We start from the raw sequence: 53,535 nt of genomic DNA on the forward strand, positions 1-53,535 counted from the left end.
TAAATTGGCGAGATTGACATCTTTGGTATCGATCGCGCCATGAATATCACCGTGCTCGCGCTGGACAGCGTGTTCGACACCGGGCTTTCGGCCGTGCTGGACGCCTTCACCACGGCCAATGAACTGGCGCCCATGCTGGAAGCGCCGCAGCCCGCGTTCAACGTGACGCTGGCCGCCATTCGCCCCACGGTACGCAGCGCGCAGGGCATGCAATTGCCGGTAGTACCGTTGGCGTCGGCGCCTGCGCCGGATCTGCTGATCCTGCCCGCGATCGGCCATAAGATGCCGGTGCCGTTGGAGGCCGCGCTGGCATCGGCTGAAGTAGCGGAGGCCGGCGCCGTGCTGCGCGACATGGCCGGGCAGGGCGTGCGCATCGCGGCCGCCTGCATCGGCACCTTCGTACTGGCGGAAAGCGGGTTGCTGGATGGGGAGGAGGCGACGACGACCTGGTGGCTGACGCCCATGTTCCGCCAGCGCTATCCCCTGGTGCGGCTGGATGCGCAGCGCATGGTGGTGGCTTCGGGGCAGTTCATTACGGCCGGAGCGGCGCTCAGCCACCTCGACATGTCGCTGGCCCTGATCAGGCAGGCCAGCCCGGAACTGGCGGCAATGGTGGCGCGCTACCTGGTGGTGGATTCACGGCCGGCGCAGTCGGCCTATGTGATTTCAGATCACCTGGCCCATGCCGACCCGTTGGTGGCGGGCTTTGACCGCTGGGTGAGGCAACACCTGGCCGAAGGATTCCAGTTGGAGGCGGCGGCAGCGGCCTTGGCCACCAGCAAGCGCACGCTGGCGCGGCGCTTGCAGGAGGTGCTGGGCAAGACGCCCGTAAATTATGTGCAGGATTTGCGCATCGAACGCGCAGTCCACCTGCTCAAGACCAGCGACCAGAACGTCGACCGCATCGCCGAGCAGGTGGGGTATCGCGACGGCGTGACTTTGCGCACGCTATTGCGGCGCAAGCTTGGCAAGGGCTTGCGCGACATTCGGGTTACTGCACGTTCAGCGTAACGTCATCCACGATGAAGGAAGTGGCGACGGTGGAGCCCTCCACGCCCTCGAAGTAGACACGCACGGTCTGGCCCTTGTACGCGCTCATGTCGAAGGTACGCTGCACATAGCTGGAACCCTTGTTCAGGTTCGAGTAGGTGGCCAGCGTTGCCAGCACGGTGCCGCTGCTGTTGCGCACCTGGACTTTCAGCGTGTCGTAAGCCTGGGTCGCGGTGGTTTCGTCGGAAGTGATCTTCAGCCAGAAGCCCAGGGTGGCGCTGGTGGCGGTCGATGGAATGCTCACTTGCTGGTACAGCGTATCGGTATGGGCGCTGCCGTAGCCGTTCATCCATGCTTTCCAGGTGCCGGCATGGGCCGAGACGGACGAATCGCTGGTAATCACGCCGCTGCTTGCGCTCCAGCTCGTGCTGCCGGATTCGAAGCCGCTGTTCAGCAGCAGCTGCTGCGAGGTGGTGGTGTTGTTGACGCTGAAGTTGACGCCGGAAGACAGCGCGCTGTTGCCGGCGGCGTCGAAGGCCTTGGCGGTCAGCACGTGGCTGCCATTGGTCACGCCGGTGGAGTTGAAGCCATACGACCAGGGCGATGCGGTATCGGTGCCTTTCAGCGCGCCGTCCACGTAGAACTCGACCTTGGTCACGCCTACGTTGTCCGTCGCAGTGGCATTGAAGGTGATGGTGCCGCTGCTGCCGCTGCTCGAAGCGCTGACGGCAGGCGCCACGGTGTCGCCGCCGGTGGAAGCTTGCTGCGTCACCCAGACCGGCGCCGACCACAGGATGTTGCCGTCGTCCTGAGTGACCTTGGCGTAGTAGAAGTGGGCGCCGTCGGTTGGGGTGATCGTGGTGTTCGCGCTGGAGGCGAGCAGGGTAACGGTGCCGTTGCGGCCTGGGACGCCTTCATAGAATTCCGAGGTCGACACCGTCTTGCCGGAGCTGCTGGTGAAGTTGGCCACCAGGTTCAGCGTGCCGCTGTTGGTGAAGCGTTCGCCCATCACATGGCCGTTGGCGGTCAGCACCAGTTGCGAGGTCTTGTCCATGGTTGCGAAGACGCGGCGGGCGCGGACCGCGTCCATGAAGCTGGCCGTGGTCAGCGCGGTGCCGTTCGGGATCAACACGCCGGTACGGTTGGTGTACGAGGCACCCCAGTTGGCGCAATGGTTGTCCTGGTCGGTGCTGAAGGCAACGTGGTAGCCGGCTTCCAGCGCTTTCTTGCAGGCGCCTTCATAGTTGCTGCGGCTCGTTTCGGTTTCGGTGGTATTGACCGAGAATGCCGAAGTGTTCATCACCTCGCACAGCGCCATCGCTTCGTCGCCGTCGGCGGTGTAGCCCAGGGCCACGCCGTTGACCAGGAACTGGCCGCTGCTCGACGGGTGGTTGAACTGACCCAGCCAGCCGCGCTGGCGCATCAGGGTGTACAGGCCGGCGTAGTCGTTCTTGGCGGTGTAGGTGTCGGCGATCAACTGGCCGGAGCTGTTGCTCTCCCAACCCAGCAATTCGTTCGAGTTCAGGATGTTCATGTGGCCGCCGTTATTGATGACGCCCCATTCCATGCCGTAAATCGCCAGGAAGTTCGGGTTGGCGCTGTTGAAGCTGGCCGCTTCCGACAGGCCGGACTGGTACAGCGCCTTGGCGGTGGCCGGGTTGGCGGAAGTGTTGGTGGAATCCGAGCCGTCATACATGTGGTTATGCTCGGAGGCCATCAGGAAATCCAGGCCTTTGTTCTTGGCGTAGTTGAAGGCATCGGTCGGGCCGTAGGCTGCCGATTGCGGATTCTGTGCGCCGGTGCAGCTTGCCAGGTCGCCACCGCCGTCGCTGTGGTTGGTCTGGCTGTGCATGTTGCCGAAATAGACGGTGTACGGCAGCGACGACGGCGCGGCTGCGATGGACATCAGGCTTGGCGTAGCGGACGCCTTGGCCTGTGGCTGCTGGCCGATGGCGATATCCCATTCCTGGTCGTGAATTTCGCCGTCGTGGGAAGCAATGCGGCGCAATACTGCGTCGGCGCCGGAGGCCAGGCTGCGCTGCGACTCTTCGGAGATGGCGCGCAGGCGTGCCTTGTAGATGCCGTTCTGCAGCGCGTTGCGGCGGTTACGTCCGGCCCATTCAACGTTGACGGTGACAGGCTTGTCTTGCAGGCGCTCGACGCCGGTCCAGCGTTCAACCACGCTGCCGTTCGGTGCCACCACTTCCAGCAACCAGCTTACCGACTGGGCGTTCTGGGCGTAAGGATAGCTGAATTCGAGTTTGAAGCTGCGCGCTTCATTGGTGCCGGCGACAGCGCGGTAAGGCGCATGCAGCGTGGCTTCGAACTCGTGGTGGTCGGCGGTGGAGGCTTGTGCGGTGCCGATGGCTGCCAGGGCGGCGGCCATTGCTAGTTTGCGAAATGCGAAAGTCATGGTATTCCCCGTGCTGTGATAATGCGCGAGAATATGCGGCAGCACGGGAGCGGCGACAAATACGGAAAAGCTTTGCGATTAAGACGAAGGCTTTATATACCGGTTTGAATTGTCCCACTTTGAACAGATCGCGTGATTTGTCCAGATTTGAAAGAGTTATGTGACGGGGGCGTCATAAATCTCTTGGCAACATGTGGCGTTTTTGCCTCAGGTTTACTGGGGCCGGAACACCAATACCGGCACCGGCGAGTTGAGCAGCACGCGATGGGTCTCGCTCCCCAGCAGCATGCCTTTCACGCCTTTGTAGCCGTGGGTCGCCATGGCGATCAGGTCGCAGCCGTAATCGATGGCCGTGGCGACGATGGTTTCGTAGGGCTGGTCGGAGCGGCGTTGCACGACGTCGCAGGGTACCTTGTAATCGCTGGCGACCTTGGCCACTTCATCGAGCACCGATGCCGAATGGACTTCGCTGTCTTTCAGGTAGACGCCGCGCGTGTCTTCCAGCATGTCGGGGTGATAGGTGAAGATGTGGAATTCCGGGATCACGTGCAGTGCCGTGACGCGCGCCCCGGCTTCCTGCGCGAACCTGATGGCCGAATGCAGCGCGGCGCCGGACGCAGGGGAACCGTCGGTCGGGAAGAGGATGTGCTTGAACATGGCTTGCTCCACAGTGGATTGATGCTTCAAGTCTGCGCATCGGCACTGTTGGCGGCCATGACCTGGGTCAAGTTTCATTTTTGTAGGATTACTACATATTTGTCGACAAGCCAGTGCTAGAATGTTTGGATGTCAACCTTAATTGAACATGGACATTTCCTGCGCCGGCGCCAACTGCTGGGCGGTGCGCTGGCACTGCCGGCAGTGGGGCTGGGCGCCGCCTTGCTGCCATCGCCGGCACAGGCGGCGGACCCGCTGGTCGTTGGCGGCCTGCCGGTGACCTGCAACCTGACCTTGCCGATCGCCTGCAGCGCCCGCGGCGGTGCGTTCGAGTTCAGCAAGTACAGCGGCTGGCCCGAGATCAAGGAGTCGCTGATGACGGGCCGCATCCAGGCGGCCTACATGCTGGCGCCGCTGGTGATGGACCTGGCCGACAAGAAGATACCGCTCAAGGTGGTCTCGCTGGGGCACCGCTCAGGCGCCGTGATCATGGTGCGCACCGATTCCGCGTATAAGCGTTTTGCCGACTTGCGCGGCAAGCGCATCGCGATCCCGAGCCGTTTTGCGGTGGACTTCCTGTTCCTGCGCAAGATGCTGGCGCGCGAAAACATGTCGCCGAAGGACGTGCAGATCATTGAAATGGCCCCGCCCGACATGCCGGCCGCGCTGTATGCCAATGCAGTGGATGCCTATTGCACCGGCGAGCCTTTTGGCGCTGCCGCGCAGAAGGCCGGCTATGCCCGTCCGCTGTCGATGACGCGCGATGAATGGCGCAACTACATCTGCTGCGTGCTGACCGTGCGCGAAGAGCTGATCAAGTCCAACCGTCCGTTGGTGCAGGACCTGGTGAACCATGTGCAGGCTGCCGGCAACTGGCTTGATGCCACGCCGGCCAACCGGGCCAAGGCCGCCAAAATTGCCTCCACACGGAAATTCTTCAACCAGGACCCGAAAGTGATCCAGTTCGTGATGGATAACCCGGCTGACCGCGTCACTTACGGCGACCTGCGCATGATCCGCGCGGAATTCGACGAGCTGATGAAGCTCTCGATCGAGGCGGGCACGTTGAAGCGCCCGGTGGCCTTCGAAACCTATGTCGACGAGAGCTTCGTCAAGTCCATCAAGCCGGTGAGCATCGCCTTATGAGCCGTTCGCATGTTTTCGCGTTGCTGCTTATGGCCGCCGCCACCGCGCAGGCGGCCGACAAGCTGAAGTCCGGCACCTTCGACCCGCCGCGCATGGCGCCCCAGATCACGCAGAAGACGGCCGGCGGCCAGGAGTTCGCGCTCGACAAATACCGCGGCAAGGTAGTGGTGCTGGAATTCGGCTATACGAGCTGCGCCGACGTTTGCCCGGTGTCGCTGGCGCTGCTGAAGCAGGCCCGCGAACGCCTCGGGACGATGGGCGACAAGCTGCAGGTGGTATTTGTTACCGTCGATCCGCAGCGCGATACTGCGCCGAAGCTGAAGGCCTACCTCGAACAGTTCGACAAAAGCTTCATCGGCCTGACCGGCACCGAAGAACAGATGGCCTCTATCCGCAAGGCTTACGGCATCTCCGCCACGAAGAAAATGGTCGAAGGCAGCAAGACCGAATATACGATGGGCCATTCGTCCTACCTGTACTTCATTGACCCGCAAGGCAGGCTGCGCGCGTTGATGCCGTTCGGCCGCCCGGCTGACGACATCGTGCACGACGTGACCTTGCTGGCCAAGGGGCAATGAAGCGCCTGCCGGCTGTCATCGCATTGCTGCTTGCAGCCGCTGGTGCCGGCGCGCTGGCTTGGGCTGCGTATGCGCCGATCAAAGCTGCTTCGCATGACGCGCTGTTCGAAATCCCGAAAGGTACCTGGGAACGCCGGATGGCAGGGCAGAAGGCCGAGATCCTGCCCGACACCATTACCCTCGTGCTGGGCGTCAACGACGTGCTCCTGCTGCGCAACAGCGACAACGTGCCCCAGGTTTTTGGTCCCGTGCTGATCATGCCGGGCCAGGACTTCCACCTGCCGTTCGAGCAGGCGGGTGAACATCCCTTCGCCTGCACCGCCCACGCCAGCGGCCAGATGACGGTCGTGGTCAAGCCCACGCCGTTGCCTGGCTGGCAGCGCTTGCAATGGCGCCTTCAATCCCTGTTATCCAAAGCCCCATGGAGAGACTGAACAAGTTTTGGCCGCCGCTGGCGGTGCTGTTGGCGATTGTCGCCATCTGGTGGTACGCGGTAGTGGCCACCGAAAGCCTGATTTTCCCGACGCCGGGGCAAGTGGTCACCGGCACAATGGAACTGGTGGAGGACGGCAGCCTGTGGGAGCATATCGGCGCCTCGCTGATGCGGGTGGGGATGGGTTTCTCGCTGGCGATCCTGGTGGCGGTGCCGATGGGACTGTGGATGGGACGCGTCGACGGCGCCTTCCGCACCCTGAATCCGGTGTTCCAGATCCTGCGCCCGATTTCGCCGATTGCCTGGATTCCCGTGGCGATCTTGTGGTTCGGGGTCGGCAATGCTTCACCGGTGTTCCTGATTTTTATTGCTGCCGTATTCCCGATGATTGTGCAGACGGCGGCAGGCGTGCACACCATCGAGAAGCGCTACCTGCGCGCGGCGGAAAATTTCGGCGTTTCGCGCTCCAGGCTGTTTCGCCAGGTGATTGTGCCGGCCGTGCTGCCCGAGATTATCGTCGGCATGCGCATTTCGCTCGGCGTAGCCTGGCTGGTGGTGGTGGCAGCGGAAATGATCGCCCTGCGCTCCGGGCTCGGTTACCTGATCATCGATTCTCGCAACGCGGGCAACCGTTATGACTTGGTTATCGCGGGCATGATCATCATCGGACTGATCGGGCTGGCGCTGGACGGCATCATGCGCCTGCTGGAAAAACTCAAAGTCGTAAGGTGGCGCTATGGACGCTAAGATTTCCGTCAACCAGATCAAGAAGAATTTCAATGCGCTGCCGGTGGTCGATGGCGTCGATTTTTCCGTTGCCGAGGGCGAGTTCGTGGCGATTGTCGGGCCATCGGGTTGCGGCAAGTCGACGCTGATGAAAATCGTGGCGGGTTTCGAGCATCCCGACGCAGGCTCGGTTGTGATCGATGGCAAGCCGATGACCAGGCCCAGCCCGAAGGGAATCGTGATTTCGCAGCACGGCTCCGTATTCCCATGGCTGACGGTGCAGCAGAACCTGATGTTCGGCCTCAATGGCGATAAGCATGGCGACAAGGCCGCCCTGGCCGATCACTATGCCGAGATGGTAGGGCTGAAGGGCTTCGAGAACGCCTATCCGCACGAACTGTCAGGCGGCATGCTGAAGCGCGCCGAAATCGCCCGCGCGCTGGTGGTGAAGCCGGAAATCCTCTACATGGACGAGCCGTTCTCCGCGCTGGACGCGCTGATGAACCTCAAGATGCGCAATGAACTGCTGCGGGTCTTGTCCGAAGAGCGCCACACAGTGCTGCTGATCACGCACGATGTGGAGGAGGCGATCTACCTTGCCGACCGCATCCTCGTGCTGTCGCCGCGGCCGACCCGCATCCAGGCCAGCTTCAAGGTCGAACACCCGCATCCGCGCAAGCTGTCGACTCCGGAACTTCAGCAACTGAAAGAAGAAATCCTTTCGCAACTAGGGTTGTGAGAAACCCGTAACAGTACCTTGAAACCTATGATTAAACTTTTGGGGAAACCAACTTCCATCAATGTTCGCAAAGTACTGTGGACGCTTTCCGAAATCGGCTTGCCTTATGAGCGTGAAGACTGGGGCGATGGCTACCGCGCCACAAACGTGCCCGAATTCACTGCCCTGAATCCCAATGCCATGGTGCCGGTACTGATCGACGGCGACTTCGTACTGTGGGAATCGAACAGCATTTGCCGCTACCTGTGCGGTAAGGCAGGGCGCCTCGACCTGCTGCCGGTTGACCCGCAAGCCCGTGCCCGTGTCGAGCAATGGATGGATTGGCAGGCGACGGAATTGAACCCCTCCTGGCGCTATGCCTTCATGGCGCTGGTGCGCAAGAGTCCAGCGTTTACCGATCCCGCACAGATCGCTGCCAGCGCCGCGGCATGGAACCGCAACGTCGGCATACTCGACCAGCACCTTGCGGCAGGCGGCCCGTTCGCGGCCGGCGAGCAGTTCACGCTAGCCGACATCCTCCTCGGCCTGTCCCTGAATCGCTGGCTGATGACACCAATCGACCGTCCCGGCTACCCGGCCGTCACCGATTACATCGAACGCCTGCTCGAACGTCCCGCTTACCGCGAGTTCGGCCGAAACGGAATTCCTTGATGGCCTATGCGGGAAAGCCAGACGCGCTGTGCGGCGGCAGTCAGATTTCGCAATAGTCTTTAATGTGCGATCGAGCCAGTTCCTGTGCGCTGGTCACTGTGGCCGCATCAACTGCGGCCGAGTCTGGCAACCAATTGAAGTAAGCGGGGCCTTGGAAGAGCAGCAGGCCATCCTTGAAGCGGCGTGCCTTGGTAAAGGTCGCCCATCCAATCTTTACTTCGCTGTCCCGGCCCACAATGTGTACGCCATTGTCGGACATCGATAGCGCAATGTCGTCGTTGTGAAATGGCGACTTTCTGAATCGCCTGCGGCTCACCCACTTATCGATGGGCCAACCGGCGAGCAGCATTCCGAGAATGCCGCCTGTAATGCCGGCAAGCGTTCCATAGCCCCGCCAAATGACAAATGCAAGAAACGCACTAAAGAGAAGGGCCAGCAGCCATTTCAACCCAATAAAAGGCCGCCGCCACCAGACCTGCTGCCGATAGCGAAGAAGCGAGGTAATCAAGTGGTCTTCCGAAAAGCAGAAATTGAAGCTGGATTGCATGTGAGTCAGCCTTCCTTGAGTAACAGGCGGTATTCGCTCGGTGTCACGCCGACGGTAGCGCGAAACTGGCGGGTGAAGGCGCTGTGGTCGGCGTAGCCGCAGGCCTGGGCAATGTCCGACACGCTGGAGTCGCCGGCCAGCATGCGCGAGGCGGCTTCAAGGCGCGTTTTGATGATCATCTGTCGCGGCGTGAGGTGGAAGATGCGCTCGAAGTAGCGCTCGATCTGCGCTACCGACATATTGGCCGTGCGTGCCAGTTGTGGCAAGGTCAGGGTTTCGCCGTACTTGTCGTGGATCAGGCGAACCGCATCGGCGACCTTGTGATAGGCGGGATTCTTGTGGTCGGCCATCGCCAGGTCGCGTGACACGCCGGCCAGGCCAACGATCGCGCCGTGGCCATCGCGCAAGGGCCGCTTTTGCGTCAGGCACCAGCCCGGATCGCGGTTGGGATAGAGGTGCAGCTCGAGCTGGTCTTCGATCTGCGCGCCTTCATCGAGCACTGATTGGTCCTGGGCCTGGAAGCGCTGTCCGAGCGGCGCGGCAAACACCTCGTTGGCGGTCTTGCCCAGCAGGCCGGATTTGTCCTTCATCCCGCAGCGCCGGGCCAGGGTCTGGTTCACCACCACATAGCGTCCCGCGCGGTCCTTGACGAAAAACACCACGTCGGGCAGCGCGTCAAACAAGGGCTCCGCGAAGAAAACATCGCCGATCCGGGCGCCAAGGTCGCTGCGCGCCGTGCTGTGTAAAAGATGTACTGACATGCCGTCCTCCCGGTGAGTTTGTCTATTTTTACACGATTGTGCAGATTTCGTCACCTTCGGCAGTCCGGCGATGCAAGACGGCGGCGCAGGGAAGGCATAAGATGGCAAGCATGAAAACCATAGCCATTATCGATTCCCACACCGGCGGCGAACCGACCCGCCTGGTGATAGACGGCGGTCCGGACCTGGGCACCGGTCCCCTTCATGAACGCCTGGCGCGCTTCCGCAGCGAGCATGACGGGTTCCGTTCCGGCGTAGTGTGCGAACCGCGCGGCTCGGACGTGCTGGTGGGCGCGCTGCTATGCGAGCCGCATGCGCCGAATTGTGCAGCAGGCGTCATCTTCTTCAACAATGTCGGCTACCTCGGCATGTGCGGCCACGGTACCATCGGACTGGTGGCGTCACTGGCTTTCATGGGCCGCCTGAGCGCCGGCGTGCACCGCATCGATACGCCGGTGGGCGTGGTGGAAGCGCAGTTGCATGACGATGGCAGCGTGACCGTGAACAATGTGCCGTCGTGGCGCAAGGCGACTGGCGTGCCGGTCGACGTGCCGGGTTATGGCGTGGTGCGCGGCGATATCGCCTGGGGCGGCAACTGGTTCTTCCTGGTGTCCGACCATGGCCGGCAACTCGAACTTGGCAATGTGCGCGAGTTGTCGGCCTACACCACCGCGATCAAGGATGCGCTGGAAGCACAGGGCATCAGCGGCGATAACGGCGCGTTGATCGATCATATCGAGCTGTTTGCCGATTCCCGCAGCGGCCTGGGCGACAGCCGGAACTTCGTGCTATGCCCTGGCAATGCCTACGATCGTTCGCCTTGCGGTACCGGCACCAGCGCCAAGCTGGCCTGCCTGGCTGCAGACGGCAAACTGGCTGAAGGTGAAGTCTGGCGTCAGGAAAGCATCGTCGGCAGCGTGTTCGAAGGTTCCTATCGCCGCGATGGCGAGCGTGTGCTGCCCAGCATTCGCGGCAAGGCCTGGGTGAACGCGACCTCGACCCTGGTGCTGGATCCGAACGATCCATTTGTCTGGGGAATTCGTTGAGCATGAAACCGGATGTCCTGATCGTCGGCGCGGGAATTATCGGCGCAGCGTGCGCCGATGCCTTGTCGGCACAGGGCTTGCGCGTGACCGTCGTCGAGCGCGACGTGGTCGGCAGCGGCGCTACTGCGGCCGGCATGGGCCACCTGGTGGCCATGGACGACAACGCGGCTGAATTGGCCCTGAGCTCGCATTCGCTGGAGTTATGGAAGGAGCTGGTGGACGGCCAATCCCAGCGTCACGAATACAGCCGTTGCGGCACCATCTGGGTCGCTGCGGACGATGAAGAACTCGAGGCCGCGCGCGCCAAGGCAGCCACCATGTCGGCCCACGGGCTGGAGTGCGATGTGATCGGCGCCCAGGATTTGTACCACCTGGAGCCGAACTTGCGGCCGCACCTGGCCGGCGGCTTGCTGGTGCAGGGCGATGGCCTGGTGTACCCGCCGAAGAGTGCGCGCATCCTGCTGGCACGCGCAGTGGCGCGCGGCGCGTCGCTGGTCACGGGCGAAGTCGTGGCACTGGAAGATGGCGGTGTGCTACTGGCGGACGGCTCGCGCCTGGCGGCCGGGCAGGTGGTACTTGCCGCGGGCACGCGCTGCCTGGCGCTGGCACCGGACCTGCCGCTGCGGCCCAAGAAGGGCCACGTCATGATTACCGACCGCTATCCGGGATTTGTGCGCCACCAACTGGTGGAGCTTGGATATATCAAGAGCGCCCACGCGTCGGAAGGCGAATCGGTGGCGTTCAACCTGCAGCCGCGGCCAACCGGCCAGGTGCTGATCGGCTCCTCGCGGCAATTCGATACCGTCGACCTGGCAGCGGAACCGGCGATGATGGCGCGCATGCTGGCCCGTGCGGTGGAGTACACGCCCGCGCTGGCGGGGCTGAACGTGCTGCGCTGCTGGACCGGCTTGCGTGCGGCGACGCCGGATGGCCTCCCGCTGATCGGGCCGGACCTGTCGCGCCGCAACGTGTGGCTGGCCACCGGCCATGAAGGACTTGGCATTACGACCTCGCTTGCGACTGCGGAATTGCTGGCAGCCCAGATGACAGGCAGCCAGGCGGGCATCGATGCGCGACCGTACTTGCCGAGCCGCTTTGCTGCGCAGGGGAGGGCGTATGGCTGATTGCATCACTTTGACTATCGACGGTTATGGCGCGACCGTCTCTGAGGGCACCACCGTTGCCGCTGCCATTGCAGGCGTGACGCGCCGCTCGGTCAGCGGGCAGTTGCGCGCGCCGCTTTGCGGCATGGGCGTTTGCCAGGAATGCCGCGTCACCATCAACGGCCGGGCGCATGTGCTGTCCTGCCAGACGCTTTGCCGCCCGGGGATGGACGTGCAGACGGGAGCTGCGCCATGACGCAATTCTTTGACATCCTGATCGTCGGCGCGGGCCCGGCGGGCCTGGCTGCGGCGCATGCAGCGGCAGGCAGCGGCAGCGAGCGCCGCATCGCCATCGTCGACGACAACCCGCTGGCCGGCGGCCAGATCTGGCGCGGCGGCCCGGCGAAACAGTCCGACCAGCGTGCACGCCAGCTTTGGCAGGCAGTGGAAGCGGCAAGCAATGTGACCATGCTGGCCGGGACTCGCGTGCTGATGCAAACCCAGCCCGGTGAATTGCTGGTGCAGGATGCCGACCAGGCCCGCACCATCCGCTACAACCAGTTGATCCTGGCCACCGGCGCGCGCGAATTGCTGTTGCCGTTCCCCGGCTGGACACTGCCCGGCGTAACCGGCGCGGGCGGCCTGCAAGCGCTGGCCAAGGGCGGCTACCCTGTGCAGGGCAAGCGCGTCGTGGTTGCCGGCACCGGCCCGCTGCTTTTGGCCGTCGCTGCCACGCTGAAAGAGCGGGGCGCGATCGTCGGGGCCATTGTCGAACAAGCGGGCATGCCGGCCCTGGCACGCTTCGCCGCCGGCCTGGCGCTGGCGCCGTCGAAGGCAGTGCAGGCCGCGAAACTTGGCCTTGCCCTGCGCGGCATTCCGTACTTTGCCAACAGTTATGTGACATCAGCCAGCGGCGACGTGCAACTGACATCCGTGCAGGTGCACCGCAAGGGGACGAAGCTCGATATCGACTGCGACTACCTCGCCTGCGGGTATGGCCTGTTGCCAAACACCGAACTTGCCCGTGCGCTTGGTTGCGAGATTGGGCAAGGCGCCGTAAAGACCGACCCCTGGCAGCGGACCTCCGTGCCGAACGTATTGTGCGCAGGCGAGGGCACCGGCGTTGGCGGCGTGGACCTCGCCCTGGTCGAGGGCCGGATCGCCGGGTTGGCGGCCTGCGGCGAAGGCGTGGCGCAGGAACTGTTTACCGAGCGGGCCCGATGGCAGGGCTTTGCCGCCCGTCTGGCCTGCACTTTCGCCCCGCGCGAAGAATTGCGCAGGCTGGCGCAAGACGACACCATCGTCTGCCGCTGCGAAGACGTCTGCCACGACGCATTGCGCGAACACGCGAGCTGGCGCAGCGCCAAGCTGCACACCCGCTGCGGCATGGGCCCCTGCCAGGGCCGCATCTGCGGCAACGCAACCGATTTCCTGTACGGATGGCGTCCGGACGCCGTGCGTACACCGATCTCGCCGGCACGTGCCGGCAGCATTATCACCCTCGAACCTCACAAGGAGACTTGAAATGGCAGCAATCAAATGGGAAGGCGTATTCCCTGCAGTAACCACCAAATTCCACGCGAATGAGGAGCTGGACCACGCAGAAATGGAGAAGCACTTCTCCTTCATGATCGACAGCGGCTGCCACGGCCTGGTGACCTGCGGTTCCCTGGGCGAAGCAAGCACCCTGTCGTTCGAAGAGAAGCTGGCTGTCGCCAAGACCGCCGTCAAGGTAGCGAATGGCCGCGTGCCAGTGCTGGCCAACGTCAGCGAAACCCGCACCGCCAACGCCGAGCGCTATGTGCAGGAAGCGCGCGACCTGGGCGTGGACGGCTTCATGGTGATGCCTTCCGTGCTGTACGCTGCCGACGCATTCGAAGCCAAGGCCAATCTGCGCACCATCGCCAAGGCCGCCAAGCTGCCGATCATGGTGTACAACAACCCTGTGACCTATAAAGTCGACCTGACCCCGGCCGACTTCAAGGAACTGGCGGATTGCGAAGAACTGGAAGCAATCAAGGAATCGACCGACAATATCCGCCGCGTGACCGACCTGCGCAATGTAGTGGGCGACCGCTACGCCATCTTCATGGGCGTGGACGACCTGTCCTTCGAGGGCCTGGCAGTAGGCGCCGACGGCCTGCTGGCCGGCCTGGTGGTGGCCTTCCCGAAAGAGACGGTGGCCCTGTACAAGCTGGTGAAAGCCGGCCGCCTGGCCGAAGCCCTGAAACTGTACCAATGGTTCATGCCGCTGCTGCACCTCGACGTTTCGACCAAGCTGGTGCAAAATCTGAAACTGGTGGAAGCACTGGTAGGTGTCGGCAACGAAAACGTTCGCCGCCCACGCCAGCCACTGCGCGGCGCTGACCGCGAGTTCGTGGTGCAGGTGGTGCAGCAGGCCCTGGCAACCCGTCCCGACGTCAGCGCTTACCTGTAACAGGTCAGAGCTTATGCCGAGGACGAATGCCGATCAATTATGTAAGAAGCCTGACAGGGCGGCAGCGCGCCGCCCAGGCTAATCGCCACCTCGGCATCGCCCTGGCCTTCGTGGCCGGGGCGGCCAACGCTGGCGGCTTCCTCGCCGTCAAGCAGTACACCTCCCATATGACAGGCATCCTGTCATCTGCCGCCGACGACCTGGCGCTGGGCGCCATCGACGCCGCACTGGACTGTGCCGGGGCCTTGCTGGCCTTTATCGCTGGCGCAGCCTGTTGCGCCATCATGGTGAATTTTGCCCGCCGCCGCCAGCTTCACAGTGAATTTGCCTTGCCGCTGCTGGTTGAAGCGGTATTGCTGCTGGCATTCGGCGTGATGGGCACCCGCCTGCAGGCGATCGACGTGTTCGTGCTGCCGGCCACGGTTATGCTCCTGTGCTTCATGATGGGGTTGCAGAATGCCGTGATCACCAAGCTGTCCAACGCGGAAATCCGGACCACGCATATGACGGGCATCGTGACCGACCTTGGCATCGAAACCGGCAAGGCGCTTTACTGGAACCGCGACGACCAGGCCGTGCCTCGCGTGGCGGCCGACTGGAAGCGGGTCAGGATCCTCGCTGCGCTGGTGTCTTCCTTCTTCGTTGGCGCACTGGCCGGCGCTTTCGGCTTCAAGGCAGTGGGCTTTGGTGCCGTGCTGCCGTTGGCCTGTGTGCTGCTGGCCATGGCCGCAGTCCCGATCTACGACGACCTGGTTGCCGTGCGCCGCTAGCCTTCGCGGAACACCAGTACCGGGATCTTGCTGTGCGTGAGCACCTTCTGTGTCTGGCTGCCCAGCATCAGGCTGGCAAGGCCGCTGCGCCCGCGCGAGGCCATTGCGATCAGATCGCAGTTGCGCTGCAAGGCGGTGGAAATGATGGCGGCATGTGGCTGGTCGCCGTGCACTTCCAGCGTGGTGCAGTCCACGTGCAGGGTATTTGCCTGGCGCGCGATGTCGGCCAGGATCGAGTTCTCGTCAGGCGCGGCGGCCAGGCTGGCCAGTGCCGGTTCTTCCGGAAGCACGTGAACCGCCGTGACGCGGGCACCGCTTTCGCGGGCCATGCGCAGGGCGGCGTTCACTGCCAGTTGCGAAGCGGCGGAGCCGTCGCTTGGAATCAGAATGTGGCGAAACATCTCTTGAAATCTCCTTCAGGTGCCGCAGTCTAAAATGTTCCGCCACATGCCTGCAACTACTCAGGCGGTGCGCAGCGCACTGTGGATGCGGCGGGCGTCGATGCTCAGGCTTCCTGCGCCGAAGGCGGCAATCTGCAGCAAGCCGCCAGCCATCGCCAGGTTCTTCATCAGGTGGATCATCTGGTTCTGGTCGGCGATCGCGCTGTGGAAGACCAAGCCGGTCAGAATCGAGAACCCGGCCAATGCCAGTGCCACCGGGCGCGTGTACAAGCCGGCCACCAGCAGCAGGCCGCCGACCACTTCGATGCCGATCGCGCCGACCAGCGCCAGTTCAGGGAACGGCAGCCCCATGGCGTTGATGTAGCCAAGGGTAGTGCCAGGATTGGCGATCTTGCCTATGCCGCTCATCACGAAAATGGCAGCCATCAGGATGCGGCCGATGAGTGGCAGGACGGCGGCGTTGGTCTGGTTATTCATGGTGTGACTCCTTCAGGGAATGTGTTGTTGATGAAGTCATCTTATGCCGCACAGACCTATTCTGGAAGCCAATATATTTAGATGCAATGTATCGTCAAATCAGATGGATTGCTCCTGTAGAAGCAAGGCCAGTTGCTGCCTTAATTTGGCGTTGGAGGGTTGGCTATGCGGGTGGCCGGCGTTTTCCACCGCCACGGCGAGCGGCAAATCCATCGCGCTCAGGTGGCCGAGGAACCAGCGCGGCAGCCGTTCGAGCAGGGCGCGGGCACCGGCGGGATCGGCCTGCGCGACGGGCAGGGCGTGCTGCAGCGCCGCCAGTGCCCGGCGGTGGGCTGCGCGGTGTTCATGCTCCGTGGGGTAATAAAGCTGGTCCATCAAGGCTTCTTCCTCGGCGAAATCGAGGGCCAGGGCGCTAAGCAGCCCGGCGATGCGGCTCGGCAGCGAGCTATCGTCGGCGTCGATGGTTGCGTGAATGGCTTGCAGCAAGGCGCGGTGGGAAGCATCCATCTCGGCCACGCCAGTTTCCAGCAGCGGGCTCCATTCGAGGCGTTGCATGGTGGTCTCCTTGTCTATTCCGCCAGTGTCGCCCGGCGCAGACAGGGATTCCATGACCCAGATCAACTGGCGTATTGTTCACCTACCCCTTCAGGAAGCTGTTTTGCCACCGCGCGATAGAGGGCAGGGTGGTGCCGGTACGGGCTCCTGTTCGGTTCGGTCGATATCGCCTCGTGAAAATACGTCTTCGAAACGCAGCTTGCCGGCAAGTACAGCATTGATCTTTGCCTGTTTATTTTCCAGATCGAAGGGATCAATCTCCACAACATTCCCATTGTTTGCTGCAAAACGTGTCCCGGTTGGCGGAAGGAATGCTACGAAATAGCCACCAACATCCAGCCGCGTGCCACAGCAGCGCTGAGTCGAGAAGGATAGTTCACTGACATGATTCGATACTCCGCGGAGTTGGGAGACGATCTTGATGCGCGCGATTACTTCGCTATGCCCCAGGCGATCAGGCGGGCTCTCGCTGACCTGTGCTGAAACGAGGCGAAAAATGAATATTTGTTGTGCGCTACGGGCGGCAGGCGTATCCAGATACAAAAAGCCGCATGTGCACGCATTGGCCATGTTGCAATACACAGCTATCAATAAAAGAAAAATACCTTTAACCATGCTGGGGATTCTTTCTATAACAAAGGCAATGGGGCAAGTCAGCTCTTGGGTGTTTCCTGGACAGTTAAACCACAGCAGGGTTGAACGGCTCGGGGCGCCGCACAAGCAGATGGGACAGCCGTTGAAGACCGGCCTGTAAGCGTCCACGGTCCTTGACGTTACCCAAACTGATCCGAATCGCATTCCCCGATGGGCCGCCGGTTGCGAATGCCTCCGCCGTTGTAACTGCGATGCCCTCGCTGTCGGCGGCGCGCGCAAGCTGCGAGGAGTTCCAGTACGCCGGCAACTCGAGCCATACATGCAGGCCGTCCCCGGTGCCGCAGTACCGCCCCGCGAAGATATCCCGGGCCATCCGCTGGCGCAGGCGCGCCTCGTTGCGCACACCTGCCATCAGTCCCTCAGCCGAACCGTCGAAGATCCACTGCGTGGCCAGTGCGGCTGTCAGGGGAGCGACCATCAGCGCAAATGAACGTAGCGCGACCAGGAAACGTTCGCGTTCGTGCGGGTCGCGTATCAGCACGTAGGCGACGCGCAAGCCGGGCGTCAGGCATTTCGACAGGGTTGAGATGTAGTACACCTGTTCCGGGGCAAGCGTGGCAAGAGGTGTTGGCGCGGCATCGGCAAGCAGCCAGTAGGGATCGTCCTCGACGATGCGTACATTGCAGCGCTGCGCGATGCTGGCCAGCTCCTTGCGCCGGCCTTCCGGCATGGTGACGGCGGTCGGGTTCTGTAAAGTCGGATTGAGGTAGACCAGCCCAGGCTTATGTTGGCGGCACGCTTCCTCAAGCATCTGCGGCACCATCCCGTGCTTGTCCGCATCCACCGCAATGATGTGCCGTCCGAATTGGCTCGCTGCGGCACGCAAGCCGGGGTAATTCGTTGGCTCTGCCAGGATAACGCCGCCAGGCTCCGTCAGCGCAAGGATCAGTGCGGCGATCGCCGCTTGCGCACCCGGACAGACAACCACCTGCCGGAAATCCTGATGCCCAAACATCGGTTCGAGCCATTTGGCGCCGGCCTGGCGGTCGGAGTCGCTACCTCCGGCCAAATGGTAAGTCATCAGCAATTCATTGTCTGCCCTCATCAGTACCTGGGACAAACCTTGTTTCAACATGTCGTCGAAGTCCACGCCGTCCGGCGGTGGCGGGGTATTCATGCTCAGGTCGAGGATCGAGGCCAGTTCGACTTTCGGCGCTGCGACATAGGTGCCGCGCGCGCCGCGGCCTTCCAGCAAGTTGCGGCGCCGGGCTTCATCGTAGGCGCGCGTGATTGTCGTCAGGTCGACGTCCAGCTGCGCCGCCAACTGGCGCTGCGGAGGCAGGCGGTCTCCCGGTGTCAGCGATCCGTCCGCCACCGCCGCCTGCAAGGCATCCGCAATCTGCAGAAAACGTGGTCCGCCGTGCACGGCCAATCGCGGCAGCCAGATTGCCAAATTTTGATCTTGTACGGTTTTCAACTGGGACAATTTGTCTCAATGTATGGAAATTGCTTTCAAGTAGTATGCTTCAGAAAGTGTGGCAACGCCATAGTGTCAAGTCATAGCCTGGAAATACTCAAAATATGGAATGGATCCCTATAGTCCTCGTTACGTTCAAGGTTCTCGTGCTCGGCACGGGCATGTTCTTCGCGATCAAGTGGCATTACGATCAAGGGAAAAAGGAGCCGGAGAAGGCGAAGGAGAGGCGGGCGGTGCTGCGCGCGGGCGGCAAGGTGGCGGCAGGGTTCGCGCTATCGCTCCTGGGCCTGGGGCTCGCCACCGTCGTCCTTGGCAGGATGTTAGGCTTGGACTTGACCTTCCCATAATACGAGGAGCTCGCAAACTGATGAACATGGAAAAGATACTGATCGTGACAGGCGCCAGCCGAGGCATTGGCGCTGCCATCGCGCGCCGGGCGGCGGCGGATGGCTGGGCGGTGGCCGTGAACTACCAGCGCGACGCCGATGCGGCTGCGCGGGTGGTGGCGGACATCGAAGCGGCCGGTGGCCGGGCGCTGGCGGTGCAGGCGGATGTGGCGCGCGACGAGGATATCGAGCGCCTGTTCGCCACGGTCGAACGTGAACTGGGGCCGGTGACGGGGCTGGTGAACAATGCCGGCATCACGGGCGGGCTGGGGACGTTTGCCGATACCAGTGCGGCGACCGTGGAGCAGGTGTTCCGCACCAATGTTCTGGGCCTGATGCAGGCCAGCCGCCGTGCACTGGCGGCGTTCCGGGCGCAGGGCCAGGGCGGGGTGATCGTCAATATCAGCTCCACGGCGGCGACAGCGGGCAGTCCGAATGAATATGTGACTTACGCGGCCAGCAAGGCCGCAGTCGACACCTTCACCATGGGCCTTGGCAAAGAGGTCGCACCCGAGGGCATCCGCGTCTGCGGCGTGGCGCCGGGAACCACTCAGACCGATATCCACGCCACTTCCGGTGATGCGGGAAGGCCGGCGCGGGTGGCGGCCCGCATCCCGATGGGGCGCGTCGGCGAGCCGGAAGAAATCGCGGAAGCTGCTGTGTGGCTGTTATCGCCCGCGGCGCGCTATATCACCGGCACGACGATCCGCGTCTCCGGCGGCGCCTGATCACCAGTCGATCGACAGCAGCCGCGTCGCCATGCGCGGCCAGCACAAGGAACTCAGTTCCGCGCGCGAGGCCCAGCGGAAGCCATCGGCTTCCGGCGTCGGCTCGCCGGTGCGCTGGTGGGGAAAGAAGCTGGTGCAGCGCAGGTGATCGAGGCTGCACAGCTGGTCGCCGGTCTCCACTTTGAAGAGGTGCAGGCGCTTGTCGGGGCGATAGCTGAATTCGCCCAGGTCTTCGAAAAGGGCGGCATCGAAATCCAGCCCGGCTTCTTCGAATAATTCGCGGCGTGCCGATTGCAGCGGCGTTTCGCCGGGATCCTGCAAGCCTTTGGGAATGTCCCAGCTGGCGGTCCCGGTTACATGGCAAAGCAGTACCTGGCGGGCTGAATTGAGCACCAGGGTGCCACATGAAACTTGCTGCATGTCCTTGATTCCTTTGCTTTTTGCCACATTTTATGATTTCCCAATAGATAGTGAAAGTACTCTAGGGAAACTTCTCGACAGTCACAAAGCACTGTTATAAAGTGTGAGAATTCAGAAGGCGTGCCCCCAACGCCCAGTCTTTTTACCCACACCAAATATTCGCGCACGCAAGCCAGGACCGGCAGGCGGCGCTGTTTTATTGCCGACGTTTCTTGCCAAGAGTGCCATTATGCCAAAGCTGCACCAGACGCCTGTCCTGATCGCCGTTGCCGGAGCGCTGCTCGTGCAGCCTGCCGCACATGCCGGGCACACGGGGGATCAGGACGGCACCTGGACTTTCGGCGGCTTCGGCACCCTGAGCGCCGCGCATTCGAGCGAGAAGCAGGCCGACTATGCAGCCAATCCGCTGAATCCCGGCGAGGCTGGCGCCACGCGCGACTGGAGCTACGCAGTGGACAGCCGCCTCGGCACGCAGCTTACGTACAATAATGGCGGCCACTGGTCGGCCGTGCTGCAGGTGGTGGCCGAGCGCCATCTCACGCATTCGTGGACGCCCAAGGTCGAATGGGCGAATGTGCAATACCAGGTATCGCCGGAACTGAGCCTGCGCCTGGGCCGGATTGCGCTGCCGCTGTTCCTGTCGGGCGATTACCGCAAGGCCAGCTACGCGCTGACTTCCGTGCGCACGCCGGTGGAACTGTATTCCTCGCTCCCGATCAGTAACAGCGATGGCGTGGACGCCAGCTACCGCTGGAACGTCGGCAATGTAAAGAACACCACGCAAGTCTTGTTCGGCGGCACCAGCGTGCCTCTGTCCGACGTTACGCGCGTCAGGGCGCACAAGCTGGCGGGTATTTCCAACACCAGCACCGCCGGAGCGCTGACCGTGCGCGCCACTGCCATCCAGGGCGAGTTGGAAACCCCGCTGCTGCAAGACCTGTTCTCTGCCATTCGCCAATTCGGCCCGCAGGGTGAGGTGCTGGCGCGCCGTTATGAGCCGGACCGCAAGCGCGCCACGGTATTTAGCATCGGAGCTTCGTATGATCCGGGCAACTGGTTCGCCATGGGCGAAATAGGGCGCATCAACGCGCGCTCCATGCTGGGCGATAAGACCGCCGGCTATGTCAGTGGCGGTTATCGCCTGGGCAGCTTCACGCCTTATGCCATCTTCAGCAAGGTGGTTGCGAATACGCCGAACCAGGTTGCCGGCCTGGACTTGTCAATGCTGCCGCCTCCCTATGCGTCCGCCGGCCAGCGCCTGAATATGGAGTTGAATGGCCTGCTTAGCATGATCGCGGAACAGGACAGTACCAGCATTGGCATGCGCTGGGATGCCACCAGCAACGCCGCCGTCAAGCTGCAGTTCGACCGCGTGCGCCCGCGCAGCGGCACCAGCGGCACGCTGTCCAATATCCAGCCCGGCTACCGTTACGGCCGCAGTTTCGGCGTGTTCACCGCCTCGGTGGACTTCGTCTTCTGATATCGGAGCTGCAGATGATCCGGAAACTCCTTTGCTGCCTGCTGCTTGTGCTCCTTGCCAGCGCCGCTGCCGCTGCCGAACTGGTGGTGGTGGTGTCCGCGCGCAGCCCCATCACGAGCCTGCGCGCGGAGCAGGTCGCCGATATCTTCCTCTCCGAAGCGACGCGCTTCCCTGACGGAGGCGAAGTGGTAGCGCTCGATTTGCCGATCGGCTCCCCGCTGCGCGACGACTTCTACCTGAAGGTGGCCAGCCGCACCCCGGCACTGATGAAGGCCTACTGGACCAAGAGGATTTTCACCGGCCGCGGCCAGCCACCGCGTGAACTGCCCAATAGCCAGGCGGTGCGCAAGCTGGTGGCCGATAACCCTAACCTGATCGGCTACATCGACCGCAGCGCGCTCGATGGCAGCGTGCGTCCGGTGCTGGTGGTGCACTGATCATGAAACGCTGGCTGCGCATGTGCCTTGAGACGCAAGTCTCGCTGCCCCTGTTCACCATCGTCCTGCTTGCGGTGGTATGGGGCACCACGCTGCACTTCATCGACAGCGAGGCCGCCGCTTCGCGCGAACTGGCCGCCGAATCGGCCAGTGAGCTGATCGCCACTTACGAAGCGCAGGTGGCGCGCAGTATCAATGGCATCGAGCAAACCTTGCAAGTGCTGAAGTACAGTGCGGAGAGCCACGGCGCACAAGGCGCCTTGCCGGAACTGCAGGCGCATGGCTTGCTGCCGTCCGGACTGGTATTCATCGTCAGCATCGTCGATGCCCAGGGCAATACGGTTGCCAGCAATCCTGCAGCGCTGTCGATCAATGTCGCGCAGCAGGAATACTTCCGCTTCCACCAGCAGCACCGCAGCAGCTACACCTTCATTTCGCATGCGATGCGCGATGAAGCAAATGAGGACTGGCACCTGCATTTCACGCGCCGGCTGGACGACAAGGAGGGCGAATTTTCCGGCGTGGTGATCGTGGAAGTCGAGCCGGCGTACTTTACCAGTGGCTATGAACGCAGCCGCCTGGGCGAACACGGCATGCTAGGCCTGGTCGGCGACGACGGCGTGGTGCGCGCGCTGCGCGTGGGCGACAAGCAATCGTTCGGCCAACAGATCGACCTGGCGGCCCTGCAGGCGCGCCGCGGCCTGCCCGTCGCCCTCAAGCTGGACGGCGTCAATCGCTATATGGCGGTGCGCCAGCTGGCTGGCTTGCGCCTGAGCGCCATGGTGGGCCTGTCGGAGCAGGAGCAGATGGCCGGCTTCGCGGCCCAACGCCGCCAGTTGCTGTGGGAAGCAGGCGTTGCCAGCGCGGTGCTGATCCTGCTGGCGGCCCTGGTCTGGGCCTGCGTCTGGCAGGGTGCCAAGGCGCGCCGCCGCATCCGCCGTGCGCAGGAAACCTACGCCGCTGCCTCCGAGTCGAATATGGATGCCTTCTTCGTGCTGCGCGCCATCCGCAACAAGGATGGCGTGGTGGTGGACTTCAAGTTCGCCGCCGTCAACCTGAGGGCCGAGCAACTGACTGGCCGCAGCCGCACCGAACTGCGCGCGCAAACCCTGTGCGGCTGGATGCCGGCGGCGCGCCATAATGGCATGTTCGAGCGATTGGCATACGTGACCATGCACGGCGGCGTGCACCAGGAAGAGGGCCCGAATATGGTGCCGCAGTTGCAGGCGGAATGGCTGCACTGGCAGGTGGTGGGCGTGGAAGGCGGGGTAGTGGCGATCGTGCGCGACATCACGGAGCGCAAGCGCGCCGAGGAGCGCATCTACCACATGGCGCACCATGACACCTTGACCGGCCTGCCGAACCGCAGCCTGATTTGCGACCGCCTGGAGCAATCGATCGCGCACGCGGAGCGCAACAGCGAATCGGTGCTGGTGGCCTTCATCGACCTTGACAGCTTCAAGCTGGTCAACGACACGCTGGGCCACAACGCCGGCGATGAACTGCTGAAGGAAGTAGCTGGCCGCATGGTTGGCTGCGTGCGGCGCGAAGACACCGTGGGCCGTTTCGGCGGCGACGAATTCGTGCTGGTGCTGCCGCACGTGAACGACAATCCGCTGGTGCTGGTGCCGTTGCTGAACAAGATCCTCGAATCCGTGGTGCTTCCGATCATGCTGGAAGGGCAGAAAATGCAGGTCAGTTGCTCGATCGGCGTTGCCGTCTATCCGCGCGACGGCCGCGATGTCGATACGCTGATGATGCATGCCGATGCCGCCATGTACCGCGCCAAGGACAGCGGCAAGAACAACTGCCAGTTCTACACCCGCGAGATGAACGCCGGCCTGGAAGAAAAGCTGGCACTGACCGAAGGCTTGCGCAAGGCCCTGGAAGAACAGCAGTTCTCGCTGGCCTACCAGCCCAAGGTGAACCTGGAATCGGGCCGCATGTTCGGCGTGGAAGCGCTGCTGCGCTGGCAGCATCCGCAGCGTGGTGCGGTGTCGCCGGCACAGTTCATTCCACTGGCGGAAGAGCATGGCCTGATCATCCCGATCGGCGAATGGGCGCTGCGCGAAGCGTGCCGCCAGGCCTGCGCCTGGCAAAACGCCGGCTTGCCACCGCTGGTGGTGTCGGTCAATGTCTCGGCGCGCCAGTTCGACGACCCGCGCCTGGTCGAGCGTGTGGCGGCCGCCCTCAAGTGGAGCGGGCTGGACCCGCAATGGCTGGAGCTGGAAGTCACCGAGAGCATGATCATGCGCGACACCGCGCAGTCGGTGGCCAAGATGCGCCAGCTCGAAGCGATGGGCATCACGCTGGCGATCGACGATTTCGGCACCGGTTATTCCAGCCTGGCGGCATTGAAGTCCTTCCCGATCAGCCGCCTGAAGATCGACCAGAGCTTCGTGCGCGACCTGGTGGCCAACCCCGACGACCAGGCCATCACCTGCGCCATCATTTCGCTGTCGCACCAGCTTGACATGCGCGTGATCGCGGAGGGCGTGGAGACGGAGCAGCAGCGCAGCTTCCTGAAGCAGCATGGCTGCGATGAGATGCAGGGCTATCTGTTCAGCCGTCCGGTGCCGCCGCAGGAAATCACCGCCATGCTGCTCGGCGAAGAATCCGGCGCGGAGGTTACAATGCTTGCTCCCTGATGAATGAACAAGCATTAAATGAGCGAATACAGTAACGACATCTACACCGAACCTTCCAATATCGACATGGACACGTTGGCCAACCTCGGCCCGCTGACCGCCATGGCCGGCATCTGGGAAGGCCAGCGCGGCCTCGATATCAAGCCGAAGGCGGACGGCCCGCGCAAGCAGGCCTATGTTGAGCGCATCGAGCTGCAGCCGATCGACCCGGTCACCAACGGGCCGCAGCTGTTCTACGGCCTGCGCTACGTCCTGATCATCAACAAGCCCGACAACGTCAAGACTTACCACGAGCAGGTTGGCTACTGGCTGTGGGAACCGGCCACCAATACCGTGATCCAGACCCTGGCCATCCCGCGCGGCCAGATCGCCATGGCATCCGGCACCGCAGCGCCGGATGCCAAATCCTTCGAACTGGTGGCGCAGCGCGAGCAGAATACCTACGGCATCTGCTCCAATCCATTCCTGGAATTCGGCTTCAAGACCACCGAGTACCGCATCAAGGTCACCATCAACGACGATGGCACCTGGGGCTACGAGGAAGACACCGTGATGCTCTTGCGCGGCAAGGAATCGGAGCCGTTCCATCACGTCGACCGCAACCTGCTGCACAAGGTGGCCGAGCCGACTCCTAATCCGCTGGCACGCAAGTAATAGCCGGCGCGCGAAGGAACAAGTCAGCGCGTACCGTCGCCCCCGGCCGCCGCTATTTGGCCGGCCAGGGCGGGGAGCTGCCACACGCACCATGCCGCTGCAATGCCGATAGAGGCCACTACCAGGCCGACGCCGGTGACTACCTGGTCGTCCAGGCTGTAGGCATTGCACAGGCGTTGCGGCATGTCCTGGTACAGCATGCCCGTGATGGCCATCATGGCGCAGAAATTCCCGAGGAAGAAAAGCTGGATGACCGCCGCTGCGCGCGCGAGCGCGCCGGGCAGCAGGAAGCCGAGCAGGAACAGGCTGGCGAATTTTCCCGCTTCGGCCAGTGCCATGGTCAGCGACTGCTCGAGCGCCCGCGGCACCATCCAATAGGCGCTGGAGAGCAGCAGCCACACCAGGCCGGCCAGACCATGCGCGTCCCATCGCGCTATCGCAAGCGCCAGTCGCGGCGCACTGCGGGCGGCGGCAAGGCCGGCCAGCGCGCCGCCGATGGCGATCATTGGAAGCTGGAGCGCCATATGCAGCGCCATGGACGCCTCCAGCGAGCCGCGCAGCAGCAGCGCCGCCGCGACAAGGACTGCTGCCGGCAGAGCAAGCTGCCTCGCGCCACGCGTAGCAGCGCTCATTGCGCCGTCTCCAGCGCCGCCGCCAGGGCCGCCTCCGGCTGCTCATAGTCGACCACCTGCGCCAGCTGGCCGTCCGGCGTCACGACATGGAAGGCGGCGTTGTGCTGGAATTCCCCCATTTCCGCCGGCAGTACGATGATCCCGACCTGGTCCAGCAATGCCTGGCGCTGCACCGCATCCGGCACGGCGGCGAACTGCCACACTTGCGCGTCGGCCCGCATGCGCGACGCATAGTGCATCAGGTCGTCCAATGTATCGCGTGGATCGAAAGAAATCGTCAGCAGCCGCAGCTTGCCCTGCAGGCCACGGGCCAGGATGTCACGCTGCATCTGCTGCAATTCGGTGCCCTGGACTGAGCAAACGGCGTTGCAGCGCGCATAAAAAAACGTGACGATCGCGGGCCGCTTATCGGCCGCCAGCAGTGCCGGCAACTTGATCCGCCGCGCCGATACCCCGGGACCCGGCAGCGCCAGGTCGACACGGGGCAGGGCCAACGGCGCCTCGGCGATGGCCAGCCGCCGTCCTTCTTCGGTGGAGACTACGCGAAAGCCCATGGTGGCCTGCCATAGCGCCACTGCCGCGACAGCAGACATGCAGGCAAGCAGCGCCAATGTGCGCGGCAAATCCCCTTTAATTGGCTGGCTTGGCGAGTTTGGCGAGATCATCGTCTCCATTGAACGGGTCCTTGCGCTCGGCAGTCGCATCGCGCGCTGCCTTGACCGCATCCGGCGCCACTTTGGCCGCGCTGTTGCCGAAGTTGCTGCGGATATGGCTCAACACGGCAGCAATCTCCGCATCGCTCAATTTATCCTTGAACGAGGGCATTTGTCCGTTATATGCCGAACCTTTCACGGTCAGCTTGCCGCTCACTCCGTGCAGCAGGATGGACGCGGCGATGTTTTCCGCCCCCGTCACCCACTCCGACCCGGCCAGCGGCGGAAACACGCCCGGCAAGCCGGCGCCAGTCGCCTGGTGGCAGGCCACGCACTGCGCCGCATACACTTGCGCTCCATCGACAGCGCCGCCGGCGCCGGCCGCGCCGCCAGCCTTGGCCTGCAAGGTCGACATGGTGCGCCTGTCGCCCAGTGCCGGGTCATCGTCCCGCACCGTGAGGATATAAGTGACTGCCCAAGCCAGCGCCAGGCCGACGCCAAGCAGGACATACCAGGGAATCGGCCGGTCCTTCTCGGTCGGATCGGGATTCTCGCGCTGCTGCGCGCCAAATTCATTTTGCGGCATTGGGCGCTCCTTCTTTCCTGGCTTGCGGCGCGGGCAGCACAGGATAGGTATGGTCAAGCGACTGCAGGTAAGCCACCAGGTCCAGCACTTCCGGCTTGGCCACGACCACCTTGCCCAGAGGCTTGAAGCCTGGCGGCAGGTTCACCACGCGGTCGCCGGGCTCCGCGACCTCCTTGTAATCGAACAGGTAAGGGTAGGAGGGCATGATCGATCCCGGCACATAAGCGCGCGGCTGGAACATATGCCCGAGGTGCCAGTCCGCGCTTGGCTGGCGCGCGCCGATGTTGAACAGGTCCGGACCGGTGCGCATGGTGCCCAGCAAGTGCGGCGTATCGTAGTAATAGTCCGCCGCCACCGAGGCACGCCCCCAGCCGCGCTGGTCGTCCGGCGCCTGCGCCTTGTCGCGCGGCTGTTGCGAGTGGCAGTACACGCAGCCATTCCTGATGTACACCTCGCGCCCGCGCAGTTGCTGCGCGGTGTAAGGCTTCAGGCCGGCCGGCGCCTCGCTGGCGCGCAGTTGCACGTGGGGCACAATTACCAGCGCCGACGTGGCAAGGGCCAGCGTCACCATGGCACCGCCCAGGAGTTTGAGTTCGTCTTGCATATCAGGCTCCCGCGAGGTTGCTGGCAGGCGCCGGCGAATCGCTGCGGGCGTGCAGCAGCGCCGCTCCCACGCGGCGCGGGCCGTAGCGCAGGGCCATGGCGGCGAAATGCCAGGCAAAGACCAGGTGGCCGATGGTCATGATCGCGCCGCCCACTGTACGGCTCTTGAGCCAGGGGATGGTCACGTTGACCGAATCCATGAACGGCCGCCCGGCATCCAGCATTGCCAGCCCTTGCAGCCAGCCGCCTATCGACAGCCCGATGAAATAGATTGCGAAGCCAGTCACCACCAACCAGAAATGCAGGGCAATCAGCTTGGGGTATGGCCATTCCCAGGCCATGACGCGCGGCATGACGAAGTAGATCGCGCCGAACATCACCATCGAGAAGAAACCATACAGTCCCAGGTGCGCGTGCGCCACCGTGAAGTGGGTAAAGTGCGCTACCGTGTTCACGCTGCGCAGGGCTTCGATCGAACCCTGGATCGAGCTGAGGGTGTACATCATGCCGCCGAGGACGATAAAGCGCAGCGTCGGCGAATACACCAGCTTCGAGAAATGCCCGCGCATGGTCATGTGCTGGTTGATCGAGAACGAAATCACCGGGATCACCATCATCACGCTCTGCACGATGGACAGCGTGATCAGCCAGCCCGGCACGGGCCCGCCGATCAGGTGGTGGCCGCCAACCTGGCCGTAGAAGAAGGCCAGCGTCCAGAAACCCAGCAGGGACAGGTTGTACGACTGCACCGGCCGCCCGATAATCTTGGGCAGGAAGTAGTACACCGAGGCCACCGCCATCGGCGTGTAGAACAGCCCCAGCACGTTATGGCCGAACCACCAGTTCATCGCCGCCTGCTGCACGCCGAAGTGTACCGCCGGCAGGTTCCCGATCAGGAACAGGATGGGGAACCAGAACAGAGCCGCGCCCATGTACCAGATCGAGACATACAAGTGGTGCACCTTGCGGCTTTGCAGGGTGTAGACCAGCGGCAGGCCAACCAGGGCGCCGCCTGCCACCAGCAACAGGTCCACCTGCCAGGGGATTTCCAGCCATTCCAGGCCATCGCTGATGCCGGCCGCGATGCAGCCCAGGCCCGCGATCAGGCCGGCATTCCACAGCATGGCGCCAAAAATGGCAAAACGCCCGCCGGCCAGGTGGGTCTTCAGCAGGCGTGGAAGAAGCCAGATCGCGATGCCCAGCGCCGCCATCGGCGCCCAGCCATAAGCGACTGCATTCAGGTGAATGGTGCGGATGCGGCCAAAAGTCAGCCAGGGGTATTGCGCCAGCCAGTCCGGCTCATGCAGCTTGATGGAACTGGTCAGTCCGGCCGCCGTGGCCACCAGCAGCCAGACCACGGCGCAGGACAGGAAAACAAAGGTGACAAATGCACTGGATCGATCGGCCGCCACCCGTTCCGCCAGCTCCTGCTGCATGGCGGCCTGTTCGGCGGCGCTGGGCGCCCGCCGGTCCTGTCCCTCTACTGCTTGCGCCAGTCCGGCGCGCTGCTCCGGGCTGGCTGCCGGTTCTTCGACGTGGCCGATCTCGCCCGGCGAGAAGATCACATTGGCGGCTGCGGACGTGGCGTTGAACAGGCGGTGCCGCAGCGACCAGATAAACACCAGCAAGCCGGTGACCGAGAGAATGAAAGAAGACAGCAGTATGGTGACGGTATCCACATTTAACCTTCCCGCCCGTCGATGCGGGCCTGGCTCAAGTAAGGCGCATATACCAACAGGTAGAGAAGGAAGGCGACCGACCAGGCCAGTGCCGAGCCCAGTAACAGGAAGTCACGAATTCCAGCGGGAACAATATTGGCACACAAACGGCCCACTGCGCCAGCTTGCAGTAAAAGATACATGGCGCTTTCCGCGCGCCCGGCGCGCAACATGCGGCCGGTGTGGCCCAGCGCGGTGCGGGTGATCATGCCAAGGATCAGGCCCGACATGCCGCCCACAGCCAGCGCGTGGAAGGCGCTGCTCGAAGAGCCGATGCCCAGCGCCGCAAAGCCCAGCAGGACCAGGCCGGCCACGATCCAGGCATAGGCCAGGTGCAGGATCCACAGCAATGGCACGCGCACAGTGGCAAACGGCGCCCAGCCAGCCAGGCGCATGGCGTTGACCGCTGCTGCCGCAAAAGCCACCACGGCCACCACCAGGCCTGGCAGGCCGGTCACCCAGGCCAATGCCGTTGCCAGCAGCAGGGCGATGCTGGCCTTTTCGCGCCAGCCCACGGTGACCGGCTGGCTGCCCGGCGCGCCGTTACGGGTGAACATCGGGATCACACGGCCGCCGATGACCGCTTCCAGCACCGTAATCATCAGGATTGCGCCATGCACCGGAGTCAGCGGCGACAAGGAGTTCCAGCCATTGGCCGCCGCATGGAACAGCAGGTTGGCTACCGACAGCAAGGCCAGGATGGCGCAGATAGGGTAGTTACGCTTGCTCTGCGCCCGGTACAGCACGCGGCCGAAGGCAACGGCGCACAGCGGCAGGAACAGTCCATCGACGGCCAGGGCCGGCACGCCGGGCGCCAGCAGCATTGCCGCGCGGCCGGCGATCCACAGCACGGCCAATCCCGCAAGCTGGCCGCCGGCCGGCGTCTGCAGGTTGGTCCAATTGCGTCCCGCCGTGAACAGGAAACCGACAATGACAGCACCGCCAAAGCCGAACACCATCTCGTGCATATGCCACAGCATGTTGGCCGCGGGCAGGGCCGGCAGCATGCCTTTGTAGGCCGCCAGCCACAGTGGCACCGACAGCATCGCCAGCGCAGCAGCCAGCAGGTAGAAGGGACGGAAACCCAGTCGCAGCAAGGGGTGCGGCTGCCCGGCTGGCGTGGGTTCGGTGGGAATATGGATGCTGCGCATGGCGGGCCTCATGTTCTTAAGATGTATAATGAATGCTACATTAGGCCCAAGGCCAAAGCAATATTTTGAATGCATCTTTATATGACGTAGATCATGAGACTGACATCCTTCACCGACTACACCCTGCGTTCGCTGATGTACCTGGGCATGAACCGCGACAAGCTGGTCACGATCCAGGAAATCGCCGACCTGCATGACATCTCGAAAAACCACCTGACCAAGGTGATCCACCAGTTGGGCGCCAGCGGCCTGGTGGAAACCGTGCGCGGCCGCCATGGCGGCTTGCGCCTGAACCGCGAGCCGGAAGAGATCAATATTGGCGAAGTGGTACGCGACAGCGAATCCGACTTCTACATCGCAGAATGTTTCGAAGCCGAACCTGGCCACTGCGCCTTCCTGCGCGATTGCGCCCTGAAACGCAAGCTGGGCGAAGCCACCGAAGCCTTCCTGCATGTACTGGACGGCATGACCTTGGCCGATATCCTGCCTGGCCAGAACGGCAGCGGCAAGGGCGGGGCGCAACCGGTGATCCTGCGGAAAATGCGCATTTAATCTGCATCTTTATTGACGCAGTTTAAGGTAAACATGTATTATAGGTGCATGTTTAGCCGAGAAGGAGCCATACCCATGCTGTCCGCAGAACACCGTGCCATCGTCACCGCCACCGTCCCCATCCTGGAACAAGGCGGCGAAGCCCTGACCCGCCACTTCTACCAAACCCTGTTCACCGACTTCCCGCAGGTGAAGCCGTTCTTCAACCAGGCCCACCAGCACAGCGGCGACCAGCAGCGCGCGCTGGCCAACGGCATCCTGATGTACGCCAAGCATATCGAGCGCCTGGAAGCACTGGGCCCGCTGGTGAACACCATCGTCACCAAGCACGTTGCGCTGCAAATCCAGCCAGAACATTACCCAATGGTCGGTGCCAGCCTGCTGAAAGCCATCCGCGAAGTGCTGGGCGCCGAAACCGCCACCGACGCGGTATTGGAAGCGTGGGGCGCAGCCTATGGCCAACTGGCCGAGATCCTGATTGGCGCCGAAGGCAAGACTTATGAAGCCGCTGCGGCCGCGCCGGGCGGCTGGATGGGCGCGCGCCAGTTTAAGGTCGCTGCCAAGCGTGTCGAGAGCGATGAGATCACCAGCTTCGTATTCCGCCCTGTCGACGGCCAGCCGGTGCTCGGCTTCACGCCGGGCCAGTACATCGGCATCCGCTTGGTGGTCGATGGCCAGGAACACCGCCGCCAGTATTCGCTGTCCGCCGCGCCGAACGGCCAGACTTACCAGATCAGCGTCAAGCGCGAAGAGGCGGGCAAGGTGTCCGGCTTCCTGCATGCGAACGTGAATGAAGGCGATACCGTGGACCTGTTCCCCCCGACCGGCGCTTTCACGCTGGCCGAAGGCAGCCGCCCGATCGTGCTGATTTCCGGTGGCGTCGGCATCACGCCGACCCTGGCCATGCTGGATCAGGCGCTGGAAACCGGCCGCGAAATCCGCTTCATCCACGCCGCCCGCCACGGCGGTGTGCACGCCTTCCGCGAGCACGTCGACGGCCTGGCCAAACGCCATCCGCAGCTGAAGCGCCACTACATCTACGCAGAAGAGCGTGCAGAACATCCGCAAGCCGATGCAGTCGGCCTGCTGGGCAACAAGGAGCTGGGCCAATGGCTGCCGCAGTCGCGCGACGTCGACGCCTATTTCCTCGGCCCGGTGCCGTTCATGCAGGCCGTGAAGCGCAGCTTGCGTGAACTGGGCGTGCCGGAAGCGCAGACTTATTACGAATTCTTTGGCCCGGCCAAGGCCCTCGATTAAGGCGTTACAGCGGCTCCAGGTCGGGGCCGCGCAGTCCCACCAGCAGGGCGCGGCCGGAAGGCGCGACACGGTACTCGCCGTAGCGCGCCTTTTCGTATTTCCTGGCCGCGCCTTCCTTGAAGAACCAGGCATCTGTGGCCAGCTTCCAGCGCCAGCCATCCCGTTCCAGCTTCACCAGTACTTCGCCATTACCCGGCGCCTTGCCGTCATGCTGGTAGCGTTCCAGCCTGAGCACCTTGTCAGGCCCCAGTTGGCCAATTGCGTACACGGTATCATAAGCCTCGCCCGGCTGTTCATCACGCGGCAGGCTGACTGCAAGCTGCATGTAATCGCCTTGCATCAGCGAGCGCGGGTCGCGCGGTGAAAGTGCCACGTACACCACCGGGCCGCTGGCGATCAAGCCTTCGTTGCGTACCACCACAGTATTTGCGATCGCCAATGCGGCAATGCCGCTCACGGCAAGCCCGGCGTGAACAAGGCCGATGTGCGCCTCTTGGGGCATGGCGACAGCTTGTGCCAGCCGAACGCGCCGGCGCAGCGGGACCAGGCAGAAGGCCAGCAGTAAGGCTCCTGCCAGTGCAAACAGCGCTGCCTTGTGTGCCAGCGGCAGCGACAGGTCGTAATAGGCGCTGCTGGTGATCCATGCGGCAGCGATGCCGCAGGCAGCGGCAAGCCGGTAGCGGCCATCGGCAACGCAAATGGCCAGCAACAGGAACACGATGCCAATCGCCGGCAGGAAGCAGGTGAAGGCTGCAATCGTCAGGGCAATGCCAAGACACCACCATTGCCGTACTGCGGGCAGGGCGCGCACCAATATTGCCATCGCAGCGATGGTGCATGCTGCCGATATGCCGCAAGTCAGGGGCTGCAGTTCGCGCACCGCCAGTCCTGCCGGTCCGAAGTCGAGCGGGGGCCCCAGCATTGCCGGTCCGGCCCAGTAAGCAAACGCGCTCAAGGTAAACGCCAGCCAGCCGGCCAGGAAAGGATCAAGCGCCACGCCCCAGCGCGGATTGCGCGCAGCCAGGCGCGCCCCAAGCCAGGTTGCTGCAATGAAGTGGAGCGCGAGCCATAGCTGCAGGTTGCGGTCGCCCAGCGATGCTTTCGGCTCCAGCAGGGCTGGGACCAGCAGCGCTGCGCACGCCGCGCCGAAAATGGAGCGCAGCCAGGATTGCGGCAGCGCGGCCGCCACCACGGCAGCCGTTGCGGCCATGAGGAAGAAAGCGAAGCGCCCCTCGACCAGGTGGTACAGGCTATATGCCAGCACCGTGCCGCCGGAGAGCAGCACGGGGAAGGCTGCCTGCTCCAGCAGGATCGGCAGCTGCCTGCGGCGCAAACATGCCACCGCCGCCGCAATCGTCAACACGCCAATGCCGGCGTTGGCTGCGTGACCCGCATCCAGCCCATTCAGGGCAAGGAAAAATGGGAGCAACAGGGGCAGGGCGGACAACCATGCGCCGATCGCCAGTACCAGCACGATATGCCAGGGCCGCGATCCGTTTTCGCCAGCAGCGGCGATGGCGTTTGCTTCCTCCAGGATTTGCTGCAAGCCGTCGCGGTTCATGCTTTGCCTCCGGCTTTATGCATGGCCAGCAGCCGGGTGGTGATGAAAGACATGACGCCGATTGCAAACAAACCGGCGACCGTGAACACATAAAAGCCGTCGACCCCGGCCAGATGCAGCAGGCGGGCGAAGCTCACCACCAGCAAGCTGGCAAAGGCCAGGCAAGTCATGCTTAGTGCGGGCAGGTCGTAGCGCTTAAGCAGCAGGATGGCGGCGCCGGTGATGGCCAAAGGAGGCAGCAGTTCCGACAGTCCCTCATGCAGGGCAAAGATGGTTCCCGACAGCGTGATGGCGGCCATGGAAAGCAGCGTTGCCATCCGCAGCGACCAGTCGCCAGCTCCCGTTCGAGGCCGAAATGGCGGCAGCATCAAGGCGGGGAGCGCGGCGAAAAGCATCCAGCCAAAGGCAAGCGCCAAATACGATTCGCCTCGTTTCGAGCCGCCGTCGGAGGCCTCCAGCCACAAGGCGATCGCCGTTGTCGTGACCAGTAGCCAGGGCATCCACAGCACTTCACTGCGCAGCGCCAGGCACAGTGGCAGAGTCAAGGCGATCCACAGCGCGAATAGCTGCCAGGGATCGGTGCCCGTCTGGTAAGTCTGCCCGATGCAGGCGAACAGGCCGCCAATGGCCAGGAAGGCAAACAATGCGGCAACGCTGCGGATGGACGGCAAGACCCAGGCAGCCAGCAAGCCCACTGCGACCGCAGCCTGCATCACGCCGATGCGGCCGAAGCGGCCCAGCCCATCCCAGTTGGAGGCGATCCAGAAAATCAGGCCAAGGCCGAACAAGGCGCTGCCGGCCACGGCAACCGCCAGCGGCAAGCGGGCAGGCAGCCTGGCAGGTTGGCCGCGCAAGCCGGCCATCAATTCAAGTTCTGTGGTGGAGCGGTGGTCCAGCTGGTGGCGTGCGGCCAGTTCCAGCAAGGTTTGTCGCAAGCTCATGTTTCCTCTTCAGCGCATGGGAATGCGCCGAAGGGTAACACGGAAAATTGTTAAACTAACAGCGCCGCGGCCATGGCGGAAGCATCAGCCTCCGCCTCTTCCAGCATTTGCTCGCGCTTCTCGGCGTCGATGAATAGGTCCATCACCGAATCTTCATGCGGCGCTTGTTGCTGTTCCGGCGCCAGGGGGGAAGCGACTGGCGCAAAGTGGTTTGCCAGCAGCAGGGTGTCGAGCAGGGTATCGGGAGGGATTTGCAGCATGCCGCTGCGCAGGCTTTCAATGGCTTCCGCCACCTCGGCCGGAATGCCGAGCTTCTTCAGCACTTCGCGTGTGATGATCTCTTCGCTGGCGGTTTGCCAGTTCTCCGGATCGGGTTCCAGCAGGCCGGGGAATTCGTCGGCACGCGACAGCAGGTAGAAGCTGCCCACTTCATGCACGATCGCTGCGAACAGGGCGGTGTCGGGATTCACGCCGGTGACTTCACGCGCGATGATGCGCGCCAGGCAGGCGACGTGGATGGTGTGCTGCCACAGTTGCTCGGCCTTGGCGCGCAGCCCCGGATCGGTGATCTTGCTGCCGAAGGCACGCACCACCATGGCCGCGGCCAGCGCATACAGGTTGTGGTAGCCCACGCGCATGATGGCATTGCGCACGTTGGTGATGTCCGGCCCGCCGGTGCGGTTGAACATGGCGGAGTTTGACAGCGAGACGGTGCGCGCGGCCAGTTGCGGCTCGGCCAGCACCAGCTTGATGGCATCCTCCATCGGGCAATCCGGATCGTCCAGGGCGAGCTGTACTCGCAGGGCGGCATTAACGCTGGTAGGAAACACGAGGTCTCCGCGGATCGCCAGCGCGGCGACGTGTCCGAAGGCTTCCAGTTTATTCATGCCGAAAATTATACGGCCCCGGAAGCATTACTGCCAAATGGGCATCGGAAATGAAAGTCGGGGTCAGCTCCGGCAATCTGCCACTTTTCCCGCATCGCGAAAAAAATGGCAGATTGCCGGAGCTGACCCCGACTTTTAACTTAGGCGCCGGCGAGTTGCGGCTGGCGACTCGCTTGTTCCTGGCTGTAACGTGCTACCGACAAGTCATCGGCGAAGATGGCAGGGCGTTTGGCGGACATGATGTCGGCCAGCAGTTGCGCTGAGCCGCAACTCATGGTCCAGCCGAGGGTGCCGTGGCCGGTGTTGGTGAACAGGTTGCGGATGCCGGTGCGGCCCACCACCGGCGTGCCATCCGGGGTCATCGGGCGCAGGCCGGTCCAGAAGGTGGCTTCGGCGGTGTTGCCGGCGCCTGGGAACAGGTCGTTCACCACCATTTCCAGCGTTTCGCGGCGGCGCGGGTTGAGCCTGGTGTTGTAGCCGGCGATTTCCGCCATGCCGCCAACGCGGATGCGGTCGTCGAAGCGGGTCACCGCAATCTTGTAAGTCTCGTCGAGGATGGTCGAGGTCGGCGCCTTGTCGCCGTCCACGATCGGCACGGTAATCGAGTAGCCTTTCAGCGGGTAGACCGGAATCTCGAACAGCTCTTTCAGGACCAGCGTCGAGTAGGCGCCCAGCGCGACGACGAAGGAGTCGCCTTCCACCAGTTCGGCGCCGCATTGCACGCCTTTGACCTTGTCGCCTTCCGTAACCAGCTTGTCGATCGACACACCGTAACGGAATTTGACGCCCAGTTCCTTGGCCATCGCTTCCAGGCGCGTAGTGAACATCTGGCAGTCGCCGGTTTCATCGTTCGGCAGGCGCAGGCCGCCGACCAGTTTGTGCTGCGATGCGGCCAGGCCAGGCTCGGCCTTCATCAGGTCGGCGCCGGTCAGCAGCTCGTAGGGCACGCCGGTTTCTTTCAGGACTTCGATATCCTTGGCCGCGCCATCCAGTTGCGCCTGGGTGCGGAACAACTGGGTGGTGCCTTGCTGGCGGCCTTCATATTCGATGCCGGTGGCGGCGCGCAGCACTTTGAAGCAGTCGCGGCTGTATTCCGCCAGGCGCACCATGCGTTCCTTGTTGATCGCGTAGGACTCGGCATTGCAGTTGCGCAGCATCTGCCACATCCACTTCAACTGGAAGGTGGTGCCGTCCGGCGTGATGGACAGCGGCGCGTGGCGCTGCAGCATCCATTTCATGGCTTTCAGCGGAATGCCAGGGGCAGCCCATGGCGAAGCGTAGCCTGGCGAAATCTGGCCGGCATTGGCGAAGCTGGTTTCCAGGGCAGGTCCCGGCTGGCGGTCCAGTACGGTGACATCATGGCCGGCCTGGGCCAGGTAATAGGCACTGGTGACGCCGATAACGCCGCTGCCAAGGATAACTACGCGCATGAATTGCCTCCGGAATATTTGTGACGGATTATTTTGCTATGATAAGTAAGTTTTCCTAGTATTTGTTACTATATGAGACGGATAAAACAGTAAAAAATCATGCGAATTCAAAAAGAATCGGCCCGGGGGCTGGACAAGATTGACCGAAAAATACTGCGCATCCTGCAGGAGGATGCGCGGATCGCCATGAAGGACTTGAGCGAGCAGGTCGGGTTGTCGATTACGCCGACCATCGAGCGGGTCAAGCGCATGGAGCGCGATGGGGTGATTGCGGGCTATCACGCGCGGCTCAATCCGCGTGCCCTGGGGGCCAGCCTGCTGGTGTTCGTGGAAATCACGCTGAACCAGAAATCGGCCAGCCACTTCGAGCAGTTCCGCCGCGAAGTGCTGCGCATTCCGGAGGTGCAGGAGTGCCACCTGGTGTCGGGCGATTTCGACTACCTGATCAAGGCCCGCATCCACGAAATGGCGGAGTACCGCAAGCTGCTCGGCGACATGCTGCTGAACCTGCCGGGGGCCGCGCAATCCAAGTCCTATGTCGTCATGGAAGAAATCAAGGAAACCTTGATTTTGCCCACGGAGCCTGCTTCGTAGCCGCGGGAAAATGACCTTTTGCGGCCAGGGAGCGTACCATGTCTACTAACAAACCCGATCCGGTGGCTCATATGTCCGACCTTCAAGACCTCGAGCAGAGATTTGATCTCAAGCTGGAAAAGCTCAAGAACGAAATCCTGCGCTGGATGCTGGCGCAGACGCTGACCCTGATCGGCGCCATGGCTGCGTTCAAACTGTTTGGGTGATGAGCTGACTTGGTCTAGAATGCCATTAGCCTGGACTGAGCGAACGGAGTATTTGTGCAAAGCACTTATGGAGCCGCGAGCGTCACCACACCAGCCGCCCCGGCGCCGGCTGCACCCGAGCACGCTGTCTTTTTGCGTGGCCTCGACGAACATCTTTCCTCTGATCAAAGCTTTACTTCCAACCTGGCCCGCACTGTTGGCGCGATTGCCAGCACCGACGGCGCGCTGACGCTGGCCCAATTTGCCGCGGTCACTGACCTGGCCGGCGATGGCCGCGCCTCTGCCGTCTTCACCGCGATCGTGCTGAACGCCATCGAATGCGGCATCACCGTCGACTGGGCGCTGCAAGCGTTGGCCCGCGCCAGTCCCACGGTCGCCGAGCCGGCCCGGCACAAGGCCTTTAACCTGATGAAGCCGCTGCTGGCGCTGCAAGGCACCGCTGCGAGGCCACTGGCGCAAAAGATCGCCAAAGCCTTGCACATCAAGTTGACGCCCGAGCAGCTTTTCGGCCTGCCGCCGGAAGAAGAGCGCCGCCTGCTCAGCAACCTGGGCAACCAGGCCCGCAAGCTGGTCAAGGGCAGGGGGCTGGCCGATGCCGTGGCCGACTTCGGCCGCTCGATGGGGCACTCCGAACTGCTCAATCATGCGCGGGGCTATAACGGCGGCCTGATGAGCCAGGAGGAACTGCACACCGCTGTTGAGCGCGCCGTGTCGACCATCTGCCATGGTATCGAGAGCTACCGCGAGCACGAGAATTCCCCGCTGGCTTGCGAAGCGAGCGCGGCGGGGCTGCTGGCCACTGCCCAGCAACTGCGCCAGCAGGTACAGCAGCGCCTGGCCCTGGTCGACGCCCGCATCGCTTACGAGCGCCGGATGCTGAACCAGGACATCGACGATGCCGTGCACGACGCCGGCAACGCCATTGAACTGGCGCTGGCCTGCCATCCGGAAGCCAATGAGCGCGCCAGCGGCGAGCAATTCGGCAAGGAAATGGAATCGCGCCTGGACCGCGTGGTGCAGCGCAAGGAAGAAGTATTGGACTTGCTGCAGCATGACCTGTCCCTGTTCCAATCGGACATCCGCCTGACCCAGAGCACCGTCTTCGAACGCCAGCACCACGCCACGCTGGCGCGCCTGATGCCGCGCATGCGGGTCGGCACGCGCCTGGCGCAGTCGGTCGATACCGCCGCCAATTTCACCCTGATGGGCAGTGCCGTTGCTGCGGCCGGGACCGGCACCGCGGCTTACCTGTTCGGGGTGGCCGTCGTGCTGCCGGTGGTGGCGCCGGCCGCTCCTTTCGTCGGCGGTGCCGTGTTGCTGGCGGGCGCCTTCAAGTGGTTTGCCGACGCCGGCCGCCGCAAGCGTTCGGAAATCCAGGACCGCCGCCGCGCCTTCGAGGAAGAACTGCGCAAGCGGCTGCAGGAAGTGCAGGCTGCCTTCGGCCGCCAACTGGACCGCATTGCCGCCAGCTTCCATGAATCGGCAACCCAGTTGCTGACGCCGCTGATGCTGGAAGCCGAAGCTGCCGGCCGCGTGCAGGCAGTGCGCAAGCGTATTGCCGATAAGGTAATTTCCCAGGCCCAGGGCGCGATTGCCCAATTGCGGGCGGCGATGTCGGCGCACGCATAAAGTGTTGCGTTTCGGCAATGTGCGTGCGTTACCGAACGAAAGTTACTGACTTGCTTTGGTACAATAACTAGCACGCAACGCACTTTTTCAACTACTTATATAATCACGACCATGAAGACCCAGCTCTTAGCCGCCGCCATGCTGGCGCTCAGCACTTCTGCTATCGCCCAGGATGTTGGCGTTTCCGTCACCGTCGGCCAACCAGGCTTTTTTGGCCGCATTGACATCGGCAATATGGCGCCGCCACCGGTGCTGTACCCACAGCCGGTGATCATCCAGCGTCCGGCCCGCATCATCGCCGAGCCGCTCTACCTGCGCGTTCCGCCAGGCCATGCTAAGGATTGGGCAAAACACTGCGGCAAGTACAATGCTTGCGGCCGCAATGTCTACTTCGTGCGCGATGAGTGGTACACCAACGAATACGCACCACGCTATCGCGATGACCACCGCGGCGGTGGCCGTGACCGCGACTACGACCGCGATGACCGCGACGACGATCACGGCAATGGCCACGGCCACGGCAAGGGCCATGGCAAAGGCCACGGCAAGCATTAATCCGGTAGCCTGACCGGGCCTGGCCCGCTCGCTACCGACATTTAGGAGAGCTGTTTGCAGAGCAAATATGTGATCGTAGGTGGAGGGGCGGGCGGCCTTGAGCTGGCCTGCAAACTGGGCCGCAAACTTGGCCCGCATCAGGTGATGCTGGTCGATAGCCGGCTTTACCACATCTGGAAGCCTTCGCTGCACGAGGTGGCCGCCGGTACCCTGGATATTCACCAGGAAGGCCTGTCCTACCAGATGCTGGCACATGACAACGGCTTCACTTATGTCTACGGCGCCATGACGGCGCTCGACAGCACCAGCAAGCAAATCACCGTAGCGGCAATTACCAGCGAAGGCGGCGAAACCGTCCTGCCTGAGCGCCGCATCGGCTACGAGTCGCTGGTGATGGCGGTGGGCAGCACCTCCAATTATTTCGGCGTGCCGGGCGCGGCCGAACATACCATTTCCCTCAACGCGACCGAAGACGCGGAACGCTTCCGCCTGACCCTGCTCAAACTGCTGACGCGCGCCGCTTTGCAGAAAGGGACGCAGCAGGGCGCCTCCGGGGTCGATGTCGTGATCATTGGCGGCGGCGCCACCGGCGTCGAACTGGCGGCCGAGTTGCGCGAAGCCAGCGGAGTCTACACTTCTTACGGTTTCGGCCACCTCGACCCGATCCGCGACGTGCGCATCACGCTGCTGGAAGGGGCGCCGCGCATCCTGGCGCCGTTGCCTGAGCGCGTGTCGAGTGCCGCGCTGAAGCTGCTCAATGAGCGTGGCATCAAGGTGGTGACCGATTGCCGTGTCAACGCGATTGCGGAAGACCACGTTTCAGTCGGCGAGCAGGACTACCCTTCCGACATCGTGGTCTGGGCGGCCGGCATCAAGGCGCCTGGCTTCCTGGCCGGGCTGGGCTTGCCGACTGCCAAGGGTGGCCAGATCGAAGTGAGCGGCGAGCTGCAGGTGAAGGGCGTGCCCGGCGTGTATGCGCTGGGCGATTGCGCGCAATGCATGGGAGCCGATGGCAAGCCGGTGCCGCCGCGGGCGCAGGCCGCCCACCAGCAGGCCGATTACTTGCTGGAGACGTTCATGCGCCAGGTGAAGGGCAAGGCGCCGCAATCCAAGCCTTACGAATACCGCGACTACGGCTCCCTGGTCTCGTTCGGACAGTCGACCTCGGTTGGCAGCCTGATGGGCTCGCTACGCGGCTTCAGCTGGTTCGTCGAAGGCTTTTTTGCGCGCATGATGTATGTCAGCCTGCACCTGTTGCACCACCAGGCGGTGCTGGGCACCATCCGCACCGGCGTGCTGGCCGTGGCGCGCTTTCTCGTCAAACGGGCCACGCCGCTGGTCAAGCTGCATTGAGGGCGCTGCTGGCTGGCGCGGCCGCCGCTGCCTTGCTTGGTGGGTGCTATGACCGCGCTACCGAGTTGGCCGAGCTGTCGCGCCATCATGCGACAGTGGCCGGGCATGTCGTTGTGCTCGACTGCGCCAACGATGGCCAGTGGTGGTATGAGTTCGAACTGGAAGGCAAGCAAAGGCGTGGCGCGGCCCATGAGCCGGCCGGCTGCAGGCAGCGCAAGCCCGGCGACAGGGTCACGGTGTATTACAACCCCTCGGCGCCGGACGTACACCGGGCCGTCGCGCCGGCAATGGCCTATCAACAGGAACACGGCTTCCATATGCCGATTTGGCTGTGGTTCGGGATCGGCGCGCTGGCGCTGCCGCTCTCGGCCTGGATGGCCTTGAAGCGCGGCAGCAAGCGCTAGTTCAGCTTATCGGCGGCTTGGGCAGGGTGACAGTCAGGACCGCGCCCTGCTGGCCATTGGCGGCCAGCGACAGTGCACCGCCGAGGAAGATGGCGCGTTCGCGTATCATGCGCAAGCCGTGGTGTTCGTGCCAGTCGCCATCGGCAACGGCGGCCTGGCCCAGGCCAACGCCGTCATCCTTGACGGTCAGGGCGATGCTGTCATCCATATCGTCGACAATCACCTCAACCTTGCTGGCGCGTGCGTGCGTGGCCACATTGCGCAAGCCTTCTTCGGCCGCGCGCAGCAGCACCACGCGGTGCGCGCGTGGGCAGGCCGGTTCGTCTTCCGGCAGGCTGCACTGGGCTTTCACCAACTGTTCTGCGCCGAATTGGGCAACCAGTTCGCCCAGCGCCACGCGCAAGCCGAGGAATTCCAGCTTGTCGTTCCACAGCTTGTGCTGCATGCCGCGGTTGGTTTCGATGATGTTGTGCAGCAGGTTCTTCATCTGTGCCGCGCGGTCGAGCAGGGCGGGTTCCTGCGGCAGTTTGGCGGTCAACAAGCCAAGGTGCATGGTCAGGGCTGTCAGCGAAGAACCGAGGCTATCGTGCATCTGGCGCGACAAGGCGCGCCGCTCGTCGTCCCAGCAATTGTTGACGTAACCCAGCAGCTCCCGCAGTTCGGCGGCGTCCGTGTTAGCAGACATATGTTTGGTAGTCCATGTTTATTGCCTTGATCATACATGAGGATGGTCGTGGGGTGGCGCACATACAGCCAGCAGTGCGCCTGTCAATCTGGCAGCTCACCAGAGGAGATGCAAAATGAAAGACGCTATTGCTTTGTTGAAACAAGACCACGCCAACGTGAAAGCCATGTTCAAGGAGTTCGAGGGCTTGGGCGACCGGGCCTTTACCAGCAAGAAGAAGCTGGCCGACAAGATTTGCCTGGAATTAACCAAGCACGCGACAGCGGAGGAGGAAATCTTCTACCCCGCAGTCCGGGCGGCTTCGAAAGAAGCCGAAGACCTGGTCGACGAGGCAACGGTCGAACACTCCAGCGCCAAGGACCTGATCGCCCAGATCGGCGAAATGGATCCGCACGACGAACTGTTCGACGCCAAGGTCAAGGTGCTGGGCGAATACATCAACCACCACGTCAAGGAAGAAGAGGGGGAAATGTTTCCGCTGGCGAAGCAGGCCGGCCTTGACCTGCAGACCATGGCGCGCGAGATCGAAGCGCGCAAGGATGAAATCGATTTCGTGCCGCCGCGCCTGCCGCAAGCAGGCGGCAGCCAGGCCGGGCGCGTGCGCGCCTGATCAGGAGCGCACGGTGGCCGGCGAGCGCGCCAGGCATTGGTCGATGGCGCGCAACAGTTGGTCGACGTCGACCGGCTTCACCAGGTGCATGTCGAAGCCGGCATCCATTACGCGGCGCTGGTCGTCGGCCAGGCCGTAGCCGGTCAGGGCGATCAGCTTGATGTGGTGGGTTTCCGGATTGGCGCGCATGCGGCGCGCCACTTCGTAGCCATCGATGCCCGGCAGGCCGATGTCGACCAGGGCGATGTCGGGCCGGTCCGCAGCTGCCTTGGCCAGGCCCTGGAAGCCGTCTGCCGCATGCTGCACCGGGTAGCCATAGCAGCCCAGCATCATGGCCATCATTTCCCGGCCATCGTCGTTATCCTCCACCAGCAGCACGGCTGGCTTCGGCTGTTCGCTTGTATCCATGGGTATCGCCTTTGGTTCATTCACATGCTCGATGCAGGGCAAGTGCAGGGTGAAGGTACTGCCTTCGCCCGGTCCATCGCTTTCAGCATACACATTGCCGCCATGCAGTTCCACCAGGCGCCGCACCAGCGACAGCCCGATGCCAAGGCCGCCTTGCGCGCGGTCCAGCGTGCTGGCGCCCTGCACGAAAACGTCGAACACTTGCGGCAGCAGGTCGGCAGAAATGCCGACGCCGCTATCGTGCACGCTGATCGTCACTTCACCGTCGTCCACATCGCTCAGCAGTTCAATGCGTCCGCCGGGTGGTGTGTATTTCAATGCGTTGTCCAGCAGGTTGCTGATCACTTGTTCCAGGCGGGTCGCATCGCCATTGACCCAGCATGGTGCAATTTCGGCTGCCACATGGTAGTCCTCCAGCCGGCCGGTGGCGCGGAAGGTCTCCAGCGTGGTCTTGAGCAAGGCCGACATATCGAGCGGCAAGCGGTTGAGCAAGATCTTGCCGGACATGGCGCGACTCAGGTCAAGCAAGTCGTCCACGATACGGCCCAGATGCCGGCTCTGGCGCTGGATGATTTTCTTGGCGTGGCTCACGCTGTCCGCATTCACGCCCGGCAAGCCGATCAGTGAGGCGGCACTGCTGATGGCCGACAGCGGGTTGCGCAACTCGTGGCCCAGCATGGCGAGGAATTCATCCTTGGCGTGGCTGGCGCGTTCGGCGGTCTTGCGTTCTTCGATCTCGCGCAGCAGGCGCTGGTTGCTGGCGATCAGGTCGGTAGTGCGCTGGCTGAGCTGGCGCGCCTGGCGCCGCAACTCTTCGTTCTTGGTGGCGAGTGACACGAAGACGCTGATCTTGGCATAAAGCACTTGCGGGATTACCGGCGTGAACAGGAAGTCGACCGCCCCTTTCTGGTAAGCCTTGAGGCGGTCCAGTTCATCGGCCACAAAAGCCGTGATGAAAATGATGGGGATATCCGATGAGCGCGGCCGCTGGTGGATCGCTTCCGCCGTTTCAAAGCCATCCATGCCCGGCATGTTCACGTCGAGCAGGATCACGGCGAAGTCATGCGTAAGCACTTCGCGCAAGGCTTCCTCGCCGGAGCGCGCGGCGACAACGTCGTAATTCTCTTGCGTCGCCCACTGCTCAAGCAGGTTCGTCAGCGCGAAGAGGCTGTTGGCATCGTCATTGACGACGAGGATCTTAGGCTTGTCCACCAGTCTGATCATAGCCGTGCCTATTTACCGTGTCAAAAGAACCCATGCCAATCGAACACGCGCTGTGTACGCACGCGCACAGTCAGGCGGCAGCCCTGCTGCCATAGTGAAAACTCGTCCAATGGAGGAGTGACCATGAATATCGACACCATCGTTGACAAAGAGTATGTGGACAAGAGTTTCCGCGAATTGGCCGACGCTCCAGTAAGTGCCTTGCGCGGCCTGAGCCCGAAGGATGCCAAGGCCCTGCAGGCCGCGTTCGGCGTGAGTACGGTGCGTGACCTTGCCCAGCTCAACTTCGTGCGCTGGGCTTGCGCAATTTCGATCCTGGCAGACGAAGAACAACTGGCGCCTGCTGAAAAAGCCAAGGAAGAATTGCTGGACGATGCGGTCGAAATGACCTTCCCAGCCAGCGATCCGATCTCGGTCGATGCCGGCATCACGCGCATTGAAGTGGCGCCGGAAAAGGTCGACGCGCAGCGCGACCACCAGCATGCCGCCAAGGTGGAAGAATCGACCGAAATCGGACGCGAGACAGAAACCACCTCGTGACCCGCGGAGCGGCCTGGCGCATCAGGCTGCTCGCATCAGGCTGCCGTAACCTGGATTTGTGGCGACTGCGCTGCAGCAGTATGCGCGGCAGCGCAATAGCGGTTCTTGCCGGTGCGCTTGGCCTCGTACAAGGCGGCGTCGGCAACGTGCATCAGGTTGTCGACGGTGCTTGCATCATCCGGATAGAGTGCGATGCCGAGGCTGGTCGACAATTGCAGCGTCAAGCCATTGACCACATAAGGCTGGGCCACCACTTCGATCAGTTTGCTGGCCGGTTCCTGCGCATCGGCCAGGGTGCCGACTTCGCCCAGCACGATCACGAATTCGTCGCCGCCGATGCGCGCCACGGTATCTTCCTTGCGCGCTGAATTGACCAGGCGTTGGGCGACCTGCTTGAGGATTTCGTCGCCATAGGCATGGCCGTGGGTATCGTTGATGGCCTTGAAGCCGTCGAGGTCGAGGTACATCACGGCAGCGCGGCGCTGCTGGCGCGCGGCGTGCTGCAAGGCCGTGGCAATACGGTCTTCCAGCAGGCGGCGGTTGGGCAGGCCGGTCAGCGGATCATGCAGCGCCAGTTCCTGCTGCTGCTTGCTGTAGGAGGCCAGCTCCTTGTACAGCAGGCGTACTTCCAGCATGTTGTGGATGCGCTTGTGTACTTCGAGCAGGTCGAAGGGCTTGCTGATGAAGTCGCGCGCGCCGGCTTCCAGTGCGGCAATCTTGAAGCTGGGCTGGGCGGTCAGTGCCAGCACCGGCAGGTAGCCTTCCTGCTCGATTTCCTTCAAGCCTTTCATGACCTGGAAGCCATTCAGTTCCGGCATTTGCAGGTCGAGCAAGATCAGATCGTAACGATGCTGGCGGTGCAGGGGGCAAACCTGCTCCGGAAGCATGGTGGCCGTCACATTGGTGTAACCGGCATCGCGCAGAATTTCCAACATCAGGTCGATATTGTCTGCGCAATCGTCAACTACCAAGATCTTGGCATTCAGGATCTCATCAGGGCTTGGCATGGCGGTCTCGGGAACTGGAATCTCAGTGTAGCTTGCGACAGTTTGCCGCGGCGCACGTGTCATTAACCAGTCTAGCAAAGATTTCGCAAGTTTCTTGTAGGACATTTTCCCGTGCTCGGGTAGTCCTCAGCCACTCTTGCTAGCGACGCAGACGCGCTCAATAGTGGCTACCAATTCAGAAGGTTCTATGGGTTTCGGCACATGGTCGAGGAAGCCCGATTCGAGCGCATGCAGACGGTCTTCGGGGCGGGCAAAAGCGGTCAGGGCGATTGCGGGCAGGGCGCCGCCACGAGCAGGTCCTAGGGCGCGAATGCGTGACAACAATTCAAAACCGTCAACATCGGGCATGCCGATATCGCTTACCAGCAAGTCGTAGCGGCTACCCCGCGCCAGGGCAATAGCTTCCGCGGCACTGGCAGCGGACTGGACTTCACAGTTGCAGTCACGCAGGATTCGGCCGATCAGTTCGCGTGCATCGGCTTCGTCGTCAACCAGCAACACTTTCAGGCCGTTCAGGTCGCGCAAGCCCAGGTCGGGCAAGGGCACGCTCTCGCTGCGTGCCGGGCTGTGCATGCGCGCGGCGCGGATTTCACCGCTGGCCAGCGGCAGCCGCACGCTGAAACTGGAGCCCATGCCTTCGCCCTCGCTGGCCGCCGACACGGTGCCGCCGTGCTGTTCCACCAGGTGTTTGACGATGGACAGGCCAAGGCCAAGGCCGCCATGCCGGCGCGTGGTGGAAGCGTCGGCCTGGCGGAAGCGCTCGAATACATAAGGCAGGAATTCGTGGCGGATGCCAAGGCCGTTGTCGGTGACCGTGATCTCGACATGACCTTCGTGCGCCCAGATCGCAGCGCGCACCGTGCCGCCGCGCGGCGTGAACTTGAGCGCGTTGGTGAGCAGGTTCCACACCACTTGCTGCAAGCGGTTGGCGTCGCCTGCCACGTGGCCGGTGGCGGAGAAGTCGCGCTCCAGGCGGATGCCTTTGGCTTCGGCGGCTGGGCGCACCGCTTCCAGCGCGGCATCGACCACCACCGACGGCATCAGCAGTTTCATGTCCAGCAACACCTTGCCGGAGGTGATGCGGCCCATGTCCAGCAAATCTTCGATCAGTTGCGCCTGGGCGCGCGCATTGCGCTCGATGGTCTCCAGGCCGCGCAATTGTTCTTCCGGCGTGCGGTTGCCGCGCCGCAGTACTTGCGCCCAGCCCAGGATGGCGGTCAGCGGCGTGCGCAGCTCGTGCGACAGGGTGGCCAGGAATTCGTCCTTCATCTGGCTGCTGCGTTCGGCTTCGGCGCGGGCATTGCGTTCACGGTCCAGCAGCACCTTGCGTTCTTCTGCGGCGCGCTGGGCCGCGTCCACCATGCGCGCGTTGTCGATGGCGATGCCGGCCTGGGCTGCCACGCCGCTGACGATGCGTTCCGTGCGCTCGTTGAACATATCCGGTTCGGGATGGCCGAAGAACAGCGTGCCCACCACTTCGCCGGCGCGCGCCAGCACCGGCACGGCAAGGCCGCTGCGCACCTGCGGATGCGGCAGGCCCTGGAAATCGTCCGGCGGGGCGCCGGACAGGGTGTGCATGGCGTGCTTGCCGCCGTCGCCATCGGCGCCGTGATAGAAAAAGGCGCCGAAGCGCGCGCCGGAAATGCTGGTGGCGGCATCGGTGACATCCTGCAGCAGCGAACGCAGGTCGCGGTTCTGCACCAGGGCGGTTCCCGTGCTGTTCAGCAGTTCCAGGATATTGGTTTCATCGCGCAGTTGTTCCTGGACCCGCTTGACCTGGTCGACGTCGGTGCTGGTGCCGAACCAGCGCAGGATGCGGCCGCTGGCGTCGCGCATGGCGTTGGCCCGCGTCAGGAACCAGCGGTACTGGCCGTCGCGCGAGCGGATTGGGAATTCCATTTCGAAAGGGCGCCCGGTGTCGACCGAGACGTGCCAATGCGCCAGCATGGCTGGGATGACCTCCGGCGCATACACCTGGTGCCAGCCTTCGCCCAGCATGTGCTGGTCGTCCATGCCGGTGTATTCCTGCCAGCGCTCGTTGTACCACATCATGGCGCCATCGCTGCTGGCGATCCAGGCCAGCTGCGGCATGCTGTTGGCCAGTGCGCGCAGTTCTTCCTCGCTGTTGCGCAAGGCATCCTCGGTCGACTTGCGTGCGGTAATGTCCTGCATCATGCCTATTACGCCGCGCAACTGGCCATCGTCGCTGAAGTCGCCATGGCCGATCACGGACAGCCAGCAGGTGGCGCCGTCGCGGTGCCGGATGCGGCATTCGACATTGAAATCGCGCCGCGACTGGACGGCATCGGTGAAGGCCTGCTCGACCACGTCGAAATCTTCCGGCGCAATCCGGTCGCGCAGTACCGGCCAGGTGATCGGGATCTCGGCCGGCAGATCGAAGATTTCCGCGGCGCGGCGGCCGAGGCGCACCAGGTTGGTGGACGCATTCCATTCCCAATCGCCGAGCCGGCCGGCCGCCAGCGCCACTTGCAGGCGGTTGGTGCTCTCGCGCAGGCCGCGCTCGTGCAGCTTGCGCTGGTGGATGTCGAGCAGCAGGCAGGTCATGCCAAGTGGGGAAGGCCAGGCGCGTATTTCCAGCCAGCGCTGGCTCGGCTGATAGAACAGTTCGCAAGTGGCAGGCAGTCCCTGTTCGAGGGTGCGGCGCAGCGGCGCTTCCAGTGCGCCCCCAGCCAGCGACGGAAAGGCTTGCCATAAAAGCTGGCCGCGCGGCTCGTGCAGGAGAGGAACCGGCGGCAGCAGCATTTCCGCCGCCTTGGGGTTCAGGTATTGGACGGTCCAGTCCCTGGCAATGACGGCGAAGCCGTCACCCATGCTATCCAGTACGTTGTGCGTGCGGGGATCGGGACTCATAACTTTCGATTGTAGCCTTGACAAGCAACTTGCTGCCGCACTATTGCTTAATGCAAACCTTGCAACATTTGCTGAAGCTGCTCGATGTCGTAGGGTTTTTGCATGGACACGGCGGGGAAGTCGAGGTGGCTGGTCAAAGACTGGCTGTAGCCTGATGCGAAGACGATGCGCAGGCGTGGCTGGCGCTTGATGGCAGTGCGGCCCAGCTCGACGCCGCTCATGCCCGGCAGGCTGACGTCGCTGAACAGCACATCGTATTCGGATCTGGCCAGCAGTTCGAGCGCCGCTTCGCCGTTGGCCGCGGCGCTGACTTCATGGCCGAAGGCGCGCAGCATTTCACACACCAGGTATCGGGCATCCTGGTTGTCTTCCACCACCAGGATGCGCAAATGGCCGTCATTGGCGGCCGCGCCGGGCAGGGCGGCTGCGCTGGCCGGGGCCAGGGTACACAGGATGCCGGCGACCGCGCCGTCGGCATCGTGCACCGGGGTGTAATGCAGGTCGAAACTGGCCTCGGCCATGCGGCCGTCGCGCCACAGCTTGAGCGATTGGCGCAGGAAGACCAGGCTTTGCCCGGCCCAGGCTTGTTCGATGGCTTGCGGATTCCAGCTCCAGGCGGAAGGAGGCACGGCAGGCACGGTGCCGCCGGGCGGAACTGCGCTGGCGGTGCCGACATTGCTGGCGTAGGCCTGGTTGTAGAGCATGACTTGCCGGCGGCCCCACATCAGCAGCATCGGCAGCGGCGTGTTGAGCATGATGTCCAGTACCAGCCGCAAGGCCTGGGGCCAGGCGTCCTGCGGGCCAAGGTCGGCGCGCGACCAGTCCTGGGTTGCCATGCTTTCACCTGCGATTTGCGCCATAGTGTTATCAGTGCCGGGATGTCAATATGGGCAATGCTACACCAAGGGCGGCAAAAAAAAAGGCCCGCAATCTGCGGGCCCGAATTCTATTTTCTTGGAGGAGAATAGAGGAGACAGGTGAATGATGCTGCATCGCGGCATAAAGATCCAATTTCGATTCATGATGAGAGAAATACGTTTCATGAATGAAGTAATGATGTCCAGAAGGCAACAAAAGAAAATGTGTCGTCATACTGGACAAGCGGGAAACACCCACATATAATTCTGCCTCCTTGCACAGGATACTGCGCAGGAAAGAGCCGGAAACGCCGGTTTCGCCTAGGAAAGTTGAGTAGAACGTAAGCTTTCCAAAACGAAATTCATGCGATATAATCCTGCTTCTTAAGCGGCTGTAGCTCAGCTGGATAGAGTACTTGGCTACGAACCAAGGGGTCGTGGGTTCGATTCCTGCCAGCCGCACCAGAATTTGTAGTAGATGTTTGAGCCCTTTGCTGTCGAGCGAGGGGAGTAGCAGGAAGTTGGTAGTATGCGTAACTGACTGTTATAATTTAGTTTTTGCGGCTGTAGCTCAGCTGGATAGAGTACTTGGCTACGAACCAAGGGGTCGTGGGTTCGATTCCTGCCAGCCGCACCAGTTTTTGTAAGTGTTGTACCGTCGCTGTCGAGCGACGAGGAAAAAGCAAGTTTTGCGGCTGTAGCTCAGCTGGATAGAGTACTTGGCTACGAACCAAGGGGTCGTGGGTTCGATTCCTGCCAGCCGCACCAAATTGAAAGGGTCCATACCGGAAGGTGTGGGCCCTTTTTCCTTTTTGCCATTTGCGGCATATACTTCAGGCATGAAAAAGCTCATTCATGCCGCCTTGCTGATGGCTGCCTCCGGCAGCGCCTTGGCCAGCGCCACTGTCACATTTGTCGATATCGGCAAGATGACCGACGTGCCGCACGATTACCAGAAGCGCGAAGACATGCAGTTCCTGCTGCGTGAACACCTCAACCTGTTGTCGGAAAAGCTGCCGGCAGGGCAGGTGCTGAAAGTCGATTTCCTCGATATCGACCTGGCCGGCGAAGAATTTCCCCGCGTCGCCGTGCGCGATATCCGCGTGCTGAAAGGGCAGGCCGACTGGCCGCGCATGCACCTGCGCTACAGCATCGAGCAGGACGGCAAGCTTGTCGCCAGCGGCGAAAGCAAAATAGCCGACCCCGGTTACCTGATGGGCAGCAACCGCTACGACCGCGACCTGTACGGCCACGAAAAGCAGATGCTCGACGACTGGTTCCGTAAAGAGGTCCTCAAGCAGCACTGAGCTTCATCAATTCCACTCTGCCATTGTTCGCGCAAAATCGTACCTGTGCTTGCTTGACGGGGAGAGGGCCATGCCCAAAGATGACAGCATGGAAGTACGGATCGCATTACTTGAGACTAAGGTCGATGACTTGCTCTTCAAAGCCATCGAATTGCGGCGTGACTCGGTGACGCCAGCGGATATTTCACACTTCCAGCGCGAAGTGGACTGCATTCGTGATGACGTCGAACGCGTGAGACTGGATGCAGGTGCCCGTTTCCTTCGGATGGAGGATCGCATCATCCGGCTGGAGCGCGATTATGAGCGGCTAAACGAACGGGTGGCATCCGCACAAGCCGAGTACGTAAGTAAGGCGGAACTTCACAAAACAATCAGCAAGAGTCTCGTCAAATCTATTGCTTTGCAAACTGCAATCAATGCGGCCATGTTAATGATTGTGGTGCAATTCCTGCGTTAATATGCAGGAATGACACTCATCACTTGCATCGAAGACCTGCGCCGCCTTGCCAAGCGCCGCGTGCCGCGCATGTTTTACGACTATGCCGATTCCGGCTCCTGGACCGAATCCACTTACCGCGCCAACGAAGAAGACTTCCAGAAGCTGAAGTTCCGCCAGCGCGTGGCGGTGGACCTGAACAACCGCAGCCTGCGCAGCACGATGGCGGGACAGGAAGTGGCGATGCCGGTGGCGCTGGCGCCGACCGGGCTGACCGGCATGCAGCACGCCGACGGCGAAATCCTGGCGGCCCGCGCAGCCGAGAAATTCGGCATCCCGTTCACGCTGTCGACCATGAGCATCTGTTCGATCGAAGACGTGGCGGCGCATACCAGCAAGCCTTTCTGGTTCCAGCTCTATGTCATGAAGGACCGCGACTTCATCAATCGCCTGATCGACCGCGCCAAGGCTGCGAAGTGTTCGGCACTGGTATTGACGCTGGATTTGCAGGTGCTGGGCCAGCGCCACAAGGATTTGCGCAACGGCTTGTCGGCGCCGCCGCGCCTGACCATCGCCAATATGCTCAACATGGCGGCCAGGCCGCGCTGGTGCGCCGGCATGCTGGGCACCTCGCGCCGCCAGTTCGGCAATATCGTCGGCCACGCGCAATCGGTGTCGGACATGTCCTCGCTGTCCTCGTGGACCAGCCAGCAGTTCGATCCCAGCCTGTCCTGGGACGACGTCGAATGGATCAAGAATCGCTGGGGCGGCAAGCTGATTATCAAGGGCATCATGGATGCCGAGGATGCGCGCCTGGCGGCCAACAGCGGCGCCGATGCGCTGATCGTTTCCAACCACGGCGGCCGCCAGCTCGATGGCGCGCCATCTTCGATCGCCGCGCTGCCCGGCATTGTGGAAGCAGTCGGCAAGCAGATCGAAGTCCATATGGATGGCGGCGTGCGCTCCGGCCAGGACGTGCTGCGCGCCGTGGCGCTGGGTGCGCGCGGCGTCTACATCGGGCGCCCCTTCCTGTACGGCCTGGGGGCGCTGGGCGAGGCAGGCGTCACGCGCTGCCTCGAGATCATCCGCAAGGAACTGGATATCTCGATGGCCTTCTGCGGCAAACGGGATATCCAGCAAGTCAGCAGGGAGATCCTGCTGCCCTGAAAACCAGGCCGGCCAGGAGTTTGCACAGTTCGTCGTAGAAGTTGTTCATTTGCGTTTCCTTTCTGTTAAAGGTCGAAGTAAGCGCATTGTGAACTGTTTCATTGTTGGGATAAATGCTTATAATTGAATTGAGTATCCCAAAAATGGAGCAATGAATGGATAGGTTGCACCATATGCGCCTTTTCGTCGAAGTGGCCAAGCGCAAGAGTTTCCGCGCGGCTGCCGAGGCACTGGACATGTCGAATTCCACCCTGTCGCGCAATATCGCCGAACTGGAAAAATCCATCGGCCTGCGCCTGCTGCACCGCTCGACGCGCAAGGTGGAACTGACCGAGGCCGGCGAAGCGTATTTCAAGCGTTGCCAGGGCATCGTGGAAGAAGCCATGAGCGCCCATGAAGCGCTGCTGGACTGGTCCGAAAAGCCGGCCGGCATCCTGCGCGTGACCATGACGTCCAG

General features: G+C 62.7%; 58 protein-coding genes and 3 tRNA genes (1 of these 61 cut by a window edge). 36 read left to right on the forward strand and 25 right to left on the reverse strand.

Annotated features, from left to right (window positions below; translation table 11 throughout):
• The first annotated feature begins 39 nt into the window (after nucleotides 1-39).
• Complete coding sequence (locus ASD58_RS05390; RefSeq protein ID WP_057260076.1) at nucleotides 40-1,011, forward strand: GlxA family transcriptional regulator; 972 nt, start codon at nucleotides 40-42, stop codon at nucleotides 1,009-1,011.
• Here the strand turns inward: ASD58_RS05390 and ASD58_RS05395 are convergent.
• Both ASD58_RS05395 and ASD58_RS05400 read right to left on the reverse strand, forming a co-directional pair.
• Entirely contained in the window at nucleotides 992-3,403 is a 2,412-nt protein-coding gene (locus tag ASD58_RS05395) for a CehA/McbA family metallohydrolase (RefSeq protein ID WP_057260077.1), read from the reverse strand. The two genes, ASD58_RS05390 and ASD58_RS05395, sit on opposite strands and share 20 nt — an antisense overlap.
• A gap of 213 nt (nucleotides 3,404-3,616) precedes the next feature.
• On the reverse strand, nucleotides 3,617-4,060 hold the full coding sequence (locus ASD58_RS05400; RefSeq protein ID WP_057260078.1) for a universal stress protein: 444 nt from the start codon (nucleotides 4,058-4,060) through the stop codon (nucleotides 3,617-3,619).
• A gap of 129 nt (nucleotides 4,061-4,189) precedes the next feature.
• Here ASD58_RS05400 and ASD58_RS05405 point away from each other — a divergent pair, with 129 nt between their 5' ends.
• The 6 genes from ASD58_RS05405 to ASD58_RS05430 are packed head-to-tail and all read left to right on the forward strand — an operon-like array spanning nucleotide 4,190 to nucleotide 8,333.
• Nucleotides 4,190-5,206 carry an ABC transporter substrate-binding protein gene (locus tag ASD58_RS05405; RefSeq protein WP_057260079.1) on the forward strand — a complete coding sequence of 339 codons (1,017 nt, stop codon included), beginning with the start codon at nucleotides 4,190-4,192 and terminating at the stop codon, nucleotides 5,204-5,206.
• Nucleotides 5,203-5,784: an SCO family protein gene (locus ASD58_RS05410; RefSeq protein ID WP_057260080.1), complete on the forward strand. Its 582-nt coding sequence runs from the start codon at nucleotides 5,203-5,205 to the stop codon at nucleotides 5,782-5,784. Before ASD58_RS05405 ends, ASD58_RS05410 begins: the two co-directional genes overlap by 4 nt.
• Nucleotides 5,781-6,218: a hypothetical protein gene (locus ASD58_RS05415; protein WP_057260081.1), complete on the forward strand. Its 438-nt coding sequence runs from the start codon at nucleotides 5,781-5,783 to the stop codon at nucleotides 6,216-6,218. Before ASD58_RS05410 ends, ASD58_RS05415 begins: the two co-directional genes overlap by 4 nt.
• Complete coding sequence (locus tag ASD58_RS05420; protein WP_057260082.1) at nucleotides 6,206-6,964, forward strand: ABC transporter permease; 759 nt, start codon at nucleotides 6,206-6,208, stop codon at nucleotides 6,962-6,964. The genes ASD58_RS05415 and ASD58_RS05420 overlap by 13 nt, the downstream gene beginning before the upstream one ends.
• A complete protein-coding gene (locus tag ASD58_RS05425; RefSeq protein WP_057260083.1) occupies nucleotides 6,954-7,682 on the forward strand; it encodes an ABC transporter ATP-binding protein in 729 nt (242 codons plus the stop codon). The genes ASD58_RS05420 and ASD58_RS05425 overlap by 11 nt, the downstream gene beginning before the upstream one ends.
• 27 nt (nucleotides 7,683-7,709) lie before the next feature.
• A complete protein-coding gene (locus tag ASD58_RS05430) occupies nucleotides 7,710-8,333 on the forward strand; it encodes a glutathione S-transferase family protein (RefSeq protein WP_057260084.1) in 624 nt (207 codons plus the stop codon).
• Nucleotides 8,334-8,373: 40 nt separating this feature from the next.
• Here ASD58_RS05430 and ASD58_RS05435 read toward each other — a convergent pair whose 3' ends face one another.
• Nucleotides 8,374-8,880, reverse strand: coding sequence for a YcxB family protein (locus tag ASD58_RS05435; RefSeq protein ID WP_057260085.1), 507 nt, complete (start codon nucleotides 8,878-8,880; stop codon nucleotides 8,374-8,376).
• 5 nt (nucleotides 8,881-8,885) lie between these two features.
• A complete protein-coding gene (locus tag ASD58_RS05440; protein WP_057260086.1) occupies nucleotides 8,886-9,641 on the reverse strand; it encodes an AraC family transcriptional regulator in 756 nt (251 codons plus the stop codon).
• Between the two features lie 101 nt (nucleotides 9,642-9,742).
• Here ASD58_RS05440 and ASD58_RS05445 point away from each other — a divergent pair, with 101 nt between their 5' ends.
• From ASD58_RS05445 to ASD58_RS05470, 6 genes are read left to right on the forward strand one after another with little or no spacing between them, the layout of a single operon-like run.
• The gene (locus ASD58_RS05445; RefSeq protein WP_200951570.1) at nucleotides 9,743-10,687 is read left to right on the forward strand and encodes a 4-hydroxyproline epimerase; all 945 of its coding nucleotides are present in this window, start codon (nucleotides 9,743-9,745) and stop codon (nucleotides 10,685-10,687) included.
• A gap of 2 nt (nucleotides 10,688-10,689) precedes the next feature.
• The gene (locus ASD58_RS05450) at nucleotides 10,690-11,811 is read left to right on the forward strand and encodes an FAD-binding oxidoreductase (protein WP_057260087.1); all 1,122 of its coding nucleotides are present in this window, start codon (nucleotides 10,690-10,692) and stop codon (nucleotides 11,809-11,811) included.
• A complete protein-coding gene (locus ASD58_RS05455) occupies nucleotides 11,804-12,046 on the forward strand; it encodes a (2Fe-2S)-binding protein (protein WP_057260088.1) in 243 nt (80 codons plus the stop codon). The genes ASD58_RS05450 and ASD58_RS05455 overlap by 8 nt, the downstream gene beginning before the upstream one ends.
• On the forward strand, nucleotides 12,043-13,314 hold the full coding sequence (locus ASD58_RS05460) for an FAD/NAD(P)-binding oxidoreductase (RefSeq protein WP_057260089.1): 1,272 nt from the start codon (nucleotides 12,043-12,045) through the stop codon (nucleotides 13,312-13,314). Before ASD58_RS05455 ends, ASD58_RS05460 begins: the two co-directional genes overlap by 4 nt.
• Before the next feature lies 1 nt (nucleotide 13,315).
• Entirely contained in the window at nucleotides 13,316-14,227 is a 912-nt protein-coding gene (locus tag ASD58_RS05465; RefSeq protein WP_057260090.1) for a dihydrodipicolinate synthase family protein, read from the forward strand.
• A 26-nt stretch (nucleotides 14,228-14,253) separates the two neighbouring features.
• Nucleotides 14,254-14,997: a YoaK family protein gene (locus ASD58_RS05470; protein WP_057260091.1), complete on the forward strand. Its 744-nt coding sequence runs from the start codon at nucleotides 14,254-14,256 to the stop codon at nucleotides 14,995-14,997.
• Here ASD58_RS05470 and ASD58_RS05475 read toward each other — a convergent pair.
• The 5 genes from ASD58_RS05475 to ASD58_RS05490 all read right to left on the reverse strand — a co-directional run bounded on the left by ASD58_RS05475 (nucleotide 14,994) and on the right by ASD58_RS05490 (nucleotide 18,510).
• Nucleotides 14,994-15,398: a universal stress protein gene (locus ASD58_RS05475; RefSeq protein WP_057260092.1), complete on the reverse strand. Its 405-nt coding sequence runs from the start codon at nucleotides 15,396-15,398 to the stop codon at nucleotides 14,994-14,996. The two genes, ASD58_RS05470 and ASD58_RS05475, sit on opposite strands and share 4 nt — an antisense overlap.
• Before the next feature lie 60 nt (nucleotides 15,399-15,458).
• Nucleotides 15,459-15,875, reverse strand: coding sequence for a DoxX family protein (locus tag ASD58_RS05480; protein WP_057260093.1), 417 nt, complete (start codon nucleotides 15,873-15,875; stop codon nucleotides 15,459-15,461).
• Nucleotides 15,876-15,974: 99 nt separating this feature from the next.
• Entirely contained in the window at nucleotides 15,975-16,430 is a 456-nt protein-coding gene (locus ASD58_RS05485) for a bacteriohemerythrin (RefSeq protein WP_162252988.1), read from the reverse strand.
• Between the two features lie 90 nt (nucleotides 16,431-16,520).
• The gene (locus ASD58_RS31105) at nucleotides 16,521-17,045 is read right to left on the reverse strand and encodes a hypothetical protein (protein WP_156401172.1); all 525 of its coding nucleotides are present in this window, start codon (nucleotides 17,043-17,045) and stop codon (nucleotides 16,521-16,523) included.
• A 64-nt stretch (nucleotides 17,046-17,109) separates the two neighbouring features.
• Nucleotides 17,110-18,510: a PLP-dependent aminotransferase family protein gene (locus ASD58_RS05490; protein WP_200951571.1), complete on the reverse strand. Its 1,401-nt coding sequence runs from the start codon at nucleotides 18,508-18,510 to the stop codon at nucleotides 17,110-17,112.
• 95 nt (nucleotides 18,511-18,605) lie between these two features.
• Between ASD58_RS05490 and ASD58_RS05495 the strand changes: the two genes are divergently transcribed.
• Both ASD58_RS05495 and ASD58_RS05500 read left to right on the forward strand, forming a co-directional pair.
• Entirely contained in the window at nucleotides 18,606-18,848 is a 243-nt protein-coding gene (locus ASD58_RS05495; RefSeq protein WP_057260095.1) for a hypothetical protein, read from the forward strand.
• Between the two features lie 26 nt (nucleotides 18,849-18,874).
• Nucleotides 18,875-19,615, forward strand: a complete 741-nt coding sequence (locus tag ASD58_RS05500) for an SDR family oxidoreductase (RefSeq protein WP_057260154.1) — start codon at nucleotides 18,875-18,877, stop codon at nucleotides 19,613-19,615.
• Here the strand turns inward: ASD58_RS05500 and ASD58_RS05505 are convergent, their stop codons facing one another.
• Nucleotides 19,616-20,035: an NUDIX hydrolase gene (locus ASD58_RS05505; RefSeq protein WP_057260096.1), complete on the reverse strand. Its 420-nt coding sequence runs from the start codon at nucleotides 20,033-20,035 to the stop codon at nucleotides 19,616-19,618.
• 229 nt (nucleotides 20,036-20,264) lie between these two features.
• On the opposite strand from ASD58_RS05505, the gene ASD58_RS05510 reads away from it, so the two are divergent.
• Genes ASD58_RS05510 through ASD58_RS05525 form a run of 4 tightly spaced genes read left to right on the forward strand, consistent with a single transcriptional unit; the run spans nucleotide 20,265 to nucleotide 25,254 of the window.
• Nucleotides 20,265-21,515, forward strand: a complete 1,251-nt coding sequence (locus ASD58_RS05510) for a hypothetical protein (RefSeq protein ID WP_229209902.1) — start codon at nucleotides 20,265-20,267, stop codon at nucleotides 21,513-21,515.
• Between the two features lie 14 nt (nucleotides 21,516-21,529).
• Nucleotides 21,530-21,952 (forward strand): hypothetical protein, encoded by a 423-nt coding sequence (locus tag ASD58_RS05515; RefSeq protein WP_057260097.1) that lies wholly within the window; start codon nucleotides 21,530-21,532, stop codon nucleotides 21,950-21,952.
• Nucleotides 21,953-21,954: 2 nt separating this feature from the next.
• Entirely contained in the window at nucleotides 21,955-24,600 is a 2,646-nt protein-coding gene (locus ASD58_RS05520; RefSeq protein WP_057260098.1) for an EAL domain-containing protein, read from the forward strand.
• 18 nt (nucleotides 24,601-24,618) lie between these two features.
• Nucleotides 24,619-25,254 (forward strand): FABP family protein, encoded by a 636-nt coding sequence (locus ASD58_RS05525; protein WP_057260099.1) that lies wholly within the window; start codon nucleotides 24,619-24,621, stop codon nucleotides 25,252-25,254.
• Between the two features lie 23 nt (nucleotides 25,255-25,277).
• Here the strand turns inward: ASD58_RS05525 and ASD58_RS05530 are convergent, their stop codons facing one another.
• Genes ASD58_RS05530 through ASD58_RS05555 form a run of 6 tightly spaced genes read right to left on the reverse strand, consistent with a single transcriptional unit; the run spans nucleotide 25,278 to nucleotide 30,597 of the window.
• Nucleotides 25,278-25,886 (reverse strand): hypothetical protein, encoded by a 609-nt coding sequence (locus ASD58_RS05530; RefSeq protein WP_057260100.1) that lies wholly within the window; start codon nucleotides 25,884-25,886, stop codon nucleotides 25,278-25,280.
• Nucleotides 25,883-26,560, reverse strand: a complete 678-nt coding sequence (locus ASD58_RS05535) for an SCO family protein (protein WP_162252989.1) — start codon at nucleotides 26,558-26,560, stop codon at nucleotides 25,883-25,885. The genes ASD58_RS05530 and ASD58_RS05535 overlap by 4 nt, the downstream gene beginning before the upstream one ends.
• A complete protein-coding gene (locus tag ASD58_RS05540) occupies nucleotides 26,517-27,125 on the reverse strand; it encodes a cytochrome c (protein WP_057260101.1) in 609 nt (202 codons plus the stop codon). The genes ASD58_RS05535 and ASD58_RS05540 overlap by 44 nt, the downstream gene beginning before the upstream one ends.
• Nucleotides 27,112-27,729: a cbb3-type cytochrome c oxidase subunit II gene (locus tag ASD58_RS05545; RefSeq protein ID WP_057260102.1), complete on the reverse strand. Its 618-nt coding sequence runs from the start codon at nucleotides 27,727-27,729 to the stop codon at nucleotides 27,112-27,114. The genes ASD58_RS05540 and ASD58_RS05545 overlap by 14 nt, the downstream gene beginning before the upstream one ends.
• Nucleotide 27,730: 1 nt before the next feature.
• Nucleotides 27,731-29,407, reverse strand: a complete 1,677-nt coding sequence (locus ASD58_RS05550; protein ID WP_057260103.1) for a cbb3-type cytochrome c oxidase subunit I — start codon at nucleotides 29,405-29,407, stop codon at nucleotides 27,731-27,733.
• 2 nt (nucleotides 29,408-29,409) lie between these two features.
• Complete coding sequence (locus ASD58_RS05555; protein WP_057260104.1) at nucleotides 29,410-30,597, reverse strand: NnrS family protein; 1,188 nt, start codon at nucleotides 30,595-30,597, stop codon at nucleotides 29,410-29,412.
• 93 nt (nucleotides 30,598-30,690) lie between these two features.
• Between ASD58_RS05555 and ASD58_RS05560 the strand changes: the two genes are divergently transcribed.
• Both ASD58_RS05560 and hmpA read left to right on the forward strand, forming a co-directional pair.
• Complete coding sequence (locus tag ASD58_RS05560) at nucleotides 30,691-31,149, forward strand: Rrf2 family transcriptional regulator (RefSeq protein ID WP_057260105.1); 459 nt, start codon at nucleotides 30,691-30,693, stop codon at nucleotides 31,147-31,149.
• A gap of 75 nt (nucleotides 31,150-31,224) precedes the next feature.
• Nucleotides 31,225-32,406 carry an NO-inducible flavohemoprotein gene (gene hmpA, locus ASD58_RS05565; protein ID WP_057260106.1) on the forward strand — a complete coding sequence of 394 codons (1,182 nt, stop codon included), beginning with the start codon at nucleotides 31,225-31,227 and terminating at the stop codon, nucleotides 32,404-32,406.
• Nucleotides 32,407-32,410: 4 nt separating this feature from the next.
• Here hmpA and ASD58_RS05570 read toward each other — a convergent pair whose 3' ends face one another.
• From ASD58_RS05570 to ASD58_RS05585, 4 genes are all read right to left on the reverse strand, one after another.
• Nucleotides 32,411-33,967 (reverse strand): GDYXXLXY domain-containing protein, encoded by a 1,557-nt coding sequence (locus ASD58_RS05570; RefSeq protein ID WP_057260107.1) that lies wholly within the window; start codon nucleotides 33,965-33,967, stop codon nucleotides 32,411-32,413.
• Nucleotides 33,964-34,908 carry a DUF2157 domain-containing protein gene (locus ASD58_RS05575; RefSeq protein ID WP_057260108.1) on the reverse strand — a complete coding sequence of 315 codons (945 nt, stop codon included), beginning with the start codon at nucleotides 34,906-34,908 and terminating at the stop codon, nucleotides 33,964-33,966. The genes ASD58_RS05570 and ASD58_RS05575 overlap by 4 nt, the downstream gene beginning before the upstream one ends.
• A gap of 50 nt (nucleotides 34,909-34,958) precedes the next feature.
• Nucleotides 34,959-35,795 (reverse strand): HDOD domain-containing protein, encoded by an 837-nt coding sequence (locus ASD58_RS05580; protein ID WP_057260109.1) that lies wholly within the window; start codon nucleotides 35,793-35,795, stop codon nucleotides 34,959-34,961.
• Between the two features lie 140 nt (nucleotides 35,796-35,935).
• On the reverse strand, nucleotides 35,936-37,225 hold the full coding sequence (locus ASD58_RS05585; RefSeq protein ID WP_057260110.1) for a D-amino acid dehydrogenase: 1,290 nt from the start codon (nucleotides 37,223-37,225) through the stop codon (nucleotides 35,936-35,938).
• A 99-nt stretch (nucleotides 37,226-37,324) separates the two neighbouring features.
• Here ASD58_RS05585 and ASD58_RS05590 point away from each other — a divergent pair, with 99 nt between their 5' ends.
• The 6 genes from ASD58_RS05590 to ASD58_RS05610 all read left to right on the forward strand — a co-directional run bounded on the left by ASD58_RS05590 (nucleotide 37,325) and on the right by ASD58_RS05610 (nucleotide 41,966).
• Nucleotides 37,325-37,819, forward strand: coding sequence for an Lrp/AsnC ligand binding domain-containing protein (locus tag ASD58_RS05590; RefSeq protein ID WP_057260111.1), 495 nt, complete (start codon nucleotides 37,325-37,327; stop codon nucleotides 37,817-37,819).
• 38 nt (nucleotides 37,820-37,857) lie between these two features.
• Complete coding sequence (locus ASD58_RS31110) at nucleotides 37,858-38,025, forward strand: hypothetical protein (RefSeq protein WP_156401174.1); 168 nt, start codon at nucleotides 37,858-37,860, stop codon at nucleotides 38,023-38,025.
• 54 nt (nucleotides 38,026-38,079) lie between these two features.
• Nucleotides 38,080-39,654 (forward strand): hypothetical protein, encoded by a 1,575-nt coding sequence (locus ASD58_RS05595; RefSeq protein WP_229209903.1) that lies wholly within the window; start codon nucleotides 38,080-38,082, stop codon nucleotides 39,652-39,654.
• A gap of 111 nt (nucleotides 39,655-39,765) precedes the next feature.
• A complete protein-coding gene (locus ASD58_RS05600) occupies nucleotides 39,766-40,209 on the forward strand; it encodes a hypothetical protein (protein ID WP_057260113.1) in 444 nt (147 codons plus the stop codon).
• A gap of 54 nt (nucleotides 40,210-40,263) precedes the next feature.
• Nucleotides 40,264-41,562 (forward strand): NAD(P)/FAD-dependent oxidoreductase, encoded by a 1,299-nt coding sequence (locus ASD58_RS05605; protein WP_057260114.1) that lies wholly within the window; start codon nucleotides 40,264-40,266, stop codon nucleotides 41,560-41,562.
• A complete protein-coding gene (locus ASD58_RS05610) occupies nucleotides 41,559-41,966 on the forward strand; it encodes a DUF3592 domain-containing protein (protein ID WP_057260115.1) in 408 nt (135 codons plus the stop codon). Before ASD58_RS05605 ends, ASD58_RS05610 begins: the two co-directional genes overlap by 4 nt.
• Nucleotide 41,967: 1 nt before the next feature.
• On the opposite strand, the gene ASD58_RS05615 is transcribed toward ASD58_RS05610, so the two are convergent.
• Nucleotides 41,968-42,651, reverse strand: coding sequence for a sensor histidine kinase (locus ASD58_RS05615; RefSeq protein ID WP_057260116.1), 684 nt, complete (start codon nucleotides 42,649-42,651; stop codon nucleotides 41,968-41,970).
• Between the two features lie 115 nt (nucleotides 42,652-42,766).
• Between ASD58_RS05615 and ASD58_RS05620 the strand changes: the two genes are divergently transcribed.
• Complete coding sequence (locus ASD58_RS05620) at nucleotides 42,767-43,261, forward strand: hemerythrin domain-containing protein (RefSeq protein WP_057260117.1); 495 nt, start codon at nucleotides 42,767-42,769, stop codon at nucleotides 43,259-43,261.
• Here the strand turns inward: ASD58_RS05620 and ASD58_RS05625 are convergent, their stop codons facing one another.
• On the reverse strand, nucleotides 43,262-44,893 hold the full coding sequence (locus ASD58_RS05625) for a response regulator (protein ID WP_057260118.1): 1,632 nt from the start codon (nucleotides 44,891-44,893) through the stop codon (nucleotides 43,262-43,264).
• 123 nt (nucleotides 44,894-45,016) lie between these two features.
• Between ASD58_RS05625 and ASD58_RS05630 the strand changes: the two genes are divergently transcribed.
• Entirely contained in the window at nucleotides 45,017-45,433 is a 417-nt protein-coding gene (locus ASD58_RS05630; protein WP_057260119.1) for a hypothetical protein, read from the forward strand.
• A gap of 35 nt (nucleotides 45,434-45,468) precedes the next feature.
• Here the strand turns inward: ASD58_RS05630 and ASD58_RS05635 are convergent, their stop codons facing one another.
• From ASD58_RS05635 to ASD58_RS05645, 3 genes are all read right to left on the reverse strand, one after another.
• Complete coding sequence (locus tag ASD58_RS05635; RefSeq protein WP_057260120.1) at nucleotides 45,469-46,440, reverse strand: diguanylate cyclase domain-containing protein; 972 nt, start codon at nucleotides 46,438-46,440, stop codon at nucleotides 45,469-45,471.
• Nucleotides 46,441-46,566: 126 nt separating this feature from the next.
• On the reverse strand, nucleotides 46,567-49,311 hold the full coding sequence (locus ASD58_RS05640) for an ATP-binding protein (RefSeq protein WP_156401175.1): 2,745 nt from the start codon (nucleotides 49,309-49,311) through the stop codon (nucleotides 46,567-46,569).
• A gap of 47 nt (nucleotides 49,312-49,358) precedes the next feature.
• On the reverse strand, nucleotides 49,359-50,147 hold the full coding sequence (locus tag ASD58_RS05645; protein ID WP_229209904.1) for a response regulator: 789 nt from the start codon (nucleotides 50,145-50,147) through the stop codon (nucleotides 49,359-49,361).
• 409 nt (nucleotides 50,148-50,556) lie between these two features.
• Between ASD58_RS05645 and ASD58_RS05650 the strand changes: the two genes are divergently transcribed.
• The 7 genes from ASD58_RS05650 to ASD58_RS05680 form a co-directional block, all read left to right on the forward strand.
• Nucleotides 50,557-50,633: transfer RNA gene (locus tag ASD58_RS05650), tRNA-Arg, on the forward strand.
• A 95-nt stretch (nucleotides 50,634-50,728) separates the two neighbouring features.
• A tRNA-Arg gene (locus ASD58_RS05655) sits at nucleotides 50,729-50,805 on the forward strand.
• Between the two features lie 54 nt (nucleotides 50,806-50,859).
• Nucleotides 50,860-50,936: transfer RNA gene (locus ASD58_RS05660), tRNA-Arg, on the forward strand.
• Nucleotides 50,937-51,007: 71 nt separating this feature from the next.
• Nucleotides 51,008-51,475, forward strand: a complete 468-nt coding sequence (locus ASD58_RS05665; RefSeq protein ID WP_057260122.1) for a DUF3016 domain-containing protein — start codon at nucleotides 51,008-51,010, stop codon at nucleotides 51,473-51,475.
• A 70-nt stretch (nucleotides 51,476-51,545) separates the two neighbouring features.
• Nucleotides 51,546-51,932, forward strand: coding sequence for a hypothetical protein (locus ASD58_RS05670; RefSeq protein WP_057260123.1), 387 nt, complete (start codon nucleotides 51,546-51,548; stop codon nucleotides 51,930-51,932).
• A 9-nt stretch (nucleotides 51,933-51,941) separates the two neighbouring features.
• Nucleotides 51,942-53,078, forward strand: a complete 1,137-nt coding sequence (locus ASD58_RS05675; RefSeq protein ID WP_057260124.1) for an alpha-hydroxy acid oxidase — start codon at nucleotides 51,942-51,944, stop codon at nucleotides 53,076-53,078.
• A 155-nt stretch (nucleotides 53,079-53,233) separates the two neighbouring features.
• Nucleotides 53,234-53,535 carry the 5' end (the start) of a LysR family transcriptional regulator gene (locus tag ASD58_RS05680; RefSeq protein ID WP_057260125.1) on the forward strand. It continues 595 nt past the right edge of the window, so the window shows 302 of its 897 coding nt (coding positions 1-302); it begins with the start codon at nucleotides 53,234-53,236; its stop codon lies beyond the right edge, outside the window.

Source organism: Duganella sp. Root1480D1 (genome assembly GCF_001427305.1).
Taxonomy (GTDB): Bacteria; Pseudomonadota; Gammaproteobacteria; order Burkholderiales; family Burkholderiaceae_D; genus Rugamonas.

Coding starts and splice junctions, on each gene's coding strand:
- ASD58_RS05390 (WP_057260076.1), top strand. CDS start 40: ATGAATATCACCGTGCTCGCGCTGGACAGCGTGTTCGACACCGGGCTT.
- ASD58_RS05395 (WP_057260077.1), bottom strand. CDS start 3,403: ATGACTTTCGCATTTCGCAAACTAGCAATGGCCGCCGCCCTGGCAGCC.
- ASD58_RS05400 (WP_057260078.1), bottom strand. CDS start 4,060: ATGTTCAAGCACATCCTCTTCCCGACCGACGGTTCCCCTGCGTCCGGC.
- ASD58_RS05405 (WP_057260079.1), top strand. CDS start 4,190: ATGTCAACCTTAATTGAACATGGACATTTCCTGCGCCGGCGCCAACTG.
- ASD58_RS05410 (WP_057260080.1), top strand. CDS start 5,203: ATGAGCCGTTCGCATGTTTTCGCGTTGCTGCTTATGGCCGCCGCCACC.
- ASD58_RS05415 (WP_057260081.1), top strand. CDS start 5,781: ATGAAGCGCCTGCCGGCTGTCATCGCATTGCTGCTTGCAGCCGCTGGT.
- ASD58_RS05420 (WP_057260082.1), top strand. CDS start 6,206: ATGGAGAGACTGAACAAGTTTTGGCCGCCGCTGGCGGTGCTGTTGGCG.
- ASD58_RS05425 (WP_057260083.1), top strand. CDS start 6,954: ATGGACGCTAAGATTTCCGTCAACCAGATCAAGAAGAATTTCAATGCG.
- ASD58_RS05430 (WP_057260084.1), top strand. CDS start 7,710: ATGATTAAACTTTTGGGGAAACCAACTTCCATCAATGTTCGCAAAGTA.
- ASD58_RS05435 (WP_057260085.1), bottom strand. CDS start 8,880: ATGCAATCCAGCTTCAATTTCTGCTTTTCGGAAGACCACTTGATTACC.
- ASD58_RS05440 (WP_057260086.1), bottom strand. CDS start 9,641: ATGTCAGTACATCTTTTACACAGCACGGCGCGCAGCGACCTTGGCGCC.
- ASD58_RS05445 (WP_200951570.1), top strand. CDS start 9,743: ATGGCAAGCATGAAAACCATAGCCATTATCGATTCCCACACCGGCGGC.
- ASD58_RS05450 (WP_057260087.1), top strand. CDS start 10,690: ATGAAACCGGATGTCCTGATCGTCGGCGCGGGAATTATCGGCGCAGCG.
- ASD58_RS05455 (WP_057260088.1), top strand. CDS start 11,804: ATGGCTGATTGCATCACTTTGACTATCGACGGTTATGGCGCGACCGTC.
- ASD58_RS05460 (WP_057260089.1), top strand. CDS start 12,043: ATGACGCAATTCTTTGACATCCTGATCGTCGGCGCGGGCCCGGCGGGC.
- ASD58_RS05465 (WP_057260090.1), top strand. CDS start 13,316: ATGGCAGCAATCAAATGGGAAGGCGTATTCCCTGCAGTAACCACCAAA.
- ASD58_RS05470 (WP_057260091.1), top strand. CDS start 14,254: ATGCCGATCAATTATGTAAGAAGCCTGACAGGGCGGCAGCGCGCCGCC.
- ASD58_RS05475 (WP_057260092.1), bottom strand. CDS start 15,398: ATGTTTCGCCACATTCTGATTCCAAGCGACGGCTCCGCCGCTTCGCAA.
- ASD58_RS05480 (WP_057260093.1), bottom strand. CDS start 15,875: ATGAATAACCAGACCAACGCCGCCGTCCTGCCACTCATCGGCCGCATC.
- ASD58_RS05485 (WP_162252988.1), bottom strand. CDS start 16,430: ATGCAACGCCTCGAATGGAGCCCGCTGCTGGAAACTGGCGTGGCCGAG.
- ASD58_RS31105 (WP_156401172.1), bottom strand. CDS start 17,045: ATGGTTAAAGGTATTTTTCTTTTATTGATAGCTGTGTATTGCAACATG.
- ASD58_RS05495 (WP_057260095.1), top strand. CDS start 18,606: ATGGAATGGATCCCTATAGTCCTCGTTACGTTCAAGGTTCTCGTGCTC.
- ASD58_RS05500 (WP_057260154.1), top strand. CDS start 18,875: ATGGAAAAGATACTGATCGTGACAGGCGCCAGCCGAGGCATTGGCGCT.
- ASD58_RS05505 (WP_057260096.1), bottom strand. CDS start 20,035: ATGCAGCAAGTTTCATGTGGCACCCTGGTGCTCAATTCAGCCCGCCAG.
- ASD58_RS05510 (WP_229209902.1), top strand. CDS start 20,265: ATGCCAAAGCTGCACCAGACGCCTGTCCTGATCGCCGTTGCCGGAGCG.
- ASD58_RS05515 (WP_057260097.1), top strand. CDS start 21,530: ATGATCCGGAAACTCCTTTGCTGCCTGCTGCTTGTGCTCCTTGCCAGC.
- ASD58_RS05520 (WP_057260098.1), top strand. CDS start 21,955: ATGAAACGCTGGCTGCGCATGTGCCTTGAGACGCAAGTCTCGCTGCCC.
- ASD58_RS05525 (WP_057260099.1), top strand. CDS start 24,619: ATGAGCGAATACAGTAACGACATCTACACCGAACCTTCCAATATCGAC.
- ASD58_RS05530 (WP_057260100.1), bottom strand. CDS start 25,886: ATGAGCGCTGCTACGCGTGGCGCGAGGCAGCTTGCTCTGCCGGCAGCA.
- ASD58_RS05535 (WP_162252989.1), bottom strand. CDS start 26,560: ATGGAGACGATGATCTCGCCAAACTCGCCAAGCCAGCCAATTAAAGGG.
- ASD58_RS05540 (WP_057260101.1), bottom strand. CDS start 27,125: ATGCCGCAAAATGAATTTGGCGCGCAGCAGCGCGAGAATCCCGATCCG.
- ASD58_RS05545 (WP_057260102.1), bottom strand. CDS start 27,729: ATGCAAGACGAACTCAAACTCCTGGGCGGTGCCATGGTGACGCTGGCC.
- ASD58_RS05555 (WP_057260104.1), bottom strand. CDS start 30,597: ATGCGCAGCATCCATATTCCCACCGAACCCACGCCAGCCGGGCAGCCG.
- ASD58_RS05560 (WP_057260105.1), top strand. CDS start 30,691: ATGAGACTGACATCCTTCACCGACTACACCCTGCGTTCGCTGATGTAC.
- hmpA (WP_057260106.1), top strand. CDS start 31,225: ATGCTGTCCGCAGAACACCGTGCCATCGTCACCGCCACCGTCCCCATC.
- ASD58_RS05570 (WP_057260107.1), bottom strand. CDS start 33,967: ATGAACCGCGACGGCTTGCAGCAAATCCTGGAGGAAGCAAACGCCATC.
- ASD58_RS05575 (WP_057260108.1), bottom strand. CDS start 34,908: ATGAGCTTGCGACAAACCTTGCTGGAACTGGCCGCACGCCACCAGCTG.
- ASD58_RS05580 (WP_057260109.1), bottom strand. CDS start 35,795: ATGAATAAACTGGAAGCCTTCGGACACGTCGCCGCGCTGGCGATCCGC.
- ASD58_RS05585 (WP_057260110.1), bottom strand. CDS start 37,225: ATGCGCGTAGTTATCCTTGGCAGCGGCGTTATCGGCGTCACCAGTGCC.
- ASD58_RS05590 (WP_057260111.1), top strand. CDS start 37,325: ATGCGAATTCAAAAAGAATCGGCCCGGGGGCTGGACAAGATTGACCGA.
- ASD58_RS31110 (WP_156401174.1), top strand. CDS start 37,858: ATGTCTACTAACAAACCCGATCCGGTGGCTCATATGTCCGACCTTCAA.
- ASD58_RS05600 (WP_057260113.1), top strand. CDS start 39,766: ATGAAGACCCAGCTCTTAGCCGCCGCCATGCTGGCGCTCAGCACTTCT.
- ASD58_RS05615 (WP_057260116.1), bottom strand. CDS start 42,651: ATGTCTGCTAACACGGACGCCGCCGAACTGCGGGAGCTGCTGGGTTAC.
- ASD58_RS05620 (WP_057260117.1), top strand. CDS start 42,767: ATGAAAGACGCTATTGCTTTGTTGAAACAAGACCACGCCAACGTGAAA.
- ASD58_RS05625 (WP_057260118.1), bottom strand. CDS start 44,893: ATGATCAGACTGGTGGACAAGCCTAAGATCCTCGTCGTCAATGACGAT.
- ASD58_RS05630 (WP_057260119.1), top strand. CDS start 45,017: ATGAATATCGACACCATCGTTGACAAAGAGTATGTGGACAAGAGTTTC.
- ASD58_RS05635 (WP_057260120.1), bottom strand. CDS start 46,440: ATGCCAAGCCCTGATGAGATCCTGAATGCCAAGATCTTGGTAGTTGAC.
- ASD58_RS05640 (WP_156401175.1), bottom strand. CDS start 49,311: ATGAGTCCCGATCCCCGCACGCACAACGTACTGGATAGCATGGGTGAC.
- ASD58_RS05645 (WP_229209904.1), bottom strand. CDS start 50,147: ATGGCAACCCAGGACTGGTCGCGCGCCGACCTTGGCCCGCAGGACGCC.
- ASD58_RS05665 (WP_057260122.1), top strand. CDS start 51,008: ATGAAAAAGCTCATTCATGCCGCCTTGCTGATGGCTGCCTCCGGCAGC.
- ASD58_RS05670 (WP_057260123.1), top strand. CDS start 51,546: ATGCCCAAAGATGACAGCATGGAAGTACGGATCGCATTACTTGAGACT.
- ASD58_RS05675 (WP_057260124.1), top strand. CDS start 51,942: ATGACACTCATCACTTGCATCGAAGACCTGCGCCGCCTTGCCAAGCGC.